Below are 56,668 nucleotides of genomic sequence, written 5' to 3'. Positions count from 1 at the left end.
GCAAAACCAGCCCGGCGATAAACGCCTCGGGCGTATGTTCGCTGAGCAACTGGCGCATCCGCGTCTGCTCTGGCCGGGCCAGATCGAGAAAGCGCTTGAGTACCGCCAGTACCAGTTCGTGCCCGCGCGTCAGGGGTACAGCACCCAACGGCGCATCCGCGGCCGGGCAACCGGCAAGGCCGAATGCCAGCCACAGTTCGTCGTCAAGCTTCAGCGGGCTGAGCCACAGGTCATGGGGGTGTTCAAGCATCGCCAGGGCCTCGCCGCCATCCAGCTGCACGGCGAACTTGGCCGAGAGCTGATGAAAACGCGGGGTGGTTTCCAGCGACTGCAGCACCTGCTGCGCCAAAGGCCGGGTGTCGAACAGCATCTGCGGATCGATGCCTGCGGTGGGGCTGAGCATCAGGTTGCGCACATCGTCGCCCGCGGCCTCGCGCGGGCCCAGGCCTGCGGCCAGCAGCCCTTCGATCAGCGAGGCGTGGTCGCCGCCGATGCCGCGAATCTGCAGGTTGCCACGGTTGGTGACTTCGATTTCACCACCGGCATAACGCTCGGCCGCAGCGGCCACGGCCTCGGCCTGAGCCGCCGTCAGCGCCCCGCCGGCCAGCTTGATCCGGCAGATGCCGCCGTCCAGCGCCTGGACGATGCGCCACAACCCCGGACAGGCCGAGGGACGCAGCGAAGCTTGGGGCTGGTGGGCCGATACAGGCTGGTTCAAAAGGTCACCCGGCAATCGTGAAAAGGCACTTCAGTGTAGAAGGCGCGGTATTATGCCTGCTTTGTCCGAAGGCATGAAAAGCCTGCCGGTCGGATTGCGTTGAATTGAGGAAATCCATGTCGCCCTGGCTGACAATAGTAGGTATCGGTGAAGACGGCTTCAGTGGCCTGGGCAAGCAGGCCCGGCGCGCGCTGCTGGGCGCTTCACGGGTGTTTGGCGGCCAGCGCCAGCTGGACCTGCTGCCGCACTGCATCAGCGGCGAACGCCTGCTGTGGCCCAGCCCGTTTTCCCTGGCGCCGGTACTGGCCCTGCGCGGCGAGCCGGTGTGCGTGCTGGCCAGCGGCGACCCGATGTTCTATGGCGTGGGCGCAAGCCTTGCGCGCCAGCTCGACGTCAGCGAAATGAACGTGTTGCCGATGCCCTCTTCCTGCGCCCTGGCCGCCGCCCGCCTGGGTTGGCCACTGCAGGAGGTGCTGACGCTCTCGCTGGTGGCGCGGCCGATCGCTGCGCTCAACGCCCACCTGTACAGCGGCGTGCGCCTGCTGGTGCTGAGCAACGATGGCAGCAGCCCGGCCGCGATCGCCGCCCTGCTGCGCGAACGCGGTTTCGCGCTGAGCCGCCTGCAGGTCTTCGAGCACCTGGGCGGCAGCGCCGAGCGGCGCCTCGAGGGCACTGCCGCGCACTGGCCGCACCCGCAAGTTGCCGACTTGAACCTGGTCGCCATCGAATGCCTGGCCACGCCCGATGCACCGCGCCTGTCGCCGCTTGCCGGTCTGCCAGACAGCGCCTTCAGGCACGACGGCCAGCTGACCAAGCGCGATGTGCGCGCCATCACTCTGGCGCGCCTGGCCCCGCAGCCGGGCGAACTGCTCTGGGATGTCGGCGCCGGCAGCGGCTCGATCGGTATCGAGTGGATGCGCGCCCACCCCAGTTGCCGGGCGTTGGCGATCGAGTCCGACGAGGGCCGCCAGCAACTGATCGAACACAACCGCGATGCCCTCGGCGTCCCTGGCCTGCAGTTGATCCGGGGTCGTGCGCCGATGGCCCTGCAGGGCCTGGAATGCCCGGATGCGATTTTCATCGGTGGCGGCGTGACCCGCGAAGGCGTGCTGCAACACTGCTGGCAGCAACTGCGCCCGGGTGGCCGCCTGGTGGCCAATGCCGTGACCCTGCAAAGTGAACTGGCGCTGGTCAACTGGCGCGAGCAGCATGGCGGCGAGCTGACCCGCATCCATATCGCCCAGGCCCAACCCCTGGGCGAGTTCGACACCTGGCGCCAGGCCCTGCCAATCACCCTGCTAGACGCGGTCAAGCCTGCCGATGCGTGACGAAACCCGCGAACAACCCACGCCACTGCGCAGCGGCCTGACCACTGGCAGTTGCGCCACCGCCACTAGCCTGGCGGCGGCGCGGCTGCTGCTGGGCGGCCAGAGCAACGATGCGGTGCAGATCACCTTGCCCAAGGGCAAGGTGGTGCAGATGCGCCTGGAGTTTTGTCGCCTGCACGAGGACGGCGCCGAAGCCGGCACCCTCAAGGATGCCGGCGATGACCCGGACGTGACCCACGGCGCCCTGCTCTACAGCCGCGTGCGCCTGCAGGCCGAACCCGGTGTGCGCTTTGTTGCCGGCCACGGCGTCGGCACGGTGACCCGCCCAGGCCTGGTGCTCGGCGTGGGTGAGCCGGCGATCAACCCGGTACCACGCAAGATGATGACCGAGCACCTGCTGCGCCTGGCCGCCGAATTCGCCTACAGCGGCGGCTTCGAGGTCACGGTAAACGTGCAGGACGGTGAGAGCCTGGCGCTGAAGACCATGAACCCGCGCCTGGGCATTCTTGGCGGCCTGTCGATCCTCGGCACCAGCGGCATTGTCCGGCCGTTCTCCTGCTCGGCCTACATCGCCTCGATCCACCAGGGCATCGACGTGGCAAAAACCAACGGCTACCAGCACATCGCCGCCTGCACCGGCAATGCCAGCGAAGACACCATGCGCCGGGTCTACAACCTGCCGGAAATCGCCCTGATCGAGATGGGCGACTTTGTCGGCGCGGTGCTCAAGCACCTGCGCAAGGTGCCTGTGGATAAACTCAGCCTGTGCGGCGGCTTCGGCAAGATCAGCAAGCTGGCCGCCGGGCACATGGACCTGCACAGCCGCCATTCGAGCATCGACCTGCCGCAACTGGCCGACTGGGCCGCAGCCATTGGTGCCGACCCGGCGTTGCAAGACGCTATTCGCCAGGCCAACACCAGCCAGCAGGCCCTGGCCCTCGCCAGTGCCGCCGGCATTGCCCTGGGTGATGCGGTCTGCGCCCATGCCCTGGCCTTTGCCCGCAGCGTGGTGCCGGCGCAGGTTCAGGTGGAAGTGTTCGCCATTGATCGTCAGGGCGGCATCGTAGGCCATGCGGGGGGCTTTGCATGACGCGCATCCTGTTGCTCGGCGGCGTCACCGAGGCGCTGGCCATTGCCCGCACCCTGGGCCCACAGCACGTCTACAGCCTGGCCGGGATCGGCCGGGTGCCTACTGACCTGGACTGTCAGGTCCGGGTCGGCGGGTTTGGCGGCGCCGAGGGCCTGGCCGCTTACCTGCGCGCAGAACGCATCGACCTGCTGATCGACGCTACCCACCCCTATGCCGCCCGCATCAGCGCCAACGCCGCCCACGCCGCGCAACTCACCGGTGTGCCGTGCTGGGCGTTGCGCCGCCCGGCCTGGCAAGCCCAGGCCGGCGATGACTGGCGCGAGGTGAGCGACTGGGCCGAACTGATCGACGCCCTGCGCCCGTTCCAGCGCCCGCTGTTCACCCTCGGCCGTGAGCCGTTGCAGCATCTGCACGAAATTCCCGCCCATCAATTCTGGACCTTGCGCGCCCTCGAAGCCTGCCCCGGCAATGCACGCTGCGAAGTGATCGGCGCCCGCGGGCCGTTCCACCTGGAAGACGAACGCGCGCTGTTCGAGCGTCGGCAGATCGATGTGCTGATCAGCAAGAACAGCGGCAGCGGGGCGACCGAGCCTAAACTTGCAATCGCCAGGCATCGGCGAGTGCCGGTGTTGATCCTCAAGCGACCAGTGCTGCCGGAAGTTGACAGGGAGTTCTTCAGCCCTTCAGAGATGCTGGCAGACCTGCCTTGATGGGTTCCTTTGCACCACTGAGCTTGCCAGCGATCGACCGCAGAACGGTCGCAGTCCAGACAACACAGCTTTATCACCTTGTCTGGCCACATCGCTGGCAAGCCAGCCCCCGCAGAAAACGGAGGCATTTCAATACAAGCACGGCTAACTAACGATTAAAGCCTACAACTAACAAAGATTTTTCTCACTTGGATCAACATTCCCATCCAATATTCCAGGTAACGTCTAACCAGCCAAAATGCCGCCTCTCACTATAAAGAGGATGATTGCATGTCATACTCAAACATCTCATATATCCCCCTGGTACCCGTCATATCTGTGTTACGAGAAGGCCACCAGCAGGGCCCTCAAAACTGTCATGGGGTCATTGGTTCGACATGCCACCTCCTAGTCAAGATTTCATGGAAGACAGAGAGCAACCTAGACCCAGCCAAGAAGCCGCGCCGCATAGCCCATAGCTACTCCACTGCCTTACAATACCCCCCCTCCTCCCCCCGGAAGACCTCACCCATATGGAAATGCAATGGTGGATCTGGCTGGTATTCGGTTTCGGCCTCGTAGTGCTCGAACTGGTCCTGCCAACCTTCTTCATCCTCTGGTTCGGCATTGGTGCCGTGCTGGTTTCGTTCATTGCCTTCCTGGCGCCGAGCCTGCAGCTCGATATGCAGGTGCTGCTGTGGGTGGTGTTCTCGTCGATCACCACGCTGCTGTGGTTCAAGGTGTTTCGCAGGAAGCAGCCGGACACCCGCTGGACTGCCGATAGCGTGATCGGCGAAGTCGGCCTGCTCACTGCCACGGTTTCCGAATTTCACAAGGGCCGCGTGCGCTTTCAAAAGCCGATTCTCGGCAATGAAGAATGGGTGTGCGTCGCCGATGCCGAGATCCCGGCCGGCGAGCGCGTGCGCCTCACTGCCATCGAAGGCAATACCGCCCGGGTTGCCCGGGTCTGATCAGTAAAAGGAAGCATTGACTCATGACCAGCCTTATCGTCGTCGGCACCATCGCCGCATTCGCCCTCATCACCCTGTTCAAGGGCGTGCGCATCGTGCCCCAGGGCGAGGAGTGGATCGTCGAGCGCCTGGGCCGCTACCACAGCACCCTCAAGCCGGGCCTGAACCTGCTGATCCCGTACATGGACGTGGTCGCCTACCGCCTGCCGACCAAGGACATCATCCTCGACGTGCAGCAGCAGGAAATCATCACCCGCGACAACGCGGTGATCGTCGCCAACGCCCTGTGTTTCGCCAAGGTCGTCGACCCGCAAAAAGCCGCCTACGGCGTGCAGGACTTCAGCTTCGCGGTCACCAGCCTGACCATGACCTCGCTGCGTGCCATCGTTGGCGCCATGGACCTCGACGAAGCGCTGTCGAGCCGCGAGCAGATCAAGGCGCGCCTGCGCGAAGCGATGTCCGAGCAGACCGAAGACTGGGGCGTGACCGTGCGCTCGGTAGAGATCCAGGACATCAAGCCGTCGCAGAACATGCAGGCGGCCATGGAGCGCCAGGCCGCCGCCGAGCGTGAACGCAAAGCCGACGTCACCCGCGCCGAGGGCGCCAAGCAGGCCGCCATTCTCGAAGCCGAAGCGCGCCAGCAGGCGGCCAAGCTCGACGCCGAGGCGCAGATCAACCTCGCCGAAGCCTCGGCGCGTTCCATCACCCTGGTTCGGGACGCGGTCGGCACCGAAATCACCCCGGCCATGTACCTGCTCGGCGAGCGTTACATCGACGCCATGGAAAGCCTTGCCAGCAGCGACAACGCCAAGGTGGTGGTGCTGCCGGCCGACCTGCAGGAAACCGTGCGCGGCCTGATGGGCCGCAACAAACAGGCCTGATGCGAACCGGGAGTGCGGCACTTCACCGCACCCCCGGTAATTTTTCCTATACTGGGCGCTACAATAGCCACCTCTGATTCCTGACCGGATCTTTCCATGTCCCCATATCGGCCCGCCATCGCCTGGATTGCCTGCTTCGCAGTGCTGTTCAATCTGCTGGCCATGCCGTTGGCGTCCGCAGCCCCAAGGGCCCGGCCGAACAACTGCTGTGGGGCGCCTTCTGTTCGAGCGTCGGGGCCAAGGCCAATCCGGCAATCATGGCCCTGGGCAAGATCGACCTCGGCCAGCAAGGCGATGACCATTCGAACATGCAGCACTGCTGGTGCTGCTCGGGCGCCGCGCCGTTGCTGGCGCTTCCCGGGCATGCGCCGCAACTGAGCAAACCGCTGGCCCTGTCGATCGGGCTCGAACCGCTGCTCACCGCCTATCAACCCACGCCACGCCAACAGTGGCCGGCCCTCAACCCCCGCGCCTCCCCTCTGGTCTGAGTTCACTACGCTACCTGTTGCGAACCTGAATCGACTGGAGAATCACCATGTTCAAGAACGCCCTGCTGCTGGCCGCGCTGATGCTGCCGGCGACCTTTGCCACTGCCCATGAATACACCGTAGGCGAGCTGCATATCGCTCACCCGTGGTCGCAGGAGTTGCCGCCGAACGCGCCCAACGTTGCCGCCTATTTTGTCGTGCATAACAACGGCAAGAGCGCCGACACCCTGACCGGCGTCGACAGCCCGATCAGCGACGATGCCCAGCTGCACGAGCATGTGCACAAAGATGGCCTGATGAAAATGCAGCAGGTAATGAGCGTCGAAGTGCCTGCAGGCGGCGAGCTGAAATTCGCCCCCGGCGCCTACCATGTGATGCTGATGCAGCCCAAGGACCGCAGCCTGCTGGCTGATGGCAAGCGCTTCCCGCTGACCTTGCATTTCAAGCACGCCGGTGACATCACCGTCGAGGTCGCGGTGCAGAAACAGGCACCCGACGAGGCAGCCGCTCACAATCACTGATCGCTGAAGGCTGCCCGGCGTGACTAGCGCCCGCAGCAGGTTCACCCGCCCCGCACGTCCTGGTTCCAGGACGCTTCGCGGCAGCTGGCTGAGCCTGTTTGCCATGTTGATGATCTTTATCGGCCCACTGGTTTCCCAGTCGATGCCGATGGATCACCGTGCCATGCCGCCAGGCATGAACATGAGCATGGCCATGGACAGCGCCGCCGATTGCCATGCCGACAACCATCACGGCGCCAGCCCGGCGCTGAAGGTGATCTGGGAGAAGTGCGGTTACTGCAGCCTGTTCTTCCATTGCCCGGCGCTGCCCCAGGCCCTGAGCCTGCTCAACACCGAAGCCGTACCCGCCAGCAACCGGCTGATCGTCTACCCGCGCCAGGGCCATGCCCGGCAGACGGTATTCCCCGGCGCCCGCAGCCGCGCGCCGCCACCCTTCATCGTCGTCTGAGTTCACTCCCTGCGCCCGAAGTCCGGCATCAGCCGTCGACTGCGCGCACCCTTATGACTGATCGATGTTGGAATCATTATGTCCGGCTGCACCGCTGTTTTTCGTCTGTCCCTGCAAGGGACCATCGCCGTGATCTGCGGCACCCTGCTCAGCCCTCTGGCCCTGGCCGCAAGCCAGGCCGAAGACGCACATGTCCATGACCAGGCCGAGCTGAGCCCGACGGTGATCACCGCCGTGGCCCCGAGCTCGCCGCTGACTATCGTCACCAACCCCAAGGACCCACGCCAGCCGGTGCCGGCCAGCGATGGCGCCGACTACCTGAAAACCATCCCCGGCTTCTCGGCCATCCGCGCCGGCGGCACCAATGGTGACCCGGTGCTGCGCGGCATGTTCGGCTCGCGCCTGAACATCCTCACCAACGGCGGCGTAATGCTTGGCGCCTGCCCCAACCGCATGGACGCCCCGACCTCGTACATCTCGCCGGAGACCTACGACCGCCTGACCGTGATCAAGGGCCCGCAAAGCGTGATCTGGGGCCCGGGCGCATCGGCCGGGACCATCCTTTTCGACCGCGAGCCGGAAAAATTCGGCGAGCTGGGCAGCCGCGTCAACGCCAGCCTGCTGGGCGGTTCCAACGGCCGCTTCGACAAGGTTCTGGATGCCGCCGCCGGCAATCGCTACGGCTATGCGCGCTTCGTCGGCAACCAGTCGCGCTCGGACGACTATGAGGACGGCAAAGGCGACACCGTGCCGTCGCGCTGGGACAAGTGGAACGGTGACGTCGCCCTGGGCTGGACCCCGGACGCCGACACCCTGGTGGAACTGACCGCCGGCAAGGGCGACGGTGAAGCGCGTTATGCCGGGCGCGGCATGGACGGCTCGCAGTTCAAGCGCGAAAGCCTTGGCCTGCGCTTGGAGAAGTCCAACATCGGCGAAGTCTTCGACAAGCTCGAAGCCCAGATCTACTACAACTACGCCGACCACGTGATGGACAACTACAGCCTGCGCACGCCCTCGGGCATGGGTATGATGGGCATGCCGATGGTCAGCAACGTCGACCGCCGCACCCTTGGCGGGCGGATCAAGGGCACCTGGCGCTGGGATGACCTGCAACTGATCAGCGGCATCGACGCGCAAACCAACGAACACCGCCAGCGCAGCGGCATGGGCGTCGATGTGCACAAGCACATGGCCTGGACCAAGGACGCCGACTTCCACAACTACGGGGTGTTCGGCGAGCTGACCTGGTACGCCGCCGAACAGGACCGGCTGATCACCGGTGCGCGCCTGGACCGCGCCTCGGCCAAGGATTACCGCGCCACTAGCGCCACCCGTGGCGACACCCGCGCCGATACCCTGCCCAGCGGTTTTATTCGCTACGAGCATGACCTGGTGGATATCCCCGCCACCACGTACGTCGGCCTCGGCCACGCCCAGCGCTTCCCCGACTACTGGGAGCTGTTCTCGCCCAAGTCCGGCCCGGCAGGTTCGGTCAATGCCTTCGACAGTATCAAACCGGAGAAAACCACCCAGCTCGACTTCGGCATCCAGTACCAGACCGACACCGTCGACGCCTGGGCCTCGGGCTATGTCGGGCAGATCCGCGACTATATCCTCTTCGACTACCGGCCGGGGATGATGGGCATGCCAAGCTCGCAAGCACAGAACATCGACGCGCGGATCATGGGCGGCGAACTGGGCGCGGCGTACAAATTGACCAGCAACTGGAAAGCCGACGCTACCCTGGCCTACGCTTGGGGCAAGAACAGCAGCGACGGCAAGGCACTGCCGCAGATGCCACCGCTTGAAAGCCGCCTGGGCCTGACCTACAGCCGTGATGTGTGGAGCGCCGGGGCCTTGTGGCGCCTGGTGGCGGCGCAGAACCGCATTGCCGAAAACTCCGGCAACGTGGTGGGCAAGGACTACGAGAAGAGCGGCGGTTTCGGCGTGTTCTCGCTGAACGGCGCCTACAAGGTCAGCAACAACCTCAAGCTCAGCGCCGGGGTCGACAACCTGTTCGACAAAGCCTACGCCGAGCACCTGAACCTGGCGGGCAACGCCGGCTTCGGCTACCCGGCAACCGACCCGCAGCCGATCAACGAGCCGGGGCGTACGTTCTGGACCAAGGTCGACCTGAGTTTCTGATCCAACCCGGGCGCGATCGTTGATCGCGCCTTACCCAGGCAACACGGGAGCGCTGCATGAGCAAACCGCACATATCCTTCTACAACCTGGCGTGGCGCTGGCATTTTTACGCCGGGTTGTTCGTCGCGCCGTTCATGATCCTGCTGGCGATCACCGGGATCATCTATCTGTTCAAGCCGCAGCTCGACCCATTGCTTTATCGCGACTTGATGGTGGTCGAGGCCGGGCATCACCGGCACAACGCCGACAGCCTGCTGCAACAGGTGCAGCAGGCTTACCCCAAGGGCCAGGTCAGCCAGTACCTGCCGGCAACCGCCAGTGATCGCAGTGCCCAGTTCGTGGTGCACAACGCTGGCCGTGAATTGAATGTGTTCGTCGACCCCTACAGCGGCCAGCTGCTCGGCGAACAGGACGCGAAAAACAACCTGCAGGCCGTGGCCCGTGCGCTGCACGGTGAACTGATGATCGGCACCACTGGCGATCGCCTGGTGGAACTGGCCGCCGGCTGGGGCGTGGTGCTGGTGGTCTCGGGACTGTACCTGTGGTGGCCGCGCGGCACGCGCAGCGCCGGTGTGCTGTGGCCTCGCCTGAACGCCCGAGGACGCTTGCTGTGGCGCGACCTGCATGCGGTCACAGGCTTCTGGGGCGCGGCGCTGTTGTTGTTGATGCTGCTCAGTGGCATGACCTGGACCGGCTTCTGGGGCAAGCAGTACGCCGACCTGTGGAACCGTTTTCCGGCGGCAATGTGGAACGACGTGCCGCAGTCCGACCAGCAAGCCCGGGCGCTCAACAGCGCCAGCCGCCAGACCGTGCCCTGGGCCATGGAAAACACACCGATGCCGCAATCCGCCGCCCACGCCGAGCATGCTGGCCACAGCATGGGCTCCAGCGCCCCGGCGGCGCCGCAGGTCAGCCTGCAACAGATCGAAGAGCTGGCCACTACCCGCCGCGTCGAACCTGGCTACAGCATTACCCTGCCAACCAGTGCCGAAGGCGTGTACACCATTGCCGTGTTCGCCGACGACCCTCGCAACGACGCCACCTTGCATGTCGACCAGTACACCGGCCAGGTGCTGGTGGACGTACGCTGGCAGGATTACAGCAACGTCGCCCGCGCCACCGAGCTTGGGGTGATGCTCCACGAAGGCAAGATGTTCGGCACGCTGAACCAGCTTATTGTCCTGCTGATCTGCCTGATGATCCTGCTCGGCTCGGTCAGCGGCCTGGTGATGTGGTGGAAACGCCGCCCCGAAGGTGGCCTCGGAGTACCGCCGCTGCGCCATGACCTGCCGCGCTGGAAGACCGCGACCGTGATCATGCTGATTCTAGGGGCGGCCTTCCCGCTTGTGGGCGGCTCGATGCTGCTGGTGTGGCTGGTGGATCGTTATGCACAACCGCTGGCGCGGACAAATCCGCTAACATGAGCGCCCGTTTTCGATACGGGCCTGTTTTTGGCGTCATCGCCCGCAGGCCCGCAGGACCTTGATGAGCACCCTGAGTATCAGCGACCTGCACTGGTCGCCCCTGGGCCACGGCCATTGCCACCACCAGTTCCAGCTGCGCGACGTCGAGTTGCAGGTCGGCGCCGGCGAGTTCGTCGGCCTGATCGGCCCCAATGGCAGCGGCAAGACCAGCCTGCTGCGCTGCGCCTACCGTTTCAACAAGCCGGAACGCGGCCAGGTGCGCCTGGGCGAGCATGACCTGTGGCAGCAGTCGCCGCGCTGGTGCGCCCAGCGTATCGCCGTAGTGCTGCAGGAGTTTCCCGATGCCTTCGGCCTGAATGTCGAGGAAGTCGTGGCCATGGGCCGCACGCCGCACAAAGGCCTGTTCGACGGCGACAGCCCGGCCGATCGCCAACGGGTCCAGGACGCCTTGCAGGCAGTTGGCCTGCAGGGCTTTGACGACCACACCTTCGCCAGCCTGTCCGGTGGCGAGAAACAGCGGGTGATCCTCGCCCGGGCTCTGGTCCAGCAACCGCAGGTGCTGATCCTCGACGAGCCGACCAATCACCTTGACCCGCGTTACCAGCTGGAGCTGCTGCAGCAGGTGCGGCGCCTGGGCATCGGCACCCTGGCGAGCATCCATGACCTGAACCTGGCGGCGGCCTTTTGCGATCGCCTGTACGTGCTCGACCACGGCCGCATCGTCGCCAGCGGCACGCCAGACCAGGTGCTGACCGCCGAATTGCTGCAGGAGGTGTTCGGCGTACAAGCGCTGATCGACCGCCACCCTCTGGCTGACCACCCTCGCCTTACCTGGATAACCCAGCGATGATTCGATCCATCCTGTTGCTCGGCCTGGCCTTGTTGCTGGCCAGCCCCGGCGCTTTCGCCGAGGCCACCCAATACCCATTGACGGTGCAAAGCTGCAACCGCCAGGTGACTTTCACCAAGGCCCCGGAGCATGCCCTGAGCCATGACATCAACATGACCCAGATGATGCTCGCCCTCGGCCTGCGTTCGCGCATGGTCGGCTACAGCGGCGTCAGCGGCTGGAAGGCGGTCACCCCGCAGCTGCGCAAGCAACTCGACGGCCTGCCGGAACTGGCGGCCAAGTACCCGTCGGTGGAAACCCTGCTCAACGCCAATGTCGACTTCCTGTTCGCGGGCTGGGACTACGGCATGCGCGTCGGCGGCGACCTCACCCCGCAAAGCCTGGCGCCGCTGGGCATCCCGGTGTACGAGCTGACTGAATCCTGCGCCTTTGTCATGAAGCGCCCGGCCGCCAGCCTCGATGACACCTACACCGACCTGCGCAACCTGGGCAGGATCTTCGACGTGCAGGCGCGTGCCGAGCAGTTGATCGGCGACATGCAAGCGCGCGTTGCCGTGGTCCAGCAGCAGTTGCCGGCCGAGCGTCCACGGGTGTTCCTCTACGACAGCGGTGAAGACCGGGCCATGACCTCCGGGCGCCTGGGCATGCCCGAGGCGCTGATCGCCGCCGCCGGCGGGCGCAATGTGCTCAATGACATCGAAGCCAGCTGGACCCGGGTCAACTGGGAGAGCGTGGTCGAGCGCAACCCCGAGGTCATCGTCATCGTCGACTACGGCGAAGTCAGCGCCGCGCAGAAACAGGCATTCCTCGAACAGCATCCGGCCCTGCAATCGGTGGAGGCGATCCGCAACAAGCGCTTCGTGGTCATTCCCTACGTGGCGGCCACGCCGAGCCTTGAGAACGTCGAAGCCATCGAGACCATCGCCAAGAGCCTGCACGGCGCATGAGGTCGGCAAACTCCCGGCAGCGGTTGTTGCTGCTCGCGCTGCTGGCCCTGCTGCTGGTGTCCTGCGTGGTGTCCCTGGGCTTTGGCTCGGCACCGGTGCCGGTCGAGGTGGTGTGGCGCGTGCTGCTGTTCAAGCTGTTCGGCGTTACCCCCGAGACACCGGCGTGGACCACGGGCCAGGAACATATCGTCTGGCTGATCCGCGTGCCGCGCATGCTTCTGGCGGCGCTGGTGGGCGGCGGGCTGGCGATGATCGGCGCGGTGCTGCAGGCGGTGACGCGCAACCCGCTGGCCGACCCGCACTTGCTCGGCGTCACTTCCGGGGCAACCCTGGGTGCGGTACTGGTGGTGCTGCATATCGGCGAGCTGCTCGGCGTGCTGACCTTGCCCCTGGCCGCCTTTATCGGCGCGCTGTGCAGCATGCTGCTGGTGCTGGCCATTGCCAGCCGCCACGGCCGCCTGGACAGCGACCGCCTGCTGCTGTGCGGCGTGGCCGTGGCTTTTGTGATGATGGCGGCGGCCAACCTGCTGCTGTTTCTCGGTGACCACCGGGCAAGCTCGGCGGTGATGTTCTGGATGCTCGGTGGCCTGGGCCTGGCGCGCTGGGAGCTGCTGCCGATTCCGGCGATCAGCGTATTGCTCGGCCTGACCTTGTTGCTGGGCATGGCCCGCTCGCTGAATGCGTTGATGGCCGGCGAGCAGACCGCCGTGACCCTTGGCCTGAACGCGCGCAAGGTGCGCCTGCTGGCGTTTCTGATCTGCTCGCTGCTGACCGGCGTGCTGGTGGCGATCAGCGGCTCGATCGGCTTTGTCGGCCTGATGGTGCCGCACATCGCCCGGCGCCTGGTCGGCGCCGAGCATAGCCGCCTGCTGCCGGTGTGCCTGCTGCTGGGCAGCCTGTTCCTGATCTGGGTCGACGTCGCCGCACGTACGCTGATTTCGCCCGAGGACCTGCCGATCGGCATCGCCACCGCCGCCATTGGCGGTCTGTTCTTTATCGGCCTGATGCGCCGACGTTGATCACGGTCAACACCGCCCCCGCGTTGAGACGTATTGTCGCGCTAGCGCCAGGAAGGCGCGTGTTAGCCTAGCGGCGCACAACAAGACTGAACTCAACGGAATGCCTGCCTATGACCGCGAACCTGCCCCCGCAACAACCCACGCCGGAAAACCATGACCACCTGCAACGCAGCCTGTCCAACCGCCATATCCAGCTGATCGCCATCGGTGGCGCCATCGGTACCGGGCTGTTCATGGGCTCGGGCAAGACCATCAGCCTTGCCGGCCCGTCGATCATCTTCGTCTACATGATCATCGGCTTCATGCTGTTCTTCGTCATGCGCGCCATGGGCGAGTTGCTGCTATCGAACCTCAACTACAAGTCGTTCATCGATTTTTCGGCCGACCTGCTCGGGCCCTGGGCCGGCTACTTCACCGGCTGGACCTACTGGTTCTGCTGGATCATCACCGGCATCGCCGACGTCATCGCGATATCGGCCTATTCGCAGTTCTGGTTCCCCGACCTGCCGCAGTGGGCGCCGGCGATTGCCTGTGTCGGCCTGCTGCTGTCGCTGAACCTGATCACGGTGAAGATGTTCGGCGAGATCGAGTTCTGGTTCGCCATGATCAAGATCATCGCCATCGTCGCCCTGGTCGGCACCGGCCTGTACATGGTCATGGCCGGCTTCCAGTCGCCGGCCGGACGCACCGCGGACCTTGCCAACCTGTGGAACGACCAGGGCATGTTCCCCCATGGCCTGATGGGCTTCTTTGCCGGTTTCCAGATTGCCGTGTTCGCCTTTGTCGGCATCGAACTGGTCGGCACCACCGCCGCCGAAGCGAAGAACCCGGAGCGCAACCTGCCACGGGCAATCAACTCGATCCCGATCCGCATCATCGTCTTCTACGTGCTGGCGCTGATCACCATCATGGCGGTGACGCCGTGGCGTGACGTGGTGCCGGGCAAGAGCCCGTTCGTGGAGCTGTTCGTGCTCGCCGGCCTGCCGGCGGCGGCCAGCATCATCAACTTCGTGGTGCTGACCTCGGCGGCCTCGTCGGCCAACAGCGGCGTATTCTCCACCAGCCGCATGCTCTTCGGCCTGGCCCAGCAGGGGGATGCACCCAAGCGTTTCGAGCAGTTGTCCAAGCGCAGCGTGCCGGCCAGCGGCCTGCTGTTCTCGTGCACCTGCCTGTTGGCCGGGGCGCTGCTGATGTACGTGATTCCGGACCTGGTCGAAGCCTTCACCCTGGTGACCACGGTGTCGGCGATCCTGTTCATGTTCGTCTGGTCGCTGATCCTGCTGTCGTACCTGAACTACCGCAAACAGCGCGCCGCGCTGCACCAGGCCTCGAAGTACAAGATGCCTGGCGGGCGCTTGATGTGCTGGGTGTGCCTGGCGTTCTTCGCCTTCATCCTGGTGCTGCTGAGCCTTGAGCACGACACCCGCCAGGCGCTGATCGTCACGCCGTTGTGGTTCGTGCTGCTGACCGTCACTTACCAGTTTGTGCGGCGCAATCGTCAGGCCCAGCCCGAAGGCCTCGGCTCGCGCCAGGGCTGATCAGCCCTCGCTGGCCTCAAGTAACTTGGCCAGTACCGCGTCGGCCTCCTTGCGTTGGGCCGGCGTCGGTGCCTGGGCAAACTGGCTGCGGCCGTTGAGGGTCAGGTAGGCATTGTCGCCGTCACCCCAGATGTACGAATAGACCAGCATGAAGCTGTCGGAGTCGGCGGCGCAGTACGGCGCGACACTGCGCAGTGGCGCCAGCATGGAGATCATCGCCCCGTAGTTTTCGCTGAACTGCAGCAGGGCGAAGCGCCACACGCCGGTTTTTTCGTCGTACTCCGATAGCGAGCCGTAACGGCTGCCGCCGGCGATCTGGCTAAGGGTCTCGGCCGGCATCGGCCGCAGGTCGTCTGTATCGACCTTGCCGCCACCGTACATTTCCTTGCTATCGAACCACTGCTGCCAGTCAGTGAATGCCGCGGCCTCGCCCGGCCGGGCGGCCATGACCGTGGCGTACTGCGCCTTGGTCATGCTGCAGCGAAAATACAGCGAGGACGGCTCACTGGCTTGTACCTGCCCCATCGCGGCCCACACGCCGGCCATCACCATCCCTGCACGGGCGAATCTGTTCATTGTCGTCATCCCTGAACTGCGTTCAAAGGCGGCGATGATACCTGCGCGAACCAAAGCTGTGCAGACTTGTTTGCCGCGCACCGGGCACAGCGCCATCACGGTGCAAGCATGCTCGCCCGCCATCGCCAATCGCCGTGCAAACCCCGCCCCAGACAGCTGCGCGCCACTCGGCACAGCCCTTGCTAACGCTCTTGGGCGAAGTCGCCATCTGCCCAACAGAACATCCGATTCCATGGAGAGAGCACTATGAAGCGTCGCAGTCTGATCAAGGCCTTTACCCTCAGCGCGTCCATCGCGGCGATGGGCCTGAGCTGGAGCATCCAGGCCGCCGAGACCATCAAGGTCGGCATCCTGCATTCGCTGTCGGGGACCATGGCGATTTCCGAGACTTCGCTCAAGGACATGGCCCTGATGACCATCGAGCAGATCAACGCCAAGGGCGGGGTCAACGGCAAGCTGCTGGAACCGGTGGTGGTCGACCCGGCGTCGAACTGGCCGCTGTTCGCCGAAAAGGGCCGCCAGTTGCTGACCCAGGACAAGGTCGCGGTGGTGTTCGGCTGCTGGACCTCGGTGTCGCGCAAGTCGGTGCTGCCGGTGTTCGAAGAGCTCAACGGTCTGCTGTTCTACCCGGTGCAGTACGAAGGCGAAGAGATGTCGCCGAACGTCTTCTACACCGGTGCCGCGCCCAACCAGCAGGCGATCCCGGCAGTGGAGTACCTGATGAGCGAAGACGGCGGCGCCGCCAAGCGCTACTTCCTGCTCGGTACCGACTACGTCTACCCGCGCACCACCAACAAGATTTTGCGCGCCTTCCTGCACAGCAAGGGCGTGGCCGACAAGGACATCGAAGAGGTGTACACGCCGTTCGGCCACAGCGACTACCAGACCATCGTCGCCAACATCAAGAAGTTCTCTGCTGGCGGCAAGACCGCGGTGATCTCCACGGTCAACGGCGACTCCAACGTGCCGTTCTACAAGGAGCTGGCCAACCAGGGCCTGAAAGCCACCGACGTGCCGGTGGTGGCCTTCTCGGTAGGCGAGGAAGAACTGCGCGGCATCGACACCAAGCCGCTGGTGGGACACCTGGCGGCGTGGAACTACTTCGAATCGGTGGATAACCCGGTCAACAGCCAGTTCGTCGTCGACTGGAAAGCCTACGCCAAGGCCAAGAACCTGCCGGGCGCCGACAAGGCGGTGACCAACGACCCGATGGAGGCCACCTACGTCGGCATCCACATGTGGGCCCAGGCGGTCGAGAAAGCCAAGTCCACCGATGTCGACAAAGTCCGCGAAGCCCTGGCCGGGCAGACCTTCAAGGCGCCATCGGGCTACACCCTGACCATGGACAAGAGCAACCACCACCTGCACAAGCCGGTAATGATCGGCGAGATCCAGGATAACGGCCAGTTCAGTGTGGTCTGGGAAACCGAGCAACCGCTGCGAGCGCAGCCGTGGAGCCCGTTCATTCCAGGTAACGACAAGCGGCCGGATTATGCGGTGAAGGGCAACTGAGCCCATCGCGGGTCAAGTCGAGTCGTCGCACCGCCGCTCCCACTGCAGGAGCGGCGGTGCGACGACTCGACTTGACCCGCGATGCGGCCGTACAGCACACCACAAGGAAACCGTCATGTCCAAGGCCCTCCTGTGCCTTTTCCTCAGCCTCCTGCTGTTGCCCCTGACTGCCCAGGCCAGCGACGCAGACTACTTCATCGCCGCCAAGGCCAATGAGCAGGCGCGCCTGCTCCAGGACTGGGCGGCGCAACCGGACCCGGCCCGCCTTGAGCTGCTAAGCGCCCTGCAACAAGGCCGCATCGCCGCCGGCGACACCCGCAAGCTGCGCCTGAACAACCGCCTGCGCGGGCTTGTGGATAACGCCCTGGCCAGCCATCAGTTGCTCAGCGCAGATAGCACAGTGCGCCTGGCGGCTGCCCAGCAACTGCAAAAAAGTGCGCAGCCGGCCCAGGTCGCCTTCCTCGACCGGCGCTTCGCCAGCGAAGCAGACGCCGCCGTGCATGCCGCCCTCGGCCTGGCCCTGGCCAACCTGCAACTGGTCGACAGCGACCCGGCGGTACGCCTGGCCGCGGTGCGCCTGCTCGGCGAAACCGGCGATCCCATGGCCCGCACGCGCCTGGAGGCCTTGCTCACACCCGGTGTCGAAAACAACGCCGGGGTGCGCACCGCCGCCGAAACCAGCCTGGCCCAGGTCAAGCGCAAGCTGTTGTTCGGCGAGTTGCTCGGCCAGGCCTTCAGCGGCCTGTCGCTAGGCTCGATTCTGCTGCTCGCGGCCTTGGGCCTGGCGATCACCTTCGGCCTGCTCGGGGTGATCAACATGGCCCACGGCGAGATGCTCATGCTCGGCGCCTACGCCACTTACGTGGTGCAGATACTGGTGCAGCGCTACGCCCCCGGGGCCATCGAGTTCTACCCGCTGATTGCCCTGCCGGTGGCCTTCGCTGTCAGCGCCGGGGTCGGCATGCTGCTGGAGCGCACGGTGATCCGCCACCTGTACGGGCGGCCACTGGAAACCCTGCTGGCGACCTGGGGCATCAGCCTGATCCTGATCCAGGCCATCCGCCTGCTGTTCGGCGCGCAGAACGTCGAAGTGGCCAACCCGGCCTGGCTTTCCGGTGGCCTTCAGGTGCTGCCCAACCTGGTGCTGCCCTACAGCCGCCTGGTGATCATCGCCTTCGCCCTGTTCGTGGTGCTGCTGACCTGGTTGCTGCTCAACCGCACGCGCCTGGGTCTGAACGTGCGCGCGGTCACCCAGAACCGCAACATGGCCGCCTGCTGCGGGGTGCCCACCGGGCGGGTGGACATGCTCGCCTTTGGTCTCGGCTCGGGGATCGCCGGGCTCGGCGGCGTGGCCCTGAGCCAGATCGGCAACGTCGGTCCTGACCTGGGCCAGAGCTACATCATCGACTCGTTCCTGGTGGTGGTGCTCGGCGGCGTCGGCCAGTTGGCCGGCAGCCTCTGGGCGGCCTTCGGCCTGGGCATCGCCAACAAGCTGCTGGAGCCGCAGATTGGTGCGGTGCTCGGCAAGATCCTCATCCTTGCGCTGATCATTCTGTTCATCCAGAAACGCCCGCAAGGCCTCTTCGCGCTCAAGGGACGGGTAATCGACTGATGAACCAGCCTCTGCTTGTAACCGCCAGCCAGAAGGCCGGCCCGCGCTGGACCCTGGCCATCGGCGCCGCTGTGCTGCTGGTGCTGCTGGCCCTGCCCGTGTTGTCGCTGCTGCCCGCCGGGCACAGCCTGCAGGTCTCGGCCTACACACTGACCCTGGTCGGCAAGATCCTCTGCTACGCCATCGTCGCCCTGGCCCTGGACCTGGTCTGGGGCTACGCCGGGCTGCTGTCGCTGGGCCATGGCCTGTTCTTCGCCCTCGGCGGCTATGCCATGGGCATGTACCTGATGCGCGAAGCGGCCGCTGATGGCTTGCCGGCGTTCATGACCTTCCTGTCGTGGAGCGAGCTGCCCTGGTACTGGGCCGGCACCCAGCACTTTGCCTGGGCCCTGTGCCTGGTGGTGCTGGCGCCGGGGTTGCTGGCGCTGGTGTTCGGCTTTTTCGCCTTCCGCTCGCGGATCAAGGGCGTGTACTTCTCGATCATGACCCAGGCCCTGACCTTCGCCGGCATGCTGCTGTTCTTTCGCAACGAAACCGGCTTTGGCGGCAACAACGGCTTCACCAACTTTCGCAGCATCCTCGGCTTTGAAATCACTGCGCAAAGCACCCGCGCAGTGTTGTTCCTGCTTACCGTCGCCTTGCTGGTGGCCAGCCTGTACCTGGGCTGGCGCCTGGCCCGGAGCAAGTTCGGCCGGGTATTGACCGCGCTGCGCGATGCCGAGAACCGGCTGATGTTCTGCGGCTACGATCCGCGTGGTTTCAAGCTGTTCGTCTGGGTCTTGAGTGCGGTGCTGTGCGGCCTGGCCGGGGCCCTGTACGTGCCGCAAGTAGGCATCATCAACCCCAGCGAAATGTCGCCGACCAACTCCATCGAAGCTGCGGTGTGGGTGGCCCTCGGCGGGCGCGGCACGCTGATCGGGCCGCTGCTGGGCGCCGGGCTGGTCAACGGCATGAAAAGCTGGTTCACCGTGGCCTTTCCCGAGTACTGGCTGTTCTGCCTGGGTGCGCTGTTCATCCTGGTGACCCTGTACCTGCCACGGGGCGTGGTCGGTCTGCTGAAGAAAAGGGGCGAACAATGAGAGCCATCCCGCTAGCGCCGGTGCACCCGGAATTCATGCTTGAACCGATCCTCGACGCCGGCAGCGGCCGCGATGCCATCGGCCTTGGCCAGCGCCGCGGCGAAGGCCTGGACGTGCGTCACGGCACGGTGCTGACCCTGGAAGACATCAACGTCAGCTTCGACGGCTTCAAGGCGCTCAACAGCCTCAACCTGTACATCGGCGTCGGTGAACTGCGCTGCATCATCGGCCCCAACGGCGCTGGCAAGACCACGCTGATGGACGTGATCACCGGCAAGACCCGGCCCACCAGCGGCAAGGCCTGGTTCGGCGACACCCTGGACCTGACGCGCATGAGCGAAGTGCAGATTGCCCAGGCCGGGATCGGCCGCAAGTTCCAGAAGCCGACAGTGTTCGAGGCGCTGAGCGTGTTCGAGAACCTGGAGCTGGCGCAGAAGGCCGACAAGTCGGTGCTGGCCAGCCTGGTTGCGCGCTTGAGCGGCGAGCAGCGCGACCGTATCGACGAGATCCTGCAGACCATTCGCCTGAGCGGCTCGGCCCAGCGCCAGGCCGGGTTGCTCTCCCATGGCCAGAAGCAGTTCCTCGAGATCGGCATGCTGCTCATGCAAGACCCGCAATTGCTACTGCTCGATGAGCCGGTGGCGGGCATGACCGATGCCGAAACCGAGTTCACCGCCGAACTGTTCAAGCGCCTGGCCGGCAAGCATTCGCTGATGGTGGTCGAGCACGACATGGGCTTTGTCGGCAGCATCGCCGACCACGTCACCGTGCTGCACCAGGGCAGTGTGCTGGCCGAAGGCTCGCTGGAGCAGGTACAGGCGGATGACCGGGTAATCGAGGTTTATCTGGGGCGATGAGGCCAACACAGGACGACAACATGCTGAAAATCGATTCCCTGCACCAATACTACGGCGGCAGCCACATCCTGCGCGGCTTGTCGTTCGAGGCCAAAGTCGGCGAGATCACCTGCCTGCTTGGGCGCAACGGCGTCGGCAAGACCACCCTGCTGCGCTGCCTGATGGGCCTGCTGCCCACCCGTGAAGGCAGCGTGCACTGGGAAGGCCAGGCAATCACTACGCTCAAGCCGCACCAGCGGGTGCACGCCGGTATCGCCTACGTGCCCCAGGGCCGGGAGATCTTCCCGCGTCTGACGGTCGAGGAGAACCTGCTGATGGGCCTGTCGCGCTTCGGCGCCGGCCAGGCCAAGAGAGTGCCTGCGTTCATCTACGAGCTGTTCCCGGTACTGGAGCAGATGAAGCAGCGCCGTGGCGGCGACCTCTCCGGCGGCCAGCAACAACAACTGGCCATCGGCCGTGCCCTGGCCAGCCAGCCGCGGCTGCTGATCCTCGACGAACCCACCGAGGGCATCCAGCCTTCAGTGATCAAGGAGATCGGCGCGGTGATCGCCAAGCTGGCTGCCCGTGGCGACATGGCGATCCTGCTGGTCGAGCAGTTCTACGACTTTGCCGCCGAGCTTGCCGACCAGTATCTGGTGATGTCACGCGGCGAAATCATCCAGGCCGGGCGTGGCGAAAATATGCAAGCCGAGGGTGTGCGCGGCCTGGTAACCATTTAACCTGAGCCGATCACTGTGCCCCTGTTCGAGACCCTGCCATGACCTACCTGCTGCGCGATGCTGTGCCTGCCGACCTGCCGGGCATTCGCGAGATCTACAACGATGCCGTGCTCAACACCACGGCGATCTGGAACGAACAAGCGGTCGACCTCGCCAACCGCCAGGCCTGGTTCGACGCCCGCCAGGCCCAGGGCTACCCGATCCTGGTGGCGGTCGACGCTGGCGAGCAGGTACTGGGCTATGCTTCGTTTGGCGACTGGCGGCCGTTTGAAGGCTTTCGCCATACCGTCGAGCACTCGGTGTACATTCGCAGCGACCAGCGCGGCAACGGCCTGGGCCCCAGGCTGATGCAAGCGCTGATCGAACGGGCCCGCGCCTGTAACAAGCACGTGATGGTCGCCGCCATCGAAAGCGGCAACAGCGCCTCGATTCGCCTGCACCAGCGCCTGGGCTTCACCCTCAACGGGCAGATGCCCCAGGTCGGGGTGAAGTTTGGCCGCTGGCTGGACCTGACCTTCATGCAGTTGATCCTCAACCCCGATGCCCCGCCGCCGACAATGGAGTGACGCCTGTGAATGCTGCGCAGCTCAACCGTGTAACCCATGAAAGCTTTGCCTATTACCGCGACGGCCTGGTGGCGTTGCTACTCGATGCCGTGCAACACGGGGCTTCGGTGGGGTTTCTGGCGGATATCGATGCGCAGCAGGCCGAGCACTACTTCGAAGAGGTGCGCCAGCGCCTGGTCAGCGGCGAGCTGTTGCTGTGGGTGGTGGGCAAGGACAAGGAAGTGCTCGGCAGTGTGCAGTTAGGGCTGTGCCTGAAACCCAACGGCTTGAACCGCGCCGAAGTGCAAAAGCTGCTGGTGCACAGTGCCGCGCGGCGTCGCGGCCTCGGCCAGCAACTGATCCAGGCGCTGGAACTGACGGCGCGGCAAAAGCAGCGCGGCATGCTTTACCTGGATACCGAGGCCGGCTCCGGGGCCGAGGACTTTTACCGCTCGCTGGGGTACAGCAAGGCGGGCGAAATTCCGGATTACGCCTGTGGCCCGGCTGGGGTTTATCGGGCGACGGCGTTGTACTACAAATTGCTTTAGGGACTCATCGCGGGGCAAGCCCGCTCCCACAGAGATTGTGTGATCCTGTAGAAGCGCCCCGCGATCAACCCTGCACAAACCGCCCCAGGCGCTGCCTGAGCATGCTGTTCTCGCTACGCAGCTGCTGCACTTCTTCCAGCAGCTCCAGCGCCAGCGCCACCCCTTCCCACTCCAGTTGCAAATCGTGATGCAGTTTGGCCGCGCGCTTGGCCAGCACCGGCGCCTGATCGTCAAACAGCCAGTCTTCCGGCGTTCGCCCGGAAGGCTCGACAATGCCGTGTTCGACGATTTCGATCACGTAGGCCGCCGGCAGATCGGCTTCCTGACAGAGGGTCTGCATGTCCAGTTGAACGATCAGGGTACTGCTCATGATCAGCTACTCCATTGTGTCCTCGGGTTGAACGCAGCCTTTTCCGACAACTTGCTCCACAGCTCACGGGCAGCGGCATCGGACTGGCTCGGCATCACCACCTTCAATTGCGCATACAGGTCGCCACGCTGGCCCTGCTTGTTGCTCAGGCCCATGCCCTTGATCCGCAGGCGCTGGCCGTTCTGGCTGTCCGGACGGATGGTCAGGTTGACCTTGCCGGTCAGGGTCGGCATCTCGACCTTGGTGCCCAATGCGGCTTCCCACGGTGCCAGCGGCACGGTGATGATCAGGTCATGACCTTCGACATCGAACAGCGGGTGCGGTGCCATGCGAATGGTCAGGAACAGGTCGCCATTGGCGCCGCCACCAACGCCCGGGGCACCCTGGCCCTTGAGGCGGATCTTCTCGCCGTCGCTGACGCCGGCCGGGATCTTCACGTTCAAGGTCTTGGTGGTGAAGCCGGTGCGCTGGCCGCTGGCGTTGTGCTGCGGCACCTGGAAGCTGATCTGCTTGGATTCGCTGGACAGGGTTTCCTCAAGGAAAATCGCCAGTTCCATTTCCACGTCCTGCCCCCGCCGTCCGGCACTGCGTTGCTGGCCGCGGCCAAAAGGATTGCCGTTGCCACTGCGCGAACCGAAGATCGAGCTGAAGAAATCGGAAAAATCGCCACCGTCGCCGAAGCCCTCGGCACCTGCCGAACCACGGCTTTGCCAGCCCGGCGGGCCCTGGAACGGCCGGCCATGCTGGCCGTACTTGCGCAGCTCGTCGTACTCGGCGCGTTTTTCCGGGCTGCTCAGGGCTTCATAGGCCTCGTTGGCCTCCTTGAATTTCTCCTCGGCGTCACGCTCTTTGCTGACGTCGGGGTGATACTTGCGCGCAAGCTTGCGGTAGGCGGTCTTGATCGCCTTGTCATCCGCAGTGGGCTCAACGCCAAGAATCTTGTAATAGTCTTTGAAGTCCATCTAAGGAATCACCATGGGTTAATCGAATGCTTGTGTAGATTGGGGTCAAGCATAGCCTTTCAAGGTGCCCATGGGTTTGCCGCAAAGCAGATAATCGGTCTTGATTCTGCTGCCAGCTGGCATAAACTGCGCGGCCGTTTTTCCCCGGAAGTACAATCCATGAGTCAAGCATCCCCGGCCCGTGCCTGCGGCATCGACTTCGGCACCTCCAACTCCACCGTCGGCTGGCACCGCCCGGGCGTGGAGTCGTTGATCGCCCTGGAAGACGGCAAGATCACCCTGCCGTCGGTGGTGTTCTTCAACATCGAGGAGCGCCGCCCGGTGTACGGCCGCCTGGCCCTGCACGAATACCTCGAAGGCTATGAAGGCCGCCTGATGCGCTCGCTCAAGAGCCTGCTGGGTTCCAAGCTGATCAAGCACGACACCAGCGTGCTGGGCACCGCGCTGCCGTTCAAGGACCTGCTGGGCATGTTCATCGGCGAGCTGAAAAAGCGCGCCGAGGCCAATGCCGGCCGCGCCTTCGACGAGGTAGTGCTGGGCCGCCCGGTGCATTTCGTCGATGACGACCAGGCCGCCGACCAGGAAGCCGAGGACACCCTGGCAGAAGTGGCGAAAAAAATCGGCTTCAAGGACGTCTCGTTCCAGTACGAACCGATTGCCGCCGCATTCGACTACGAGTCGAGCATCCAGGGCGAAGAGCTGGTGCTGATCGTCGACATCGGCGGTGGTACCTCGGACTTCTCCCTGGTACGCCTGGCCCCGGAGCGGCACATGCTCGACGACCGCCAGCAGGACATCCTCGCCACCGGCGGCGTGCACATCGGCGGTACCGACTTCGACAAGCAGCTGAGCCTGCAGGGCGTGATGCCGCTGTTCGGCTACGGCAGCCGGATGAAAAGCGGCGCCTTCATGCCCACCAGCCACCACATGAACCTGGCCACCTGGCACACCATCAACTCGGTGTACTCGCAAAAATCCCAGCTGGCCCTGGGCAGCATGCGCTACGACATCGAAGACACCGACGGCATCGACCGCCTGTTCAAGCTGATCGAACAGCGCGCCGGGCACTGGCTGGCGATGGAAGTGGAAGAGACCAAGATCGAACTGACCCACAACGACCGCCGCCTGGTCGACCTCAAGCGGGTGCAGCCGGGGCTCAGCGTCGATCTGACCCGGGCGCTGTTCGAAGAGTCGATCGACAACCTGCTCGAGCGCGTGCGCGGCAGTGTCAGCGAGCTGCTGGCCAAGGCCGGCGTGGGTGTGGCGCAGGTCGATACGGTGTTCTTCACCGGCGGCTCCAGCGGCATTCCGGCGCTGCGCCAGAGCGTGGCGGCGATGCTGCCCAATGCCCGGCATGTCGAAGGCAACATCTTTGGCAGCATTGGCAGCGGCTTGGCGATCGAGGCGCGCAAGCGGTACGGCTGAAAAACTATCGCGGGGCGACGCCTCGACTTGCCCCGCGATAAAATTCACACCAGCTCTTGCTGGCGCAACTCACTCTTCAGGTAGGCGTAGTAAATCGGCCCGGCCACCACCCCCGGCAGCCCGAACGCCGCCTCACACACCAGCATCGCCAGCAGCAACTCCCACGACTTGGCACTGATCTGCCCGCCAACGATCCGCGCATTGAGGAAGTACTCGACCTTGTGGATAACGATCAGATAACCCAGCGCCGCCATCGCCACCCAGATCGACAATGACAGACCGACGATGGTGATCAGGGTGTTGGACATCAGGTTGCCGATCACCGGCAGCAGGCCGAGCAGGAAGGTCAGCACGATCAGGGTCTTGGTCAGCGGCAGGTGCACACCGAACAGCGGCAGCACCACGGCGAGGAAGATGCCGGTGAAGAAGGTGTTGAGCAGGGAAATCTTGATCTGCGCAAAGACGATGTTGCGAAACGCCTGCACCAAAAGCGCCAGGCGGTTGAACAGCGCCGCCGCCAGGGGCTTGCGCTTGGAGATGTCGGGAATGCGCTGCAAGGCGACGATGGCGCCGAGGATCATGCCGATCAGCAAGGTGACGAACATGTGCGCCGCGCCCTTGCCCACCAGTTGCAGCTCGCCCAGGTGGGTCTTGAGCCATTCGCCGATGGCCACCTTGAACTCCGAGGCACTGGCCGGCAGGTAGGCGTCGATGAACGGCGGCAGTTGCCCGCGCGCCTGGTCGACCAGGAGCATGAACTTGTCCAGCGATGCCCCGGGGTTTTCAGCCTCGTGCAGCAAAAAACTGATGGCGCCGGCAAACAGCAAGGTCAGGGTGCTGACCACCAGAGTGCCGAGCAGCGCGACCGCCAGCCAGCGCGCCCGTTGCCCGGCAATCAGGTGCTGCAGCTTGGGTGTGAGCATGTTGACCAGTTCGAACACCAGCAGCCCGGCCAACAGGCTTGGCAGCAACTTGAGCGGCAACACCAGCAACAGGCCGGTGAAGACGATGATCCAACTGGCCAGGGTGATCTGGCGCTGAGTAAAGGTCATACAACCTCGAAAGGCGACGGCATGGAAAACCGGCAGTCTGCCAGCCTTCGCCCGGCAGGCATAGTGGCACGCAGCGGCGTTGCGGCTGGTAATGCCGCCCTGATGTTTCTATGATTGCCGCCCCCAATGGAATGGCGGCGCCGCGCTGGCGCATTCGCAGGCAGGCGAAACAGGAATCCCTCTGTGCCTTCCCACCTTCAAGGCACAGAGTTCAAAACCATGCGCAAACTGCTTGTCCTGCTTCCCCTGTTGCTGCTTGGCGGCTGTTCGGAAGATTTCGCCACCCTGCATTTCGCCCAGCCGGTAAGCGCCTACTATGGCGACCTCAAACAGCAGTACGGCGATGACCTGTACCAGGCCATCCTGAAACTCGGTATCGACCCGAAGGACATCGAGGTCGAACTCGACAATGACCACCGCCAGGACTTGCTCATCAGCGTCTCGCGCTCGCTCGATGCCGGTAAGCGTCAGGCCCTGCGCGAGTTGTTCGACGAAATCCCCCGGGCCCGAGCGGCCACGTCCTGGGAAGTCGACGTCACCCTTGAACCGCAGTCACTGGAGCCCCAGTACCAGGTCTGGCGCGAGGCGCTGGAAAAGATCAAGGGCCCGGTCACCCTCGAGATCAAGCTTGGCAGCCGTATCGAAGCGCTTTCCACCGCCCCCCTCATGGACAGCATCCAGGCCGCCGAGAAAAAAAGCGAAGTGTCGAGCATCATCACCTGCCACGTGCTGGCCGAAGTCTCGCGCGGGCCATTCAAGCTCAGGTCGATCGTGCAGCTCGAGGAAGGCCCGTCGGAACGTGCGCAGGTGGTCATCGAGTACGGTCAGATGCGTTATGCCACGGTGCCTGCACAGTTCGACTTCAAGGACCCGGTCCTGAAGGAACGAATCCGTAATGGCCAGATCAAGGCCTGGCAAGCCGAACGGACCCTGCAGCGCAATCCGTACGGCCCGTTCGAGATGGCCTTCGAAATCGGCTCGCTGGGCAAGCAGAGCGTTAACCTCTACTCAGGCACCGACCAGCGCATCAGCATGCTCCAGAGTGACTGCCGGGAGCTGGCCGACCACGCCGGCCGGCCGTTCTCGCTGTTTATCGGCCAGGGCCTGGACCGGCTGGAGTCGGTGACTTACGCCAACTGACGCAGGTTACTTTTTCTTCAGGCAGTCGCTCATGTACGCCTTGCGCTCATCACCCTTGAGCGCTTTGGTGGTGGCGTCGGCGTTGCAGGTTTTCATTTTGTCCTGCTGGGTCGCAGGCTTGGCTTTCAGGCAGGTGCTCATGAACGCCTTGCGCTCGTCGCCCTTGAGCGCCTTGGTGGTGGCGTCGGCGTTACAGGTTTTCATTTTCTCCTGTTGCGCCGTGGCGGCAAATCCTTGGGAACACATCAGCAAACCGAGCAACAGCAACGGCACACGCACCATCTTCATGGCGTTTTCTCCTGGTCGCTGCGCACCACGCGCAGCCTTGGCCGAAGTGTAGACAAATATTCTTACAAACCTCCAGCGCGAGCCTGCCGCCGGTACTGCTCCGGGGTGCAATGGGCCTGGCGCTGGAACATGGCGATAAATGCCGAGGCGCTGCTGTAGCCCAGGTCGAAGGCAATCTGCTGGGTCGGCAGGTTCTGCTCAAGGGCCTCGATGGCACGCAAAAAGCGCAGGCGCAGGCGCCATTCGCCAAAGCTCATGCCCAGCTCGCGAATGAACTGCCGGGCCAGGGTGCGTTCGCTGACATGCACGCTGGCCGCCCAATGGCCGAGCGGGCGATTGTCGCCAGGCTCGGCGTGCAGCGCCTGCAATACTTCAGCCAAACCGGCGCTGCAGGCGTAGGGCAGGTAACAGGTCTGGGCCGGGGCGCGGCGCAGTTGGTCAACCAGGACCTGGGCCAGGCGCCGGTCGGCTTCATCTTCAGGCACCTTGACGTCACGGGCGGCAAAATCGCCGAGTATGGCTTTGAGTATGTCGCTGATCACCAAGGTGCAAGGCTCACCTGGCAGCCCTTTGCACACCTCGCGATCCAGGTACACCGAGCGATAGACAATGGCCTGGGGGTTGTAGCAGCTGTGCTCGGTATCGGGCGGCACCCACACCGCATAGTGCGGCGGCGAGATGAAGCGCTGGCCGGCGATCTCCAGGTGCATGATGCCGTGGGCCGCATAGTTGAGCTGGCCCCAGGCGTGCCGGTGGGCGGCACTGTGGGTGTCGGCGCCGAATTCGTCATAGCGAAAGTACACCGGGGCCGGCAAGGTCTCGAATTGCGGGATGTTCAGGTACTTTATCGGCATGCTGTCTGGATCTATGCGCAGGTTGTCTGGATACAAGTATAAGCAACGGGACAGACAAGCGGATAATTGCCGCCTGTATCCTCAAGAGTTCCCGTTTCATGAATTATGCGTTTCCGTTGCTGGCAATCTTCATCTGGGCCGGCAATACCGTGGTCACCAAGATGTCCGCCGGGGCGATCTTCCCGGCCGAGATCGGTTTCTATCGCTGGCTGCTGGCCGGCCTGCTGTTCACCCCCTTCCTGCTGCGCCCGGTGCTGCGCAACTGGGCAGCCATCGGCCCGAACCTGGGCAAGATCTTCATCCTCGGCGTGCTCGGCATGGCGGTGTACCAGAGCCTGGCCTACTTCGCCGCCGCCATCACCAGCGCCACCAACATGGGCATCATCCTCTCGCTGATGCCGTTGATGTCCCTGGCCCTGGCGATCATCAGCCTCGGCCAGCGGCTGACCATCGGCGCGCTGATTGGCGCCGTGGTGTCGTTTGTCGGTGTGCTGGTGGTGGTCTCGGCCGGTGATCTGGCGACGTTGGTGCAACACGGCGTAAACAGTGGCGATGCGCTGATGCTGATTGCCACCCTGGCCTATGCGGTGTACAGCACCCTGCTGAAAAAGTGGCAGTTGCGCATCGCGCCGCTGCAATTGCTGTACCTGCAGGTGCTGGTGGCGATCATCGTGCTGTTTCCGCTGTTCGTGTTTTCACCGAAGACCGGCCTGGGCGCTGGCAATATCGGCCTGGTGATCTATGCCTGCGTACTGGCCTCGATGATCGCGCCGCTGGCCTGGATGCAGGCGGTCAGCCGCCTCGGCCCGAGCCGCACGACGCTGTTCTTCAACCTGCTGCCAGCAGTCACGGCAGTGATCGCCGCCATGGTGCTGGGCGAGCAACTGGCGCTCTATCACCTGGTCGGCGGGGTGTTGACCCTGGTCGGGGTGATCCTCGCCGAACGCTGGAAAACACCCCTGCACCGCCGCGCTACAGCCCCGCAGCCTTGAGCCTGGCGGCATGCTCGGTGAACAGCCGTACCGGCTCCGCGCCCTTGCCTACCGCCCCTAGCGACTGGTTGACGATGTCCAGGTGATCGAGCGGATAGTCATCGCCGATCACCTGGCCCAGGTGTGAACTGAAGCGCCCGACCATGCCGTCGCACTGGCCCTTTTCCCGTACGAAGGTGCGGGCGAACAGGCGGCAGAAGCGGTTGCTGCCATCCAGGCGGTTGAGACCGCGATCGGTCAGGCCCGGCTGCAAGGTGCCGGACCAGGAGTAGTAACGCACACCATTGACCTCGGCCGGACCCTCACCGCCCCAGGTCGTCGGCAAGCCCTGTGGATAAGCCTGGTTGAAGCGCGCCACGCCGGCACTGGTGAGCGACTGGTGCGAGGCGTGCACGTCGATCGGCAGTTTCGGTCCGCGCCAGCCGGTTTCCAGCCAACCCATCAATACCGCCAACCCGTGCAGCAAAGCCTTGAGCACACGGCCGCGGGCAGAGTGGGCGGGGTAATAGTCATGCAGGTGATCGGCCAGCTCCGAGCCGTGATTGGGCCCGGCAATCGAGGTGACCGAGGCCACCCATTCCGGCCGTTTGGCCGCCGCATAACGCGCGGTCAGGGCGCCCTGGCTGTGGCCGAGCAGGTTGACCTTGTCGGCGCCGGTACGCTGGCGGATATCGGCGATGATCAGCAGCAACTGCTCGCCGCGCACTTCGCAGGAGTTCAGCGGCGAAACCTGCACGGCAAACACCTGGGCACCGCCCCGGCGCAACGCCGAAACGATCCCGAACCAGTATGGATACAGCAGCAAGCGGACAAACCCGAGCATGCCCGGCACCAGCAGCAGTGGATAACGCGTGGCGAGCCCTTGGGCCATGGCTGCATTCCCCGTTCCGTGGACAGTCGGCCAACCCTACAGGCAATTCGATGGCAATCGCAATCGAACTCCCGCCGCTCGCTGGGGTTCCAAGCCAATAGACCCTCAGCAAGGAGCTCAACCATGTACAAGCATACCCTGGCCATTCTGCTGACCACCGCCACCCTGGCCGCCTGTGGCAGCCGGCCGGAGAACCCGGTGGACTACGTCACCTACCACGAGGAACCGCTGGTCAAGCAGGTCGAGAACGGCATGACCATGCAGCGGGTGATTGCCATTGGCGGCAGCCCCTCGACGGTGATCGACCTGCCCCATGGCGGTACCTGCAACAACTACATCCTCAACCGTGGCGGCAAGCAGCAGGCCTACTACGTGCGCTTCGACGCCACCGGCCATGTCGACGCCAAGGGCTTCAAGACCTGCGAACAACGCCAGGTCGACGACGATGCCGTCGACAAGGCCAAGGCCAAGCTATAAAACTTTTCCGCGTGCCGGGGACTCACAGCTTAAGTAACCAGCGCGCCGACAGAGCGTGAAGATCGATCCGTTTTCAGCCTGGAGATGATGATGAGCAACGTTGAACTGACCGATGTTAAAACCTTGCGCGAACGCGCCCGCCAGCATGTCGAGCAGGGCGCGGTGACCGAGGGTTACAGCGCCGACCGGGAGAAAATCCTGCGCCTGCTCAACGAGTCGCTGGCCACCGAGTGGGTCTGCGCCCTGCGCTACAAGCGCCACTACTACATGGCCAGCGGGATCAAGGCCAGTGTCGCCGCCGACGAATTCCTCGAACATGCCACCCAGGAGCTGCAGCATGCCGACAAGCTGGCCGAGCGCATTGTCCAGCTGGGCGGCGAGCCGGACCTGAACCCCGACAACCTGAGCAAGAACTCCCATGCCCAGTACGTCGCTGGCAACAACCTCAAGGAAATGGTCCTGGAAGACCTGATCGCCGAGCGGATCGCCATCGATAGCTACCGAGAGATCATCCAGTACATCGGCGAAAGCGACCCGACCACCCGGCGCATCTTCGAAGATATCCTGGCCCAGGAAGAAGAGCACGCCGACGACATGGCGGATTTACTGCAAGGTCTGTAGACCTTATCGCGGGTCAAGTCGAGCCGCCGCACCGCCGCCCCCACAATGGAACTGAGTGCACCAGACCTGTGGGAGCGGCGGTGCGACGACTCGACTTGACCCGCGATTGCTTCCCCTCAACCCGCCTTCACCGCCCGCGGCGCCTTGCCAGCCTTCATCTGCTCCAGCAATGGTGTGCACTGGTTGGGCACATCACCACTTGGCGCAATCAACGCCAGCAAGCCGGCTGCCGGGCCGGCAACCACGCCCAACGCCACCATCCCCGCACCCCGCAGCGCCAGCGGCAGCGCCTGCACGCCGGCACTGGGCTTGGCAAACGGCCCGCGCACATACAGCGGCGAGCGCAACGAGAACAGGCGCACGCCCTTGGATTCGGGGTTGATCTTCAGGTCCAGTTGCTCGCTGGCAAAGTTGGCCGTGCCATCGATGTAGATGATCGCGTTCTCGGTATCGAAGACGAACACCCGGGTCGTGGCCAAACCGTCCTTGATGCCGAAATTGGCTGCCGCGCAGTTGATCTTCACTTCCTTGTCGCCAAACAGCTTGCCGACCACGTAGTTGCCGACGTTGAGCCCGGCGATTTCCATCAGTCCGCGACTGATCGCACCGTCATTGATGAGCATCTTCAGGTCGCCATTGGCGGTGGCCAGCAAGGCTGCGACCGAGTTGCCGCGCCCACTGATGTCGGCGTCGCCATTGAGCTCGCCGAAGCTGGTCTTCATCGGCTCGAAGGTCGGGAACAGTTGCTTGAGCTTGAAGTTGCGCGCACTCAATTGCGCCCTGCCCTGCAACGGCACGCTACGGCCATCGAGGCGTACCTGGGCGTCGAGTTTGCCGCCGGCGATGCCAAAGCGCAGCGGCTCCAGGCGCAGCACACCGTCATCGAGGACGAAGTGGCTGGACAGGTCAGTGAACGGCAGCTCGGCACTGTGCACGATGCGCTTGCCGCTGAAGGTCACGTCGGCGTCCATGGTCCGCCAGCGTTCGGTACGAAACTCCTCGACCGGCAAGACCTTGCCTGCCGGTTGCTTGCTGGCACCGCCGCGAGCTTTCTGCTGGGCATTGGAGTCGGCGCCGATCAGCGGTGCGAGGTCTTTGAACAGCAACTGGTTGGAAACCAGCTTGCCGGTCAGCTTCGGCCTTGGCTGGCTGGAGACGAACGCCAGGTCGCCATGGATATCGCTGTCGCCTATCTTGCCGTTGAAGCCTTCATAGCGAAACACCGCGCCACCGGGTTCATGCAGCTTGGCGGTCAGATGACCGTCGGTGGCGTAGGGCGGCGAATCGGGCAGGGTCACGCCGGTCAGCGGATACAGGTTAGCGAGGCTTGCGCCCGACAGCCGCAGGCGCAGGTCGAGGGCACCGAGGTTGCGGGGGTCGGTGAGGGTGCCAGCCACGGCGATGCGGGTATCACCAATGGCCATGTCGGCTTGCAGCGGGAACGGTTGCGAGGCGTCCTGCAGGGCCAGCAAACCGCCGATCTTGCCGGTACCGGCCAATGCCTGGCCTTTGTAGCGACCCTTGAGTTTGAGGCCGAAGGCGTAGTCCTGGGCGGCACCGGCCTTTTGTGCCGAAGCCTTGCCGACGATATCGCTGAAAGGGATCGGCTTGCCCAGCGGGTCGATGAGCACGTCCAGCCGGGTCTTCAGGGTCTGGTCATCGAGGCTGACCTGGCCCTTGTCAAAGCCGATGGCGCCGATGTCCAGCACCCACTTCGACGGCTCTGCCTGCTCATCCTTGGGGCCGAAGTCGAAGGTCCAGTTGGCGCGACCATCGGCCAGGCGCTTGAGGCTGGCGGTCGGCTGGTTGAGGTCGATGCGCGGAATGACGATCTGCTGCAGCAGTAGCGGCAGCGGCGCCAGGCGGAACTCGACGCGCTTGAGGCCGACCATCTGCGGCTCTTTGAGCCAGTCGGGGTTGCCCAGGGTCAGGTCTTCGGCGATGAAGTGCGGCCATGGCAGCCAGGCGCGCCAACCACCCTGCTCCGGCTCGCGCTGCCAGCGCACCGCCAGGTTACCGTTGATGGCGAAGGGCCGGTGCAGCGCTTCGGACACCTTGGCATTAAGGGTGGGCTTGACCCGGTTCCAGTCGAAGGTGGCGATGACGACCACCAGCACCGCCAGCACCAGCAGCAGGCTGGCGAGGGTCCAGGTGATGATTTTGGCGGGGCGCGTCATTGCACGATTCTCCTGATGACTGCATGGCAAAAAGCGGGCGCGTTGAGGGCACTTATCTGTTCGGACTGATGAAACGCCGAGGGGTTTAATCGATTGGCCATGATAACCAGGTTTTTTCTGACCTTTTTCTCAACTTTTGTCGATTGTTAGCGTGTTCGCCGACCTCGGTAACGGCTCCGCCGCAGTTGCTCATGGCGCCACAAACCACGTTCTAGAGCGGCTGGCGCGAAGCATCAATTGCGTTGATTGTTACCATTATCTTTATGAACTTTTATCTGGCGTTTCCCGGCGTAGCATTGGCTCCGTACCCACTTTCCAGCCCCGCCGAGGAGCACCGAATCATGAAACGCCAATTACTGCTGAGCCTGTCCCTGTCCATCCTGGCCGCCAACGCCTTTGCCGTACCTGCCGCCGACCAGGCGCTGACCGCCGAAGCGCGTTCGAGCTCGACGGTCATTTCGCAACCGCTGAACCCGCTGGCCGAAGGTGGTTCCGATCGCCTGATCGACCGTAACAACCGCGTTGCCGAAGGTGGCTCCGATCGCCTGCTGGAACGTAACAACCGCGTTGCCGAAGGCGGTGCTGATCGCCTGAACGACCGGGTCAAAGTCGCCGAGGGTGGTGCTGATCGCCTGAAACAGTATTACAAAGTAGCCGAAGGTGGTTCTGACCGTCTGAAAGCACGTTTCGAGGTCGCAGAAGGTGGCTCTGATCGCCTGATCGAAAACCAACGCGCGAGCTGAAGCCTATGCCAGACAACAAGACACACCAGCGCTGTAGCAGCTCCCCTCCCAGCCCGGTCCATTGACCGGGCTTTGTTTTTCTGGCGCCAGGCTATTAGAGTGCAGGGCTGTTTCACTGCCTGCCGATACTTGCCATGCTGCCGCGCGCCGAACAAAAGCAACAGACCCGCCACGCCCTGCTGGATGCCGCCCGCAACCTGATGGAGAGCGGTCGAGGCTTCGGCAGCATCAGCCTGCGCGAAGTGGCAAAAACCGCAGGCATCGTCCCTACCGGTTTTTACCGGCACTTTACCGACATGGACCAACTGGGCCTGGCCCTGGTCAATGAAGTGGGCGAAACCTTCCGCCAGACCATCCGCCTGGTGCGCCAGAACGAATTCGAGCTGGGCGGCATCACCGACGCCTCGGTGCGGATCTTTCTCGATGTGGTGGCGGCCAACCGTGCCCAGTTCCTGTTTCTCGCCCGCGAGCAATATGGCGGTTCGCAACAAGTGCGCCAAGCCATCGGTACCCTGCGCCAGGGCATCAGCTCGGACCTGGCCACCGACCTTGCGCGCATGCCGCGCTGGCAGCATCTGGACGCCGCGGCCCTGGCGGTGATGGCTGACCTGGTGGTGAAAACCGTGTTCGCCACCCTGCCGGAGCTGATCGACGAGCCAAGCGACAACGCCGGTGAACCGATCAGCGCCCAGGAGAAGATCACCCAGCAGCTGCGCTTCATCTTTGTCGGTGCCAAGCACTGGCAGGGGCTCAGTGCGCTGTAGGCAGTCTGCTGTGCTGGCTGTACTGGCCTCATCGCGGGGCAAGCCCGCTCCTAGCCCGCGATGAGGCCGGCAAAGTCAGCGCCTTTTCCTGCTACCATTGCGCGCAAACGCACCGACCGCGACGAAATTTTCCATGCCCGACCTTCATACTGCCCAGCCTGAACTGCCCGCCCTGCTCGCCGAGGTCCAGGCGCACTTTGACCAGCGCATCGTGCCGCTGTGGCAAGGCCCGGGCTGGAATGCAGAGATGGCCCTGCCCTTCGAAGCCCTCGACCCGCAGCAGCAACCCATGCCGGTGCAACGCTACCGGGCCATGGCCTGCGCGCGCCAGCTGTACCTGTTCAGCAGCCGCATCGAGCAACCCGGCGCCAGCGAACGCGCCGCCGCGCTGTTTCGCTCGTTGCAGCGGCATTTCCATGATGCCGAGCACGGCGGCTGGTTCTACAGCATCGACGCCCAGGGCAAGCCGCTGGACCGGCGCAAAGACCTCTACACCCATGCCTTCATCGTCTTTGCCTGCGCGCATTACTGGGGCAAGGTGCATGAGCCACTGGTCGAATCGGCCCTCAATGCCGCGCTGGAAGTAGTAACCGAGCAGTTCGCCCGTGATGACGGCCTGTACGAGGCGAGCCTTGGCGAAGACTGGTCGGACCTGGCCAGCGGCCCGCTGCAGAACCCGCTGATGCATCTGGCCGAAGCCTTCCTCGCCACCCTCTCGGTGCGTGACGACGAGGCTGTCGAACAAGCCCTGCAAAGCCTGGCTGCGGCGATGCAAGCACACTTCATCGACCCCGTACACGGGGTGATGCTGGAGAAACCACGCGGGGCTGTGGATAACTGGTTCGAACCCGGTCACCAGTTCGAATGGTTCTACTTGCTGGAGTCTTCACCGCTGCTACGCGGTAGCGAGCTGCATGCCTCGCTCAGCCGCGCATTTGCCTATGCCGAACAGTGCGGTGTGAAGGACAGCACCGTGCTGGCCATGCTCAGCGCCGAGGGCCAAGTGCGCGACGCCACCCAGCGCATCTGGGCCCAGGCCGAATACCTGCGCGCCCTGACCTTGCGCCCGGCCAGCGCCGCCACGGTGCTGGGCCAGCTCAAGGCGTTGCAGCAGAACTTCCTGCATGCCGGTGGCTGGCACGAGTGCCGCGATGCCAGTGGCAAGGTCAGCCGCGCCGATATGCCGTCGACTACGCCTTACCACCTGGCGACTTGCCTGGAAGGGCTGCAGCGTCAGGTTTGACGCTGTCGCGGGTCAAGCCTTGCCTGAACGATCGATCGAGAACCCTGCCCACGCCTGGCTCACCGGCATCAGCTCAAGGCTGTTGATGTTGATGTGCGCTGGCTGGTTCATGATCCAGAAGATGGTCTCGGCGATATCCTGCGGCTGGATCGCCTCAGCGCCGGCATAAGTGGCATCGTAACGCGCCTGGTCGCCAGCGAAACGCACCAGCGAGAACTCGCTCTCGCACAGGCCCGGCTCGATATTGCTAACCCGCACGCCAGTGCCCTGCAGGTCGCAGCGCAGGCTCAGCGAGAACTGCCCGACGAACGCCTTGGTGCCGCCATACACATGGCTACCCGGATAGGGGTAGTTGCCGGCTACCGAGCCGACGTTGAGGATGGTCGCGCCACGGCCGTGGGCGATCAGCCGCGGCAGCAGCAGGCGGGTGCTGTACATCAGGCCCTTGATGTTGGTGTCGACCATGGTTTCCCAGTCGTCCAGATCGCACTTGGGCGCCGGGTCGGCGCCCAGGGCCAGGCCTGCATTGTTGATCAGCCCGCGCAGCTTGGCGAACGACGGTGGCAGGTTGTTGATGGCTTCTTCCATGGCCTTGCGGTCACGCACGTCGAGTACCAGGCCGTGCACTTCGGTTTGTTGCGACAGCTCGGCACACAGCGCTTCCAGGCGCTCCTGACGGCGACCGGTCAGCACCAGCGACCAACCGGCTTGCGCAAAACGACGGGCGCAGGCTTCGCCGAAGCCGGAAGTTGCGCCAGTGATGAATACGGTAGAGGTCATGCGGGTCTCCTTGATGAGGCTGATCACAGGGGTTGCAGCATGCCCGCGGCCGCGTTCGGCAGCAAGCAATTCGCATCACTGTACAAAAAACGATCAAAGCTGTGAAAGCCCCGGTATAGAAGGCCTGCGGCAAGCTTTACGCATGTTATCCACAAGCCCTTCCACAAAATCCGGGGGCAACTCGAAAACCCTGCAAGCCGCGTAATCCGGGGCTTGCGCAAGTATTTCCCTTGACCTCTGGCGCAGGCCTTGACCTAAGGCCGGCAACAGGCGCCGAAGGCGTGGATTTCCATGATGGCTCCAGGCCTGTAACGACGCTGTCTTCGCCGATCTTTCCAAGGCTTGCCCACAGAGTTATCCACAGGCCGGAAGCGCGCTTTAATCGCCATTTGCGCTAAGGACAAAACACTTGACAAACCCCGATGCGAAAGCCGCGAAAAAACCTGATCAAAAAACAACCACGCCTCTGGAAGCCTTGTAAACAAAGGGCTTCAGCAAGCTGCACCCAAGTTACCCACAGTCGGTTCCACACCAATGGTGGACAACTCAAACCCCTATGAAAACGCCCGCTGAAGCGACGTTCTGTCGCGCCCAAAAGAATGTCTGGACAATGTTTTCCACAAAACTGTGGACAAAAAACGCCCCGTCAGCCGGGGCGCTTTTTTTCACTACCGATCAGTGCCCGCCCAAGTAAGCGTTGCGCACCTCCTCGTTGACCAACAGCTCCTGGCCAGTACCGGTCATGCGGATATGACCGTTGACCATTACATAGGCGCGGTCCGATAGCTTCAGCGCATGGTTGGCGTTCTGCTCCACCAGGAAGATGGTCATGCCGGTCTGCGCCAGCTCGCGCAAGGTGGCGAAGATCTGCTTGACCACGATCGGCGCCAGGCCCAGCGACGGCTCATCGAGCAGCAGCAATTTGGGCCTGCTCATCAAAGCCCGGGCGATGGCGAGCATCTGCTGCTCGCCGCCGGACATGGTCATGGCGCGCTGGTTGCGCCGCTCCTTGAGCCGCGGGAACAGTTCGAACATGCGCTGCATGTCCTCGCTGGCGAACTTGTCGCCGATCGGGATGGTGCCCATCATCAGGTTCTCTTCCACCGACATGTCGGGGAACACCCGGCGACCTTCCGGCGACTGGGCAATGCCGTTGGAAGCGATGTAGTGCGACGATTTGTGAGTAATGTCGGTGCCACGGTAGATGATCTGCCCGGCCGCCGCCCGCGGCTGGCCGAAGATCGACATCAGCAGGGTCGACTTGCCGGCACCGTTGGAGCCGATCAGGCTCACCGTTTCGCCTTCATCGATGTGCAGCGAGACTTTCTTCAGGGCCTGGATCGGCCCGTAGAACACGTCGATCTCTTTCAGTTCGAGGATCGGTGTACTCATACCAGTTCCTCTTCATCGGCGCCCAGGTAGGCGGCAATCACCGTCGGGTTGTGACGGATGTCCTGTGGCGCGCCTTCGGCGATCACGTTGCCGTGGTCAAGCACCACGATATGGTCGGAAATACTCATGACCATGCCCATGTCGTGCTCGATCAGCACCACGGTCAGGTCATGTTCGTCGCGCAGCACGCGGATCATTTTGCTCAGCGCTTCGGTTTCCTGCGGGTTGAGGCCGGCAGCCGGTTCGTCGAGGCAGATGATCTGCGGCCGCGTGCACATGGCCCGGGCAATCTCCAGGCGCCGTTGCTGGCCGTACGACAGCTCACCGGCCAGGCGGTTGGCGCAGTCGACCAGGTCGACCACTTCCAGCCAGTAGAAGGCATGGTCGAGGGCATCGCTTTCGGCCTTGCGGTAGCCCTTGGTGTTGAGTACGCCGGCCAGCAGGTTGCGGTTGACCCACATGTGCTGGGCCACCAGCAGGTTCTCGACCACCGACATTTCCCGGAACAGGCGAATGTTCTGGAAGGTCCGCGCCAGCCCTGCGCGGTTGACCAGGTGAGTACCGCCAAACATCTTGTAGTGCAGGCGGTTGATGAAGCGCTTGGGCGAGACGAAATCGCCCAGCTGAAAGCGTTCGCCCAACAGCTGGATGACATTGGTGCGGGTGCCGCGCAGGTTCAGTTCGATCTTGCCTCCACTGGCTTTGTAGAAGCCGGTCAGGCAGTTGAACACCGTGGTCTTGCCGGCACCGTTGGGGCCGATCAGGGCGAAGATCTGGTTGCGTCTGACCTTGAGGCTGACATCGCTGAGCGCCTTGATGCCGCCAAACTGCATCATCAGGTTTTCAACCGAGAGAATCACGTCATCGCTCATGGCGCCACTCCTTTACGCGGGACTACACCGGTACGGCTGATACGAATCAGGCCGCGCGGTCTCCAGATCATCATCAACACCATCAGCACGCCGAACAGCAGCACCCGGTACTCGGAGAAGCTGCGCAATAGCTCCGGCGCCACGGTCAGCACGAACGCAGCGATCACCACGCCGACGGTCGAGCCCATGCCGCCGAGCACGACGATGGCAAGGATCAGCGCCGACTCGAAGAAGGTGAACGACGACGGGTTGACGAAGCCCTGGTAGCTGGCAAAGAACACCCCGGCAAGGCCGGCGGTAGAGGCGCCGAGGGTGAAGGCCGAGAGTTTCACCAGCACATGGTTCAGGCCCATGGACCGGCAGGCGATCTCATCTTCGCGCAGCGCTTCCCAGGCGCGGCCGACCGGCATGCGGGTCAACCGGTGCTTGATGTACAGCACCGCCAGCACCACCAGGAACAGCACGATGTAGATGAACAGGAATTTCACGTTGGGGTTGTAGGCAATGCCGAAGAACTCGTGGAACGGCACCCCGCCGTCCTTGGCCCGACGGCCGAACTCCAGGCCCATGAAGGTTGGCGACGGCACCGGCATGCCGTTGGGACCGCCGGTGAACGACAGCCAGTTGTTGAGCACCAGACGGATGATCTCACCAAAGCCGAGGGTAACGATAGCCAGGTAGTCGCCATGCATCCTCAGCACCGGAAAGCCCAATATGCACCCGGCCAGCGCCGCAGCGATTGCCGCCAGGGGCAACACCGTCCAGAAGCCCAGGCCCAGGTACTGGTAACCCAGGGCCAGGCCGTAAGCGCCGATGGCGTAGAAGGCCACGTAACCCAGGTCGAGCAGGCCGGCAAGACCTACCACGATGTTCAGGCCCAGGCCCAGCAGTACGTAGATCAGGCCGAGGATGACCACGGTCAGCAGGTACTTGTTGGCGAAGAAAGGGAAGACGATGGCAATCACGATCAGTGCCGGAATGATCCAGCGCAGCCGCGACTTGTAGTCCGGCGCCAGCACGTGCACGCCGGAACCACTGCCCTCGAAGCCCTGGAGAATCGACTGGCCCTTGGGCGTCTGCAGGAACAGGCTGAGGAAAAACCGCCCGACCATCACCCCGGCCACCAGCCAGGCGACACGGGTCGGTTCAAGGTTGAAGCTGTAGCCGTCGAGCACCACGCCGACGATGGGCCCGAAAACGATCAGGGAAATCAGCCCGGCGAGGACCGTATCGATCAGGCTGCGCTTGATATCGAATGTAGTTGTTTTGGCAGCAGACATACTTACACCTTCGCCACGAGTGGGCGACCCAGCAGGCCTTGGGGACGGAAGATCAGGATCAGCACCAGTAGCGAGAAACTGAACACGTCTTTGTAGTCGGAGTTGATCAGCCCGGAGAACAGCGACTCGGAAATCCCGAGGATGATCCCGCCGAGCATGGCGCCCGGCAGCGAGCCAATGCCACCGAGCACCGCGGCGGTGAAGGCCTTGATGCCGATGATAAAGCCCGCGTAGAAGTCGAAGGTGCCGTAGTTCATGGTGATCAGCACGCCGGCCAGGGCCGCCATGACCGCACCGATGACAAACACATAGGAGATCACCCGGTCAGTGTTGATACCGAGGATCGAAGCCATCTTGCGATCCTGCTGGGTGGCCCGGCACATGCGCCCGAGCTTGGTGAACTTGATGATGTAGGTAAGCGCCGCCATGCCGACGAAGGCCGCCACCAGGATGAAGATCTTGGTGTAGGTCAGTTGCACGAAACCGGTGCCCACTTCGACGCGCCAGGCGCCTTCAAGCAGGGTCGGTACGCCTTGCTGGCGTGCGCCCTGGCTGATCTGCGCGTAGTTCTGCAGGATCAGCGAGATGCCGATGGCACTGATCAGCGGCGCCAGGCGGGTGGAGTTGCGCAGGGGTTTGTAGGCGATGCGTTCGATGGTCCAGCCGTAGACTCCGGTGACCACCACCGTGAAGATCAGCGTCCCGAGCATCAGCAAGGGGAAGGATTCGATACCGAAATACGCCAGCAATGCCAGGCTGATTGCCGCCAGGTACGCGGAAATCATATACACCTCGCCGTGCGCGAAGTTGATCATGCCGATAATGCCATAGACCATTGTGTAGCCGATGGCGATCAGGCCATAGACAGACCCGAGGGTCAGCCCGTTGACCAGTTGCTGCAGGAAAATACCATCCATAACGCAATCTCACGTATTTGAGATTGCACAAGCGCCGACTACGGTGAGCCCCGGATGAAGCGGCCCTCGCAGCGCAGGGTTGTGCAGATCTACGAGAAAAGACAGGTACGGCGCAAAACCGGGTAGCGACCCAGGCTCAGGCCCGGGTCGCCTACCGTTGTTATTTTTGTTTTTCCAGTTGGTGGTACTTGCCGTCCTTGTCCCACTGGTAGACCACATAGTCAGAGACCGTCAGGTCGCCCTTGCTGTCCCACTTTTTCTCGCCCATCACGGTTTGCACCGGGTTGGCCTTGAGCCACTTGGCAGCGTCTTCGCCCTTGTTCGACTTGGCGCCGTTGAAGGCTGCAGCCAGGGCCTGGACCGAAGCGTAGGCATACAGGGTGTAGCCTTCTGGCTCGGTGCCGCCTTTGCGGAACTCCTCGACCACCGCCTTGCTGTCTGGCAGCAGGCGCGGGTCGGCGCCGAAGGTCATGTACACGCCATCGACGTATTGCGCGCCACCGGCAGTGGCCACCAGTTCGTCGGTTACGATGCCGTCGTCGGACATGAACTTGACGTCTTTCAGGCCCGCTTCACGCAGTTGTCGCACCAGTGGACCGGCTTCCGGGTGCAGGCCACCGAAGTAGACGACGTCGGCACCGGCACCACGAATCTTGGTGACCACGGCGCTGAAGTCTTTCTCGCCACGGGTCAGGCCTTCGTACAGCACCGGTGTCACGCCGCGTTTGACCAGTTGAGCCTTGGTCGCATCGGCCAGGCCCTGGCCGTAGGTGTCCTTGTCATGCAGGACGACAACCTTCTTGCCCTTGAGCACGTCGACGATGTAGTCGCCGGCGACGATGCCCTGCTGGTCGTCACGTCCGCACATGCGAAACATGCCAGTCAGGCCGCGTTCGGTAACCGCCGGGTTGGTCGAGCCCGGGGTGATGGCGATGACACCGGCTTCGTCATACACCTCAGACGCCGGAATGGTGTTGGACGAGCAGAAGTGCCCGACCACACCGATCACCTTGTCCTGGTCGACCAGGCGGTTGGCCACGGCCACGGCCTGCTTCGGCTCGCAGGCATCGTCGCCCTTGACCAGCACGATCTTCTCGCCGTTGACGCCGCCCGCGGCATTGACCTTGTCAGCCGCTGCCTGTGCACCTTTCATGTACTGCTCGCCAAACGCTGCGTTGGCACCGGTCATCGGGCCTGCTACGCCGATCTTGATGTCGGCCTGAACATACGAAGAAACGCCCAGCGCCGTAGCTACGGCGAGGGCCAGAAAGCCTTTCTTGTAAAACGTCTGCGACATGAGGTGGTGCTCCTGGAGTTTTTTTTGGTTGGCACTACAACTTTCAGCAATTGCTCTGAGCAAGGGCCGTGCCATTGGTTTTTTATTCTGGAAAAACTCGTGAACAAGTTGCGCAGCCAGGATTCACGGCCTTTTTTTACTGGTCGTGCAACCGTCTGCCTCACGACAAGCGCCACCGGACACGAGAAAAAAGAGCAACCGCGAAGTGCCATCATTGCAACCCTGGGTTGTGGTTACGTGCAACCAGCCTGTAACAGGATGCGTAACCGAACTGCACATCCTTGGTGCGCGACTGCTACAGCGGGCACCATTACAGGCTAGCCGCTGCCCGACAAAAGCGCCGCTACCTGTAGCCTGCTACCGAATTACCCCGGCCTCGGCCTGCCCGCGTGGCGGCAAAGGCTGGCACAATGCGCAGGTCTGTGCGCCGTCGCTGGCGGTGATGGCGCGCGCCCCCTTTGGAGCCCCCTATGAGCGAGAGTGCATTTGCCGATCGCATCGTGCAGAACCTGCTCGACACCGATTTCTACAAGCTGACCATGATGCAGGCCGTGCTGCACAACTACCCCAACGTCGACGTGGAATGGGAGTTCCGCTGCCGCAATGGTGAAGACCTGCGCCCTTATCTGGCGCAGATCCGCGAGCAGATCGAGCAGTTGTGCGAACTGAGCCTGGGTAATGGCCAGCTGGGCTTCCTCGAGCAGATCAGCTTCATGAAGCCGGACTTCCTGCGCTTTCTCGGCCTGTTCCGCTTCAACCTGCGCTACCTGCAACTGGGGGTCGAGAACGACCAGCTGTACTTGCGCCTGCGCGGCCCCTGGCTGCACGTGATCCTGTTTGAAGTACCTTTGCTTGCGATCATCAGTGAGGTGCGCAACCGCCATCGCCACCCCCAGGCCAAACTCAGCGACGCCCGCGACCAGCTGTACCGTAAGTTCGACTGGCTCAAGGCCAATGCCAGCAGTGAGGAGCTGGCCGAATTGCAGGTCGCCGACTTCGGCACCCGCCGACGCTTCTCCTACAAGGTTCAGGAAGAAGTGGTACGGGTGCTCAAGGAAGATTTCCCCGCGCGTTTCGTCGGCACCAGCAACGTGCACCTGGCACGGAAACTGGATATCAAGCCACTGGGGACCATGGCCCACGAATGGATCATGGCCCACCAGCAACTGGGGCCGCGGCTGATCGACAGCCAGATCGCCGCGCTCGATTGTTGGGTGCGCGAGTACCGCGGGCTGCTGGGCATCGCCCTGACCGATTGCATCACCATGGATGCTTTCCTGACCGATTTCGACCTGTACTTCGCCAAGCTGTTCGACGGCCTGCGCCATGACTCGGGCGATCCGGTGCAGTGGGCGGAAAAGGCCATCAGCCACTATCGCAAGCTGGGGATCGACCCGATGACCAAGACCCTGGTGTTCTCCGACGGCCTGAACCTGACCAAGTCGCTGGAGATCTTCCGGGCCCTGCGCGGGCGCATCAATGTCAGCTTCGGCATCGGCACCAACCTCACCTGCGATCTGCCCGGGGTGGCGCCGATGAGCATCGTGCTTAAAATGACCGACTGTAACGGCCAGCCCGTCGCCAAGATTTCCGATGAGGCGGCCAAGACCCAATGCCGCGACGAAAACTTCGTCGCCTACCTGCGCCACGTCTTCAAAGTGTCCAAGGAGTAATTCATGCAAGCCGTCCAGCGAGAGATTGCGCAAGCGCTCAAGGTCCAGCCGCCGTTCGCCGACAGCGCCGCGCTCGAAGCCGAAGTGGCCCGGCGCGTGGCCTTCATCAAGACCTGCCTGCACAACGCACGGCTCAAGACCCTGGTGCTGGGTATCAGTGGTGGCGTTGACTCGCTGACCGCCGCGCTGATGGCGCAACGGGCGATCAGTGAACTGCGCAGCGAGACGGCTGATGAGCAGTACCGCTTCATTGCCGTGCGCCTGCCATACCAGGTGCAGCACGACGAACACGACGCCCAGGCCTGCCTGGAAGTGATCAAGGCCGACGAGGTGCACACTGTCGACATCGCCCCGGCCGTGCGTGCCCTGGCGACCGAGGTCAAGGCCCTGGAAAACGGCGCGCCGGCGATGGTCGATTTCGTCGTCGGCAACACCAAGGCGCGCATGCGCATGGTTGCCCAGTACACCATCGCCGGCGCCCGCCAGGGCCTGGTGATCGGCACCGACCATGCCGCCGAAGCGGTGATGGGCTTCTTTACCAAGTTTGGTGATGGTTCCTGCGACCTGGCACCGCTCAGTGGCCTGGTGAAAAACCAGGTGCGGGCCATCGCGCGCAGCTTTGGCGCGCCGGAGTCACTGGTGGAGAAGGTGCCGACTGCAGACCTTGAGGACCTGGCGCCAGGCAAGCCGGACGAGGCGTCCCACGGCGTCACCTATGCGCAGATCGATGCGTTCCTGCATGGCGAGGCGGTGAGCCAGGAAGCGTTCGACATCATCAGCGCCACCTACCGCAAGACCCAGCACAAACGCGAGATGCCGTTCGCGCCTTGAACGCATCGCGGGGCAAGCCCGCTCCTGTGGGAGCGGGCTTGCCCCGCGATCAGGTACCCGAATTACTTCAGGGTAACAGTGCCTTTCATCATCGAGATGTGGCCAGGGAACGAGCAGAAGAAGCCGTACTTCTCGTCAGCTTTCAGCTTGGACACGTCGATGGTCAGCGAATCCTTCTCGCCAGCGCCGATGATCTTGGTGTGGGCGATCACGCGCTCGTCGCCTTCTTTCAGGTAGCTCTTGTCGATGCCGGCAGCCAGGCCGTCGGTGGCGATCGGCTGCATGTCAGCTTCTTTGCTGATGACCAGGTTGTGGCCCATGACGTTCTTCGGCAACGAACCGGAGTGGGTCAGTTCGACAGTGAAGGTCTTGCAGCTCTTGTCGATTTCGATGGCCTTGGTGTTGAAGGACATCTGGTCGGTGGAGTCGATCGTCGCCTTGCACTCAGCGGCAAATACCTGAGTGCTGGCGAGGGTCAGCAAGGATACTGCGACAACTTTGGCAAACATCGTGAATCTCCATGGCAGGGGTTTTTTATCAGTTTGCAGACTGCCTGAAACCGCAAGGCCGGCCCATGATGTGGGTCAAGCACTGGCCGAAGAGCCAGGCAGTGAATTTGTTCTATGGATTGTATACAGGAAATCTAAGTGCCCATCATGCACCTTTGAGGGAGGATGAGACAACCTCTCATTTAGGAGTAAACGATCATGTCCTTTGGTACTTTCTTCAATGGCCTGCTGGCCGCCTACGCCTGCGGCGCTGCGGGCGCCTCATGCGAATTCGCCCGGCCGGAGTAACGACTGCGGGCTTGGAAGCGAGCGGCCAGCACCTTACTCTGTGTGCGCTTGTAACCGGAGAGAAGCAATGCCCGTACGTTCCGTTTGTGTGTTCTGTGGCGCCAGCACCGGCGTCAACCCGGCCTACCGCGAGGCGGCCATCGCCCTCGGCCAGGCCATCGCCGCGCGCGGCCTGACCCTGGTGTACGGCGGTGGCGCCGTGGGCCTGATGGGTATCGTTGCCGATGCGGCCATGGCCGCTGGTGGCGAAGTCATCGGCATCATCCCTGAAGCGCTGAAAAACGCCGAGATCGGCCACACCGGCCTGACCCGCCTGGAAGTGGTCGACGGCATGCACGCGCGCAAGGCACGCATGGCCGAACTGAGCGACGCATTCGTGGCCCTGCCCGGTGGCCTGGGCACCCTGGAAGAGCTGTTCGAAGTCTGGACCTGGGGCCAGTTGGGTTACCACGCCAAGCCCCTGGGCCTGCTCGACGTCAACGGCTTCTACAGCAAGCTGGGCAGCTTCCTAGACCATGTGGTGGAAGAAGGCTTCGTGCGCCCGCAACACCGCGCCATGCTGCAACTGGCCGACTCGCCAGCCGAGCTGCTCGAGGCCATGGACAACTTTGAAGCCCCGGTGCTGCCCAAGTGGGTCGACAAGAAGCCTGATTGACCCGCCTCATCGCGGGGCAAGCCCGCTCCTACAAGGCTGTGGCCTCATCCAGCGGCATCACCGTGACCTGCACCTGCGGGTCATGGCTGCCGCCACCGAGGATCACCCCACGCAGCGGCGAGACATCGGAAAAATCCCGGCCCCAGGCCAGGGTGATGTGTTCCAGCGCCGGGCGCAGGTTGTTGGTGGGATCGAAATCGATCCAGCCCTGCCCCGGGCAAAACACTGAAATCCACGCATGCGAGGCATCGGCGCCGATCAGCCGTGGCTGGCCGGGTGGCGGCCGGGTCAGCAGGTAGCCGCTGACATAACGCGCCGCCAGGCCGCGCGAGCGCAGGCAGGCGAGCATCAGGTGGGCAAAGTCCTGGCACACGCCGCGGCGGCGCTCCAGCACCTCCACCAGCGGCGTGGCGACCTGAGTTGCTTCGGCATCGAAGGTGAACTCGCTGAAGATCTTCTCCATCAACGCCTGCACGCCTTCCAGCAATGCCCGGCCAGGCTCGAAAGAGGATTCGCTGAAGGCCACGAAGCGCTGCTTGAGGCGCACATAAGGCGACTCGAATCGATAACGGCAGGCTTCCAGAAGCGCCGCTGCCATCGGCTGACTGGCATAGGTCAGGGCCTCGCGCACCTGCTCCCAGGCCGGCGAGGCGGCAAAGTCCGGCGCCGCCCGCTCGAGCACTTCAACCTGCAAGCGCGCCACCACCCGCAACTGCTCATGCTGGCGCTCGAACGCCAGGCGCGTCAGCGGGTTGCCGAACACGTCCCACTCATCGCGCCGCTGGGTCGGCTGCGGGCTGACCTGCAGGGCCTGGGCCGTGCAGCGTTGCCAGGCGCAAGGCCGTGGCCACAGGTGCGCCAGCTGCTGGGCCAGGGACACCGGGCTGTCGTAGCGGTAATGGGTGTCGTGGATAATCTGGTAGCGCGCACTCATCACAGCGACACCGTCTGTTGGCTGACATCGTCGACGTGAGCGAAATGGCGCAGGGCCAGGCGCTCGGAAATCTCGCCACTGGCCAGGGCCACCCCTTGCAGCAGGTCAGCAAGCCCCGACAGCACCGCTTGTACACTGGCGCTGCCGAACAACGGGTCTTCCAGGCTGCGCAGGTCGAAGTGACGCAATTGCTCGGCCAGTAGCGCCAGAGCCGGGTCGCGCGGGCTGTCGAATTCCTCGCTCAAGCGCTGGTTGGCACGCACCAGCAGCTTGAGCTGGAACAGCACGGCGTGGGGGTTCTGTTCATCGAGCAGGAGCAGATCGAGCACCGGGATCAACTGCGCCACCGCCAGGTAGCGCGAGCGGTAGGTGATGCTGCTATTGCCCAGCTCCAGCAACCATTCAAGCCCGGCCTGGTCGTACACCGCCGGCCCGCGCAGAAACGCCGCCAGGCTGCTGCACAGTGACTGCAATCGCTCGATACGCCGGCCAATCATCAGGAAGCGCCAGCCTTCGTCGCGGGTCATGTCGTCGAGGGCAAAACCCGACAGCGCCGCCAGCGACATCACCAGGCGGTTGAGAAAATCCACCCGCTCGCCAAAGTCCGCCTCGGCATCTTCCAGGCATTGCGCCTCCCGCTGCAGCTCGACCAGCGCCTGCCAGTTCTCCCGCGAGAGCTTGCCGCGCACCTGCGACGCCGCCCAGTGCAGGCGCTGCAAATTGGCCCGCAGGCTGAAGGCCCAGTCGCCATCGTCCAGCGCCGCGCGCAGGCGCTCGGGCAACTCGCCCTCCTCCGGCAGCAGCGACAATTCATCGGCCAGTTCCACCGCCGCCTGCAGGGCCAGCGGATCGTCGCCGTCCAGGTAGCGGGTGAGGATGATCCGCAGCAGGCGCGCACTGGCATCGCAGCGCTCGCAGTAGCGCCCGAACCAGAACAGGTTCTCCACCACCCGCGAAGGCAGGTAAGGGTCCTGGCGGATCAGTTCGGCCACGCCGATGGTGCGCTGGGCCCGCCATTGCTCGCCCGCTGGCGCCGCTTCGCCGAGCACCCAGGTGTCCTTGCTGGCGCCACCGCGCTGCATCGACACCACCTCGGCGTCAGCTTGCGCAGCAACCCGGGTCAGGCCACCGGGCAGCACCCGATAACCGTCCGCCGAGGCCACCGCGTACACACGCATGCCAATGGCCCGCGGCTGCACCTCGCCCTTGGCGGCCTGCCACACCGGCGCCTGGGACAACTGCGCCAGCTCCTGGGCGACATAGGCGTAGGGCCGTGCCTGGATGCGTTCGGCCAGGGCCTGGCGCTGGGCCGGGTCGAGGTCACGGCCGAACACCGGGCTGAAACTCTGTGACGGGAACGCCGGCTTGACCAATAGCTTCGGCAACTGCTCCAGTGCCCGCGCCATCACCGGTGGCTCACCGCACCACCAGGTGGCGATCGACGGCAGGCTCAGTTCTTCAGCAAACAAGCGCTGGTTGATCGCCGGCAAGAAACCGAGCAGGCCCGGCGACTCAAGCACGCCGCTGCCCAGCGCATTGGCCACCAGCACCCGGCCCTGGCGCACGGCATCGAGCAAGCCGGGCACGCCCAGGGCCGAGTCGGTGCGCAGCTCCAGCGGGTCGCAGAAATCATCGTCCAGGCGCCGCATGATTGCGTGCACCCGGCGCAGGCCGCTCAGGGTCTTGAGGTATACGGTGGCATCGCGCACGGTCAGGTCGCTGCCCTCGACCAGTGGATAACCCAGCTGCCGCGCCAGGTACAGGTGCTCGAAATAGCTCTCGTTGAAGCGCCCTGGGGTCAGCAGCACCACCAGTGGCGCCTCCTGGTCACTGGGTGCCAGGCGCGCCAGGGTCTGTTGCAGGGTGCGGAAGAAACCGGCCAGGTGTTGCACCTGCAAGTCGCGGTATAGCTCGGGCAACGCCCGCGAAACGATGGTGCGATTCTCCAGCGCGAAGCCTGCGCCCGACGGCGCCTGGGTGCGGTCTGCCGTCACCCACCAGCGCCCGTCCGGGGCACGGGCCAGGTCCACCGCGTAGACATGCAGGTAGGTGCCTTCAAGTGGCGCTATACCCTGGCAGGGCCAGAGGAAATTGTTATGGCCATAGACCAGCTCGGCGGGCAGCAGGCCTTCGCTGATCAACTGCTGCGGCCCGTAGATATCGGCCAGTACCGCATTGAGCAAGCGCGCGCGCTGTTCGACACCGGCGGCCAGTTGCTGCCATTCGGCGGCAGGCAGCAGGTGCGGCAACAGGTCCAGCTCCCAGGGCCGGTCGGCGCCCTTGGGGTCGGCGTAAACGTTGTAGGTGACGCCGTTCTCGCGCAACTGGCGGGTCAACGAGGCCTGGCGCTGGGCCAGTTGCGCCGGTCCGCTGCGCTGCAGGTAGGCGCACAACGGCTGCCAGTGCGCACGCACCGCTCCCTGGCTTTCGAGCATCTCGTGATAAGTCCCCGCACTCAGCGGGTAAGCATCCAACAGGTCAGGCATGGCAATGCTCGAAGGCCACAGGTCAGTTCAGAGTAGCGCTCAGCCGCGGCGCAAATCCAGGGTAAAGGGTAGTTCCGGGTTCACCTGCGCCGATGGTATGTCCACTACACCCGGGCTGTGTCCGAGGCGGAAGAAGCGCGCCTGGCGCCGGCTCTGGGCTTCGTTGGCATTGACCGGCAGGGTCTGGTAGTTGCGACCGCCCGGATGCGCGACGTGGTACTGGCAACCGCCCAGTGAGCGGCCCATCCAGGTATCGAGCAAGTCGAACACCAGCGGCGCCTGCACCGCAATGGTTGGCTGCAGGCAATTGGCCGGCTGCCAGGCGCGATAGCGCACCGCCGCGACGAACTCACCGACGCGCCCGGTGGCTTGCAAGGGTAGCGCCCGACCGTTACAGGTCAGTTGATAACGCTCCGGCGGCAGGCCGCTGACCTTGACCTGCAGGCGCTCCAGCGACGAGTCGACATAACGCACCGTGGCACCGCCCGCGCCCTCCTCGCCCAGTACATGCCAGGGCTCCAGGGCCTGGCGCAGTTCCAGCTCGATGCCGTTGACGGCATAGTCGCCGACCTTGGGGAAGCGAAACTCCAGGTGCGCGGCAAACCACTCGGCACGCAGCGGGTAACCTGCGGCGTTGAGCTCGACCAGCACATCGGCAAAGTCCTGTTCGATAAAGTGCCCCAGCATGAACCGGTCATGCAGCTCGGTGCCCCAGCGGGCCAGGCGCTTGGGCGCATAGGGCTCACGCCAGAAACGCGCGACCAGGGCGCGCAGCAGCAGTTGCTGGACCAGGCTCATGCGCGCATGCGGCGGCATCTCGAAGGCGCGCAGTTCCAGCAACCCCAAACGCCCGGCCGGGCCGTCCGGGGAGTACAGCTTGTCGATGCAGAACTCGGCGCGGTGGGTATTGCCGGTGACATCGATCAGCAAGTTGCGCAGCAGCCGGTCGACCAGCCACGGCGGGCCTTCCTCGCCCGCTGCCGGCATTTGCGCGAAGGCGATCTCCAGCTCATACAACGCATCGTTACGCGCTTCATCCACCCGTGGCGCCTGGGAAGTCGGACCAATGAACAGGCCGGAAAACAGGTAGGAAAGCGACGGGTGATTGTGCCAGTAGCTGATCAGGCTACGTAGCAAGTCAGGGCGGCGCAGGAACGGCGAGTCGGCCGGGGTGGCGCCACCGAGGACAAAATGGTTGCCGCCACCGGTGCCCGTGTGTCGGCCGTCGATCATGAATTTTTCGCTGCTCAAGCGCGTCAGGCGCGCCTGCTCGTATAGGAACTCGGTGCGCTCCACCAGTTCGTCCCAACTGGCCGAAGGCTGCACGTTGACCTCGATGACGCCGGGGTCGGGAGTCACCTTGAAGTTGGCCAGGCGCGGATCGGCCGGCGGCTCGTAGCCTTCGAGGATGACCGGGCAATGCAGCTCGGCCGCGGTGGCTTCGATCACCGCAACCAGCTCGAGGTAATCCTGCAAGCGAGACAGCGGTGGCATGAACAGGTACAGGCGCCCTTCTCGCGGCTCTGCACACAGCGCGGTACGGGTCAGCCAGTCGGCCGAGGCATCGACCTCGGGGGCTGCGTGCTCCTGCTCATCGAGCGCCTGCCCGGCGCTGGCCTTGAGCAGTTGGTCACGATCAGGCAGATCGCCAAGCACCTGGTTGGGATCGGTCGGATGCACGTAGGGATATTCCGCGGCCTTGACCCAGGGCTGCGCCGCCAGCGGCAAGCGGTAACCCAGCGGCGAGTCGCCCGGCACCAGGCGGCAATGCTCATCGCGCAAGTACCAGCGTCCGCTCTGCCAGCGTTGCTCGTCGGCGCTGCGGACCAGCGGCAGCACCTGGCCGATGACCTTGTCCAGGCCCTGGCTGAACACCTTGCGCAGCCTAGCACGCTCCATCTCGTCGTCCAGGCGCGCAGCGTCGGGGCGCACGTTGGACGGCAGGCCGCCCTCGCGCCACAGGTAATAGAGTGAGTCTTCGTAGGCGCCGAAGACATAACGCGCAGGCAGCCTCAGCCGTTCGGCAACGCTGGCCAGGAAGCGCGCGGCCAGCGCGCTGTCGGCGCCGAGGTCCTGGTGTTGGTCGGCGATCAACGCCGGATTGTTCCACAGCGGCACACCATCACGCCGCCAAAAGCAGTTGAGCGACCAACGTGGCAGTTGCTCGCCCGGGTACCATTTGCCCTGGCCGAAGTGCACCAGGCCATGGGGCGCGTAATGCTTGTACAGGCGCTGGAACAGCTCACCGGCCAGGCGCCGTTTGTTCACGCCCAGCGCTGCGGTGTTCCACTCGGCGCCGTCAGGGTCGTCAATGGCCACGAAGGTTGGTTCACCGCCCATGGTCAGGCGCACGTCCGCTGCTTTCAGGTCGCTGTCTACCTGGCGCCCGAGGGCGACGATGGCCTGCCATTGTTCGTCGCTGTAGGGCAGCGTCACCCGCGGCGATTCCCACAGGCGCTCGACACTCATTTCATGCTCGAAAGTGCATTCGCAGGGCTCAACCAGGCCGCTGATCGGTGCCGCTGAAGTCGGATCGGGGCTACAAGCCAATGGGATATGCCCTTCCCCGGCAAACAGCCCGGAGGTGGCGTCCAGGCCGATCCAGCCGGCGCCGGGCAGGTACACCTCGCACCAGGCGTGCAGGTCGGTGAAGTCCTCTTCGGTGCCCGACGGGCCGTCCAGTGCCTTGATGTCGGCGGTCAGCTGAATCAGATAACCGGAGACGAACCGCGCCGCCAGGCCCAGGTGGCGCAACAACTGCACCAGTAGCCAGGCCGAGTCGCGGCAGGAGCCGGAACCCAGTTCCAGGGTCTGCTCCGGGGTTTGCACACCGGGCTCGAGGCGGATGAGGTAGCTGATGTCCTCGCTCAGGCGCTGATTGAGCGCCACCAGGAAATCGACACTGGCCTGGGGCGTGCGCTCGATGCTGTCCAGGTAGGTGGCGAACTTCGGCGTCAGCGGCAGTTGCTCCAGGTAGGGCAGCAGTTCGTGGCGTTCGTCTCGGCCATAACTGAAGGGAATCTGCTCGGCGTAGGGTTCGAGAAAGAAGTCGAACGGATTGAACACCGCCATCTCGGCGACCAGGTCGACTTCCACGCGCAGGCTGTCAGTCTTTTCCGGGAATACCAGGCGCGCCAGGTAGTTGCCCTGTGGGTCCTGCTGCCAATTGATGAAATGTCCGTCCGGCTGCACCTTCAGCCCGTAGGAGAGGATCCTCGTGCGGCTGTGAGCAGCCGGGCGCAGGCGAACGATTTGCGGGCCCAGTTCAACTGCACGGTCGTAGCGGTACTCGGTGACATGGTGCAAGGCGACATGAATCGACACGGCGGGCCTCCTGCGAGCCTGGGCGGTAGTGGAACCGCGCAAGACTTGTGCCATGGGCCCAGGCCTGCGATTCCCTGCATGCAGCCGGTACAGTCGCACCAAAAGCGCACCGTAGCGAGGCCGCCGTGCAAGCCTTGCACAGATTTGAGGCTTTGCCAGGAAGGAACACAGGTATCTGCTGTGAGAGCGGCGTTACGGCGATCCGACTTAACCCGCGATGCGCTGTGATTGACAGAGCGCTATCGCGGGGCAAGCCCGCTCCCACAGATGATGGCGTTTCAGTTAGCGCGGCAGAACCGGCTGGCGGGCGGGCTTTTTCTTGCCCTTGCCGCCCTTGGCGGCATCTTTGCGCGCCTTGGCCGCTTCCTGGTTGCGGGCAAACGCCGCCGCCTTGGCCTGTTCACGCTTGTCCCACGGCTTGGAACCATCGCTGGCACGCGGCGGCAAGCCGTTGTGCTGGGTAAGGATCTTCTGCTCTTTGGCCACCTTGTGGCTGCCGGCCGGGGTCGAGTTCTTGCGCCGAGCGCTCTGGTAGCTGTCGGTCGCCGGCTGGTGCAGCGGGATCAACTGGTGCTTGCCCGGGCCGATCAGGTCGGCGCGACCCATGCGCTCCAGGGCTTCACGCAGCATCGGCCAGCCCTTCGGATCGTGGTAGCGCAAAAAGGCCTTGTGCAGGCGGCGCTGCTGCTCGCTCTTGACGATGGTCACCGGGTCGCTCTTGTAAGTGACCTTGCGCAGCGGGTTCTTGCCCGAGTGGTACATGGCCGTGGCCGAGGCCATTGGCGACGGGTAGAACGCCTGCACCTGGTCGGCACGAAAGCCGTTGCCCTTGAGCCACAGGGCCAGGTTCATCATGTCTTCGTCGGTGGTGCCCGGGTGCGCGGCGATGAAGTACGGGATCAGGTACTGCTCTTTGCCCGCCTCTTTCGAGTACTTCTCGAACATGCGCTTGAAGCGGTCATAGCTACCGATGCCCGGCTTCATCATCTGGTTCAGCGGGCCTTCCTCGGTATGCTCCGGGGCAATCTTCAGGTAGCCGCCGACGTGGTGGGTCACCAGCTCCTTGACGTACTCCGGCGACTCTACCGCCAGGTCGTAACGCAGGCCCGAGGCGATGAGGATCTTCTTCACCCCTGGCAGGTCACGGGCGCTGCGGTACAGCTTGATCAGCGCCGAGTGGTCGGTGTTGAGGTTCGGGCAGATGCCCGGGAACACGCACGACGGCTTGCGGCACGCCGATTCGATCTCGGGGCTCTTGCAGGCGATGCGGTACATGTTCGCAGTCGGGCCGCCGAGGTCGGAGATGACCCCGGTAAAGCCGGGCACCTTGTCGCGAATCTCTTCGATCTCGCGAATGATCGACTCGTGCGAGCGGTTCTGGATGATGCGCCCTTCGTGCTCGGTGATCGAGCAGAAGGTGCAGCCGCCGAAGCAGCCGCGCATGATGTTCACCGAGAAGCGGATCATGTCGTAGGCAGGGATTTTTTCCTTGCCGTACGCCGGGTGCGGGATGCGCGCATAGGGCATGCCGAACACGTAGTCCATTTCTTCGGTGGTCATCGGAATGGGTGGAGGGTTGAACCACACGTCCACTTCGCCATGCTTCTGCACCAGGGCACGGGCGTTACCCGGGTTGGTCTCCAGGTGCAGCACGCGGTTGGCGTGGGCATAGAGCACCGGGTCGTTGCGGACCTTCTCGAACGACGGCAGGCGGATGACCGTCTTGTCACGGGTCATGCGCGGGCTGGCGAGGATCTGCACAACCTTGGCTTCGTTGGGGTCTTCGACCTCGCCCTTTTCCTGCTCGATGGCGCAGGCCTGGGTGTCCTGGGTGTTGACGTACGGGTTGATGATCTTGTCGACCTTGCCCGGACGGTCGATACGGGTCGAGTCGACCTCGTACCAGCCCTGCGGGGTATCACGGCGTACGAAGGCGGTGCCGCGAATGTCGGTGATGCTCTCGATCGACTCGCCGAACGACAGGCGCTGGGCCACTTCGACGATGGCCCGCTCGGCGTTGCCGTACAGCAGGATGTCGGCGCAGGCGTCGATCAGGATCGAATGACGGACCTTGTCCTGCCAGTAGTCGTAGTGAGCGATGCGGCGCAGGGAGGCTTCGATGCCGCCGAGGACGATCGGCACGTGCTTGTAGGCTTCCTTGCAGCGCTGGCTGTACACCAGGCTGGCGCGGTCCGGACGCTTGCCGGCCATGCCGCCCGGGGTATAGGCGTCGTCGGAGCGGATCTTCTTGTCAGCGGTGTAGCGGTTGATCATCGAATCCATGTTGCCGGCCGCGACGCCGAAGAACAGGTTCGGCTCGCCGAGCTTCATAAAGTCGTCTTTGGACTGCCAGTCCGGCTGGGCAATGATGCCCACGCGAAAGCCCTGGGCTTCCAGCAGGCGGCCAATGATGGCCATGCCGAACGACGGATGGTCGACGTAGGCATCACCGGTCACGATGATGATGTCGCAGGAATCCCAGCCGAGCTGATCCATCTCCTCCCTGCTCATCGGCAGGAACGGTGCTGGCCCGAAGCATTCGGCCCAGTACTTGGGATAGTCGAAAAGTGGTTTGGCTGCTTGCATGTCAGTGACCGGTGGCTAATCGATGAAAAATCGCGGGCGCGGAATATAGCACAAAAATTGACCAATTCCGACGCTCAAGGTCGGAATTGTCCAAATTGCCCTTACTCGTCGTCGTCGAAGTTGTAACTGCCCGGCGCGAGGTTTTCGAAGCGTGTGTACTTGCCGATGAAGGCCAGGCGGATAAAGCCGATTGGGCCGTTCCGCTGCTTGCCGATGATGATTTCGGCAATGCCCTTGTGCTCGGTCTCCGGGTGGTACACCTCGTCGCGGTAAACGAACATGATCACGTCGGCGTCCTGCTCGATCGCACCCGACTCGCGCAAGTCGGAGTTCACCGGGCGCTTGTTCGGCCGCTGTTCG

At 63.8% G+C, this 56,668-nt stretch carries 52 protein-coding genes and 1 pseudogene (2 of these 53 running past the window's edge); 32 read left to right on the top strand and 21 right to left on the bottom strand.

The features are described 5' to 3' along the window. Positions 1-718 carry the 5' portion of a precorrin-3B synthase gene (gene cobG / locus LOY54_RS02805; RefSeq protein WP_309475657.1) on the bottom strand. It extends 617 nt beyond the left edge of the window, so the window shows 718 of its 1,335 coding nt (coding positions 1-718); its start codon is at positions 716-718; the stop codon falls past the left edge of the window. Between the two features lie 116 nt (positions 719-834). On the opposite strand from cobG, the gene cbiE reads away from it, so the two are divergent. The 14 genes and pseudogenes from cbiE to cycA all read left to right on the top strand — a co-directional run bounded on the left by cbiE (position 835) and on the right by cycA (position 15,057). Beyond that, on the top strand, positions 835-2,046 hold the full coding sequence (cbiE, locus tag LOY54_RS02800; protein ID WP_258609168.1) for a precorrin-6y C5,15-methyltransferase (decarboxylating) subunit CbiE: 1,212 nt from the start codon (positions 835-837) through the stop codon (positions 2,044-2,046). Next, positions 2,039-3,136, top strand: a complete 1,098-nt coding sequence (locus LOY54_RS02795) for a cobalt-precorrin-5B (C(1))-methyltransferase (protein ID WP_258609167.1) — start codon at positions 2,039-2,041, stop codon at positions 3,134-3,136. Before cbiE ends, LOY54_RS02795 begins: the two co-directional genes overlap by 8 nt. Next, positions 3,133-3,846, top strand: coding sequence for a cobalt-precorrin-6A reductase (locus tag LOY54_RS02790; RefSeq protein ID WP_258609166.1), 714 nt, complete (start codon positions 3,133-3,135; stop codon positions 3,844-3,846). Before LOY54_RS02795 ends, LOY54_RS02790 begins: the two co-directional genes overlap by 4 nt. 512 nt (positions 3,847-4,358) lie before the next feature. Continuing rightward, positions 4,359-4,796, top strand: coding sequence for an NfeD family protein (locus LOY54_RS02785; protein ID WP_258609165.1), 438 nt, complete (start codon positions 4,359-4,361; stop codon positions 4,794-4,796). Between the two features lie 23 nt (positions 4,797-4,819). Then, a complete protein-coding gene (locus LOY54_RS02780) occupies positions 4,820-5,677 on the top strand; it encodes an SPFH domain-containing protein (protein ID WP_258609159.1) in 858 nt (285 codons plus the stop codon). A gap of 96 nt (positions 5,678-5,773) precedes the next feature. Next, positions 5,774-6,165 (top strand): annotated as a pseudogene (locus LOY54_RS02775) (DUF2946 domain-containing protein). A gap of 47 nt (positions 6,166-6,212) precedes the next feature. Then, positions 6,213-6,686 (top strand): copper chaperone PCu(A)C, encoded by a 474-nt coding sequence (locus LOY54_RS02770; RefSeq protein ID WP_045196966.1) that lies wholly within the window; start codon positions 6,213-6,215, stop codon positions 6,684-6,686. 19 nt (positions 6,687-6,705) lie between these two features. After that, complete coding sequence (locus tag LOY54_RS02765; RefSeq protein WP_045196963.1) at positions 6,706-7,134, top strand: DUF2946 domain-containing protein; 429 nt, start codon at positions 6,706-6,708, stop codon at positions 7,132-7,134. Positions 7,135-7,212: 78 nt separating this feature from the next. After that, positions 7,213-9,279 carry a TonB-dependent copper receptor gene (locus LOY54_RS02760; RefSeq protein WP_258609157.1) on the top strand — a complete coding sequence of 689 codons (2,067 nt, stop codon included), beginning with the start codon at positions 7,213-7,215 and terminating at the stop codon, positions 9,277-9,279. A gap of 56 nt (positions 9,280-9,335) precedes the next feature. Beyond that, a complete protein-coding gene (locus LOY54_RS02755) occupies positions 9,336-10,703 on the top strand; it encodes a PepSY domain-containing protein (RefSeq protein WP_258609156.1) in 1,368 nt (455 codons plus the stop codon). Between the two features lie 61 nt (positions 10,704-10,764). Beyond that, positions 10,765-11,553 carry an ABC transporter ATP-binding protein gene (locus tag LOY54_RS02750; RefSeq protein ID WP_258596191.1) on the top strand — a complete coding sequence of 263 codons (789 nt, stop codon included), beginning with the start codon at positions 10,765-10,767 and terminating at the stop codon, positions 11,551-11,553. Further along, on the top strand, positions 11,550-12,500 hold the full coding sequence (locus tag LOY54_RS02745) for an ABC transporter substrate-binding protein (protein ID WP_045196954.1): 951 nt from the start codon (positions 11,550-11,552) through the stop codon (positions 12,498-12,500). The genes LOY54_RS02750 and LOY54_RS02745 overlap by 4 nt, the downstream gene beginning before the upstream one ends. Next, positions 12,497-13,519: an iron ABC transporter permease gene (locus LOY54_RS02740; RefSeq protein WP_258609154.1), complete on the top strand. Its 1,023-nt coding sequence runs from the start codon at positions 12,497-12,499 to the stop codon at positions 13,517-13,519. The genes LOY54_RS02745 and LOY54_RS02740 overlap by 4 nt, the downstream gene beginning before the upstream one ends. Positions 13,520-13,629: 110 nt before the next feature. Beyond that, positions 13,630-15,057: a D-serine/D-alanine/glycine transporter gene (cycA, locus tag LOY54_RS02735; protein WP_213602587.1), complete on the top strand. Its 1,428-nt coding sequence runs from the start codon at positions 13,630-13,632 to the stop codon at positions 15,055-15,057. On the opposite strand, the gene LOY54_RS02730 is transcribed toward cycA, so the two are convergent. Beyond that, positions 15,058-15,633: a hypothetical protein gene (locus tag LOY54_RS02730; RefSeq protein ID WP_230090917.1), complete on the bottom strand. Its 576-nt coding sequence runs from the start codon at positions 15,631-15,633 to the stop codon at positions 15,058-15,060. Positions 15,634-15,879: 246 nt separating this feature from the next. Here LOY54_RS02730 and urtA point away from each other — a divergent pair, with 246 nt between their 5' ends. The 7 genes from urtA to LOY54_RS02695 all read left to right on the top strand — a co-directional run bounded on the left by urtA (position 15,880) and on the right by LOY54_RS02695 (position 22,505). Continuing rightward, positions 15,880-17,145 carry an urea ABC transporter substrate-binding protein gene (gene urtA, locus LOY54_RS02725; RefSeq protein WP_258609152.1) on the top strand — a complete coding sequence of 422 codons (1,266 nt, stop codon included), beginning with the start codon at positions 15,880-15,882 and terminating at the stop codon, positions 17,143-17,145. A gap of 115 nt (positions 17,146-17,260) precedes the next feature. After that, positions 17,261-18,757, top strand: coding sequence for an urea ABC transporter permease subunit UrtB (gene urtB / locus LOY54_RS02720; RefSeq protein WP_093376623.1), 1,497 nt, complete (start codon positions 17,261-17,263; stop codon positions 18,755-18,757). Continuing rightward, positions 18,757-19,836, top strand: a complete 1,080-nt coding sequence (gene urtC, locus LOY54_RS02715) for an urea ABC transporter permease subunit UrtC (RefSeq protein ID WP_045196943.1) — start codon at positions 18,757-18,759, stop codon at positions 19,834-19,836. The genes urtB and urtC overlap by 1 nt, the downstream gene beginning before the upstream one ends. Beyond that, positions 19,833-20,693 (top strand): urea ABC transporter ATP-binding protein UrtD, encoded by an 861-nt coding sequence (gene urtD / locus LOY54_RS02710; RefSeq protein WP_371128632.1) that lies wholly within the window; start codon positions 19,833-19,835, stop codon positions 20,691-20,693. The genes urtC and urtD overlap by 4 nt, the downstream gene beginning before the upstream one ends. 20 nt (positions 20,694-20,713) lie before the next feature. Beyond that, positions 20,714-21,412 (top strand): urea ABC transporter ATP-binding subunit UrtE, encoded by a 699-nt coding sequence (gene urtE, locus LOY54_RS02705; RefSeq protein ID WP_258609150.1) that lies wholly within the window; start codon positions 20,714-20,716, stop codon positions 21,410-21,412. 38 nt (positions 21,413-21,450) lie between these two features. Then, positions 21,451-21,978, top strand: coding sequence for a GNAT family N-acetyltransferase (locus tag LOY54_RS02700; RefSeq protein ID WP_258609148.1), 528 nt, complete (start codon positions 21,451-21,453; stop codon positions 21,976-21,978). Positions 21,979-21,983: 5 nt separating this feature from the next. Further along, positions 21,984-22,505, top strand: a complete 522-nt coding sequence (locus LOY54_RS02695) for a GNAT family N-acetyltransferase (RefSeq protein ID WP_258609147.1) — start codon at positions 21,984-21,986, stop codon at positions 22,503-22,505. Between the two features lie 64 nt (positions 22,506-22,569). On the opposite strand, the gene LOY54_RS02690 is transcribed toward LOY54_RS02695, so the two are convergent. Together LOY54_RS02690 and cbpA are read right to left on the bottom strand one after the other, a co-directional pair. After that, complete coding sequence (locus tag LOY54_RS02690) at positions 22,570-22,875, bottom strand: chaperone modulator CbpM (protein WP_045196932.1); 306 nt, start codon at positions 22,873-22,875, stop codon at positions 22,570-22,572. Between the two features lie 2 nt (positions 22,876-22,877). Continuing rightward, positions 22,878-23,837, bottom strand: a complete 960-nt coding sequence (gene cbpA / locus LOY54_RS02685; RefSeq protein ID WP_258609145.1) for a curved DNA-binding protein — start codon at positions 23,835-23,837, stop codon at positions 22,878-22,880. Positions 23,838-23,996: 159 nt separating this feature from the next. On the opposite strand from cbpA, the gene LOY54_RS02680 reads away from it, so the two are divergent. Beyond that, positions 23,997-25,262 (top strand): Hsp70 family protein, encoded by a 1,266-nt coding sequence (locus LOY54_RS02680; protein ID WP_195885570.1) that lies wholly within the window; start codon positions 23,997-23,999, stop codon positions 25,260-25,262. A 44-nt stretch (positions 25,263-25,306) separates the two neighbouring features. Here LOY54_RS02680 and LOY54_RS02675 read toward each other — a convergent pair whose 3' ends face one another. Further along, positions 25,307-26,314 (bottom strand): AI-2E family transporter, encoded by a 1,008-nt coding sequence (locus tag LOY54_RS02675; protein WP_045196927.1) that lies wholly within the window; start codon positions 26,312-26,314, stop codon positions 25,307-25,309. Between the two features lie 219 nt (positions 26,315-26,533). On the opposite strand from LOY54_RS02675, the gene LOY54_RS02670 reads away from it, so the two are divergent. Further along, the gene (locus LOY54_RS02670) at positions 26,534-27,454 is read left to right on the top strand and encodes a hypothetical protein (protein WP_258609142.1); all 921 of its coding nucleotides are present in this window, start codon (positions 26,534-26,536) and stop codon (positions 27,452-27,454) included. A 6-nt stretch (positions 27,455-27,460) separates the two neighbouring features. Here the strand turns inward: LOY54_RS02670 and LOY54_RS02665 are convergent, their stop codons facing one another. After that, positions 27,461-27,742: a PsiF family protein gene (locus tag LOY54_RS02665; protein ID WP_045196923.1), complete on the bottom strand. Its 282-nt coding sequence runs from the start codon at positions 27,740-27,742 to the stop codon at positions 27,461-27,463. Positions 27,743-27,804: 62 nt separating this feature from the next. Beyond that, the gene (locus LOY54_RS02660; RefSeq protein WP_258609140.1) at positions 27,805-28,596 is read right to left on the bottom strand and encodes a helix-turn-helix transcriptional regulator; all 792 of its coding nucleotides are present in this window, start codon (positions 28,594-28,596) and stop codon (positions 27,805-27,807) included. Between the two features lie 98 nt (positions 28,597-28,694). Between LOY54_RS02660 and LOY54_RS02655 the strand changes: the two genes are divergently transcribed. After that, positions 28,695-29,588, top strand: a complete 894-nt coding sequence (locus LOY54_RS02655) for a DMT family transporter (protein WP_258609138.1) — start codon at positions 28,695-28,697, stop codon at positions 29,586-29,588. Here the strand turns inward: LOY54_RS02655 and LOY54_RS02650 are convergent. Then, positions 29,569-30,459, bottom strand: coding sequence for a triacylglycerol lipase (locus tag LOY54_RS02650; protein ID WP_258609136.1), 891 nt, complete (start codon positions 30,457-30,459; stop codon positions 29,569-29,571). The genes LOY54_RS02655 and LOY54_RS02650 overlap by 20 nt on opposite strands. A gap of 123 nt (positions 30,460-30,582) precedes the next feature. Here LOY54_RS02650 and osmE point away from each other — a divergent pair, with 123 nt between their 5' ends. Beyond that, entirely contained in the window at positions 30,583-30,936 is a 354-nt protein-coding gene (osmE, locus tag LOY54_RS02645) for an osmotically-inducible lipoprotein OsmE (RefSeq protein WP_258609135.1), read from the top strand. 90 nt (positions 30,937-31,026) lie between these two features. After that, entirely contained in the window at positions 31,027-31,557 is a 531-nt protein-coding gene (locus tag LOY54_RS02640) for a bacterioferritin (RefSeq protein WP_045196913.1), read from the top strand. 116 nt (positions 31,558-31,673) lie between these two features. On the opposite strand, the gene LOY54_RS02635 is transcribed toward LOY54_RS02640, so the two are convergent. Next, positions 31,674-33,734 carry an AsmA family protein gene (locus LOY54_RS02635; RefSeq protein WP_258609134.1) on the bottom strand — a complete coding sequence of 687 codons (2,061 nt, stop codon included), beginning with the start codon at positions 33,732-33,734 and terminating at the stop codon, positions 31,674-31,676. 341 nt (positions 33,735-34,075) lie between these two features. Here LOY54_RS02635 and LOY54_RS02630 point away from each other — a divergent pair, with 341 nt between their 5' ends. From LOY54_RS02630 to LOY54_RS02620, 3 genes are all read left to right on the top strand, one after another. Beyond that, entirely contained in the window at positions 34,076-34,477 is a 402-nt protein-coding gene (locus tag LOY54_RS02630) for a hypothetical protein (protein ID WP_045196909.1), read from the top strand. A gap of 134 nt (positions 34,478-34,611) precedes the next feature. Further along, the gene (locus LOY54_RS02625) at positions 34,612-35,241 is read left to right on the top strand and encodes a TetR family transcriptional regulator (RefSeq protein ID WP_258609133.1); all 630 of its coding nucleotides are present in this window, start codon (positions 34,612-34,614) and stop codon (positions 35,239-35,241) included. A 133-nt stretch (positions 35,242-35,374) separates the two neighbouring features. Continuing rightward, a complete protein-coding gene (locus LOY54_RS02620) occupies positions 35,375-36,484 on the top strand; it encodes an AGE family epimerase/isomerase (protein ID WP_258609132.1) in 1,110 nt (369 codons plus the stop codon). Between the two features lie 12 nt (positions 36,485-36,496). On the opposite strand, the gene LOY54_RS02615 is transcribed toward LOY54_RS02620, so the two are convergent. From LOY54_RS02615 to LOY54_RS02590, 6 genes are all read right to left on the bottom strand, one after another. Next, positions 36,497-37,264 (bottom strand): SDR family oxidoreductase, encoded by a 768-nt coding sequence (locus tag LOY54_RS02615; RefSeq protein ID WP_093376681.1) that lies wholly within the window; start codon positions 37,262-37,264, stop codon positions 36,497-36,499. Between the two features lie 675 nt (positions 37,265-37,939). Then, positions 37,940-38,656 carry an ABC transporter ATP-binding protein gene (locus tag LOY54_RS02610; protein ID WP_038997425.1) on the bottom strand — a complete coding sequence of 239 codons (717 nt, stop codon included), beginning with the start codon at positions 38,654-38,656 and terminating at the stop codon, positions 37,940-37,942. Continuing rightward, a complete protein-coding gene (locus LOY54_RS02605) occupies positions 38,653-39,528 on the bottom strand; it encodes an ABC transporter ATP-binding protein (protein WP_038997426.1) in 876 nt (291 codons plus the stop codon). Before LOY54_RS02605 ends, LOY54_RS02610 begins: the two co-directional genes overlap by 4 nt. Beyond that, the gene (gene livM / locus LOY54_RS02600; RefSeq protein ID WP_045196897.1) at positions 39,525-40,808 is read right to left on the bottom strand and encodes a high-affinity branched-chain amino acid ABC transporter permease LivM; all 1,284 of its coding nucleotides are present in this window, start codon (positions 40,806-40,808) and stop codon (positions 39,525-39,527) included. The genes LOY54_RS02605 and livM overlap by 4 nt, the downstream gene beginning before the upstream one ends. Before the next feature lie 2 nt (positions 40,809-40,810). After that, positions 40,811-41,725 carry an ABC transporter permease subunit gene (locus LOY54_RS02595; protein ID WP_010221625.1) on the bottom strand — a complete coding sequence of 305 codons (915 nt, stop codon included), beginning with the start codon at positions 41,723-41,725 and terminating at the stop codon, positions 40,811-40,813. Between the two features lie 160 nt (positions 41,726-41,885). Beyond that, a complete protein-coding gene (locus LOY54_RS02590) occupies positions 41,886-43,022 on the bottom strand; it encodes a branched-chain amino acid ABC transporter substrate-binding protein (protein WP_045196895.1) in 1,137 nt (378 codons plus the stop codon). Positions 43,023-43,492: 470 nt separating this feature from the next. On the opposite strand from LOY54_RS02590, the gene pncB reads away from it, so the two are divergent. Both pncB and nadE read left to right on the top strand, forming a co-directional pair. After that, positions 43,493-44,695 carry a nicotinate phosphoribosyltransferase gene (pncB, locus tag LOY54_RS02585; protein WP_045196893.1) on the top strand — a complete coding sequence of 401 codons (1,203 nt, stop codon included), beginning with the start codon at positions 43,493-43,495 and terminating at the stop codon, positions 44,693-44,695. A gap of 3 nt (positions 44,696-44,698) precedes the next feature. Then, complete coding sequence (gene nadE / locus LOY54_RS02580) at positions 44,699-45,526, top strand: ammonia-dependent NAD(+) synthetase (RefSeq protein WP_258609131.1); 828 nt, start codon at positions 44,699-44,701, stop codon at positions 45,524-45,526. Positions 45,527-45,588: 62 nt separating this feature from the next. On the opposite strand, the gene azu is transcribed toward nadE, so the two are convergent. Then, positions 45,589-46,035, bottom strand: a complete 447-nt coding sequence (azu, locus tag LOY54_RS02575) for an azurin (protein WP_045196890.1) — start codon at positions 46,033-46,035, stop codon at positions 45,589-45,591. Positions 46,036-46,390: 355 nt separating this feature from the next. Between azu and LOY54_RS02570 the strand changes: the two genes are divergently transcribed. Further along, positions 46,391-46,978: a TIGR00730 family Rossman fold protein gene (locus LOY54_RS02570; RefSeq protein WP_045196888.1), complete on the top strand. Its 588-nt coding sequence runs from the start codon at positions 46,391-46,393 to the stop codon at positions 46,976-46,978. A 28-nt stretch (positions 46,979-47,006) separates the two neighbouring features. Here LOY54_RS02570 and LOY54_RS02565 read toward each other — a convergent pair whose 3' ends face one another. From LOY54_RS02565 to dnaB, 5 genes are all read right to left on the bottom strand, one after another. Further along, a complete protein-coding gene (locus LOY54_RS02565; RefSeq protein ID WP_213602611.1) occupies positions 47,007-47,912 on the bottom strand; it encodes a transglutaminase family protein in 906 nt (301 codons plus the stop codon). Beyond that, on the bottom strand, positions 47,912-50,398 hold the full coding sequence (locus LOY54_RS02560) for a circularly permuted type 2 ATP-grasp protein (RefSeq protein WP_258609124.1): 2,487 nt from the start codon (positions 50,396-50,398) through the stop codon (positions 47,912-47,914). Before LOY54_RS02560 ends, LOY54_RS02565 begins: the two co-directional genes overlap by 1 nt. 39 nt (positions 50,399-50,437) lie before the next feature. After that, a complete protein-coding gene (locus tag LOY54_RS02555; RefSeq protein ID WP_258609122.1) occupies positions 50,438-53,722 on the bottom strand; it encodes a DUF2126 domain-containing protein in 3,285 nt (1,094 codons plus the stop codon). A gap of 282 nt (positions 53,723-54,004) precedes the next feature. Continuing rightward, entirely contained in the window at positions 54,005-56,308 is a 2,304-nt protein-coding gene (locus tag LOY54_RS02550) for a YgiQ family radical SAM protein (protein WP_045196880.1), read from the bottom strand. Between the two features lie 101 nt (positions 56,309-56,409). Then, positions 56,410-56,668: the final stretch of a replicative DNA helicase gene (dnaB, locus tag LOY54_RS02545; protein WP_045196878.1), read on the bottom strand. The gene runs 1,139 nt beyond the window's last position; 259 of the gene's 1,398 nt are visible here — the last part of the coding sequence; its start codon lies off the right edge, out of view; it ends in the stop codon at positions 56,410-56,412.

Origin of the sequence: Pseudomonas sp. B21-032, from assembly GCF_024748965.1 — a bacterium.
Classification (GTDB): domain Bacteria; phylum Pseudomonadota; class Gammaproteobacteria; order Pseudomonadales; family Pseudomonadaceae; genus Aquipseudomonas.
The sequence above is the reverse complement of the archived record's forward strand: the minus strand, read 5'-3'. Positions and strand labels throughout refer to the sequence as shown.

Excerpts from the sequence above, each read along its gene's own strand:
- LOY54_RS02655 (WP_258609138.1), top strand. The coding sequence starts at position 28,695 with ATGAATTATGCGTTTCCGTTGCTGGCAATCTTCATCTGGGCCGGCAAT.
- LOY54_RS02560 (WP_258609124.1), bottom strand. The coding sequence starts at position 50,398 with ATGCCTGACCTGTTGGATGCTTACCCGCTGAGTGCGGGGACTTATCAC.
- LOY54_RS02660 (WP_258609140.1), bottom strand. The coding sequence starts at position 28,596 with ATGCCGATAAAGTACCTGAACATCCCGCAATTCGAGACCTTGCCGGCC.
- LOY54_RS02760 (WP_258609157.1), top strand. The coding sequence starts at position 7,213 with ATGTCCGGCTGCACCGCTGTTTTTCGTCTGTCCCTGCAAGGGACCATC.
- LOY54_RS02750 (WP_258596191.1), top strand. The coding sequence starts at position 10,765 with ATGAGCACCCTGAGTATCAGCGACCTGCACTGGTCGCCCCTGGGCCAC.
- LOY54_RS02665 (WP_045196923.1), bottom strand. The coding sequence starts at position 27,742 with ATGAAGATGGTGCGTGTGCCGTTGCTGTTGCTCGGTTTGCTGATGTGT.
- LOY54_RS02565 (WP_213602611.1), bottom strand. The coding sequence starts at position 47,912 with ATGAGTGCGCGCTACCAGATTATCCACGACACCCATTACCGCTACGAC.
- LOY54_RS02590 (WP_045196895.1), bottom strand. The coding sequence starts at position 43,022 with ATGTCGCAGACGTTTTACAAGAAAGGCTTTCTGGCCCTCGCCGTAGCT.
- LOY54_RS02680 (WP_195885570.1), top strand. The coding sequence starts at position 23,997 with ATGAGTCAAGCATCCCCGGCCCGTGCCTGCGGCATCGACTTCGGCACC.
- LOY54_RS02675 (WP_045196927.1), bottom strand. The coding sequence starts at position 26,314 with ATGACCTTTACTCAGCGCCAGATCACCCTGGCCAGTTGGATCATCGTC.
- LOY54_RS02630 (WP_045196909.1), top strand. The coding sequence starts at position 34,076 with ATGAAACGCCAATTACTGCTGAGCCTGTCCCTGTCCATCCTGGCCGCC.
- livM (WP_045196897.1), bottom strand. The coding sequence starts at position 40,808 with ATGTCTGCTGCCAAAACAACTACATTCGATATCAAGCGCAGCCTGATC.
- LOY54_RS02730 (WP_230090917.1), bottom strand. The coding sequence starts at position 15,633 with ATGAACAGATTCGCCCGTGCAGGGATGGTGATGGCCGGCGTGTGGGCC.
- LOY54_RS02595 (WP_010221625.1), bottom strand. The coding sequence starts at position 41,725 with ATGGATGGTATTTTCCTGCAGCAACTGGTCAACGGGCTGACCCTCGGG.
- LOY54_RS02780 (WP_258609159.1), top strand. The coding sequence starts at position 4,820 with ATGACCAGCCTTATCGTCGTCGGCACCATCGCCGCATTCGCCCTCATC.
- urtB (WP_093376623.1), top strand. The coding sequence starts at position 17,261 with ATGTCCAAGGCCCTCCTGTGCCTTTTCCTCAGCCTCCTGCTGTTGCCC.
- LOY54_RS02650 (WP_258609136.1), bottom strand. The coding sequence starts at position 30,459 with ATGGCCCAAGGGCTCGCCACGCGTTATCCACTGCTGCTGGTGCCGGGC.
- cbpA (WP_258609145.1), bottom strand. The coding sequence starts at position 23,837 with ATGGACTTCAAAGACTATTACAAGATTCTTGGCGTTGAGCCCACTGCG.
- nadE (WP_258609131.1), top strand. The coding sequence starts at position 44,699 with ATGCAAGCCGTCCAGCGAGAGATTGCGCAAGCGCTCAAGGTCCAGCCG.
- pncB (WP_045196893.1), top strand. The coding sequence starts at position 43,493 with ATGAGCGAGAGTGCATTTGCCGATCGCATCGTGCAGAACCTGCTCGAC.
- azu (WP_045196890.1), bottom strand. The coding sequence starts at position 46,035 with ATGTTTGCCAAAGTTGTCGCAGTATCCTTGCTGACCCTCGCCAGCACT.
- LOY54_RS02640 (WP_045196913.1), top strand. The coding sequence starts at position 31,027 with ATGAGCAACGTTGAACTGACCGATGTTAAAACCTTGCGCGAACGCGCC.
- LOY54_RS02570 (WP_045196888.1), top strand. The coding sequence starts at position 46,391 with ATGCCCGTACGTTCCGTTTGTGTGTTCTGTGGCGCCAGCACCGGCGTC.
- LOY54_RS02790 (WP_258609166.1), top strand. The coding sequence starts at position 3,133 with ATGACGCGCATCCTGTTGCTCGGCGGCGTCACCGAGGCGCTGGCCATT.
- LOY54_RS02700 (WP_258609148.1), top strand. The coding sequence starts at position 21,451 with ATGACCTACCTGCTGCGCGATGCTGTGCCTGCCGACCTGCCGGGCATT.
- LOY54_RS02770 (WP_045196966.1), top strand. The coding sequence starts at position 6,213 with ATGTTCAAGAACGCCCTGCTGCTGGCCGCGCTGATGCTGCCGGCGACC.
- LOY54_RS02690 (WP_045196932.1), bottom strand. The coding sequence starts at position 22,875 with ATGAGCAGTACCCTGATCGTTCAACTGGACATGCAGACCCTCTGTCAG.
- LOY54_RS02745 (WP_045196954.1), top strand. The coding sequence starts at position 11,550 with ATGATTCGATCCATCCTGTTGCTCGGCCTGGCCTTGTTGCTGGCCAGC.
- cycA (WP_213602587.1), top strand. The coding sequence starts at position 13,630 with ATGACCGCGAACCTGCCCCCGCAACAACCCACGCCGGAAAACCATGAC.
- LOY54_RS02625 (WP_258609133.1), top strand. The coding sequence starts at position 34,612 with ATGCTGCCGCGCGCCGAACAAAAGCAACAGACCCGCCACGCCCTGCTG.
- LOY54_RS02620 (WP_258609132.1), top strand. The coding sequence starts at position 35,375 with ATGCCCGACCTTCATACTGCCCAGCCTGAACTGCCCGCCCTGCTCGCC.
- urtA (WP_258609152.1), top strand. The coding sequence starts at position 15,880 with ATGAAGCGTCGCAGTCTGATCAAGGCCTTTACCCTCAGCGCGTCCATC.
- LOY54_RS02785 (WP_258609165.1), top strand. The coding sequence starts at position 4,359 with ATGGAAATGCAATGGTGGATCTGGCTGGTATTCGGTTTCGGCCTCGTA.
- LOY54_RS02605 (WP_038997426.1), bottom strand. The coding sequence starts at position 39,528 with ATGAGCGATGACGTGATTCTCTCGGTTGAAAACCTGATGATGCAGTTT.
- LOY54_RS02755 (WP_258609156.1), top strand. The coding sequence starts at position 9,336 with ATGAGCAAACCGCACATATCCTTCTACAACCTGGCGTGGCGCTGGCAT.
- urtE (WP_258609150.1), top strand. The coding sequence starts at position 20,714 with ATGCTGAAAATCGATTCCCTGCACCAATACTACGGCGGCAGCCACATC.
- LOY54_RS02670 (WP_258609142.1), top strand. The coding sequence starts at position 26,534 with ATGCGCAAACTGCTTGTCCTGCTTCCCCTGTTGCTGCTTGGCGGCTGT.
- LOY54_RS02610 (WP_038997425.1), bottom strand. The coding sequence starts at position 38,656 with ATGAGTACACCGATCCTCGAACTGAAAGAGATCGACGTGTTCTACGGG.
- osmE (WP_258609135.1), top strand. The coding sequence starts at position 30,583 with ATGTACAAGCATACCCTGGCCATTCTGCTGACCACCGCCACCCTGGCC.
- LOY54_RS02615 (WP_093376681.1), bottom strand. The coding sequence starts at position 37,264 with ATGACCTCTACCGTATTCATCACTGGCGCAACTTCCGGCTTCGGCGAA.
- LOY54_RS02795 (WP_258609167.1), top strand. The coding sequence starts at position 2,039 with ATGCGTGACGAAACCCGCGAACAACCCACGCCACTGCGCAGCGGCCTG.
- cbiE (WP_258609168.1), top strand. The coding sequence starts at position 835 with ATGTCGCCCTGGCTGACAATAGTAGGTATCGGTGAAGACGGCTTCAGT.
- urtD (WP_371128632.1), top strand. The coding sequence starts at position 19,833 with ATGAGAGCCATCCCGCTAGCGCCGGTGCACCCGGAATTCATGCTTGAA.
- LOY54_RS02740 (WP_258609154.1), top strand. The coding sequence starts at position 12,497 with ATGAGGTCGGCAAACTCCCGGCAGCGGTTGTTGCTGCTCGCGCTGCTG.
- urtC (WP_045196943.1), top strand. The coding sequence starts at position 18,757 with ATGAACCAGCCTCTGCTTGTAACCGCCAGCCAGAAGGCCGGCCCGCGC.
- LOY54_RS02635 (WP_258609134.1), bottom strand. The coding sequence starts at position 33,734 with ATGACGCGCCCCGCCAAAATCATCACCTGGACCCTCGCCAGCCTGCTG.
- LOY54_RS02550 (WP_045196880.1), bottom strand. The coding sequence starts at position 56,308 with ATGCAAGCAGCCAAACCACTTTTCGACTATCCCAAGTACTGGGCCGAA.